This is a genomic window from Bordetella ansorpii, assembly GCF_900078315.1.
GTDB classification, from domain to species: Bacteria; Pseudomonadota; Gammaproteobacteria; order Burkholderiales; family Burkholderiaceae_B; genus Bordetella; species Bordetella ansorpii.
On record NZ_FKBS01000014.1, the window covers coordinates 964145 to 1020187 of the forward strand.

52 protein-coding genes and 2 pseudogenes (2 of these 54 only partly in view) are annotated in these 56043 nt (G+C 66.6%); 26 read left to right on the plus strand and 28 right to left on the minus strand.

Features of this window, described 5'->3' with window-relative positions; all coding sequences use genetic code 11:
- The 7 genes and pseudogenes from A7W11_RS28455 to urtA all read right to left on the minus strand — a co-directional run.
- Positions 1–63, minus strand: a pseudogene (locus A7W11_RS28455) (tartrate dehydrogenase) (its annotated part extends 91 nt beyond the left edge of the window); the annotation flags it as partial.
- Between the two features lie 80 nt (positions 64–143).
- Positions 144–2150, minus strand: coding sequence for a gamma-glutamyltransferase family protein (locus tag A7W11_RS12045; RefSeq protein WP_066412299.1), 2007 nt, complete (start codon positions 2148–2150; stop codon positions 144–146).
- 284 nt (positions 2151–2434) lie between these two features.
- Entirely contained in the window at positions 2435–3133 is a 699-nt protein-coding gene (urtE, locus tag A7W11_RS12055) for an urea ABC transporter ATP-binding subunit UrtE (RefSeq protein WP_066412306.1), read from the minus strand.
- A 169-nt stretch (positions 3134–3302) separates the two neighbouring features.
- Entirely contained in the window at positions 3303–4136 is an 834-nt protein-coding gene (gene urtD / locus A7W11_RS12060; protein ID WP_412778729.1) for an urea ABC transporter ATP-binding protein UrtD, read from the minus strand.
- 106 nt (positions 4137–4242) lie between these two features.
- Positions 4243–5400, minus strand: coding sequence for an urea ABC transporter permease subunit UrtC (gene urtC / locus A7W11_RS12065; protein WP_066412308.1), 1158 nt, complete (start codon positions 5398–5400; stop codon positions 4243–4245).
- A complete protein-coding gene (gene urtB / locus A7W11_RS12070; protein ID WP_066412310.1) occupies positions 5397–7031 on the minus strand; it encodes an urea ABC transporter permease subunit UrtB in 1635 nt (544 codons plus the stop codon). Before urtB ends, urtC begins: the two co-directional genes overlap by 4 nt.
- Before the next feature lie 21 nt (positions 7032–7052).
- The gene (gene urtA, locus A7W11_RS12075) at positions 7053–8306 is read right to left on the minus strand and encodes an urea ABC transporter substrate-binding protein (protein ID WP_066412313.1); all 1254 of its coding nucleotides are present in this window, start codon (positions 8304–8306) and stop codon (positions 7053–7055) included.
- A gap of 432 nt (positions 8307–8738) precedes the next feature.
- Between urtA and atzF the strand changes: the two genes are divergently transcribed.
- From atzF to A7W11_RS12105, 6 genes are all read left to right on the plus strand, one after another.
- Entirely contained in the window at positions 8739–10568 is a 1830-nt protein-coding gene (gene atzF / locus A7W11_RS12080; protein ID WP_066412317.1) for an allophanate hydrolase, read from the plus strand.
- A 20-nt stretch (positions 10569–10588) separates the two neighbouring features.
- Complete coding sequence (uca, locus tag A7W11_RS12085) at positions 10589–14203, plus strand: urea carboxylase (RefSeq protein WP_066412320.1); 3615 nt, start codon at positions 10589–10591, stop codon at positions 14201–14203.
- Between the two features lie 13 nt (positions 14204–14216).
- On the plus strand, positions 14217–14939 hold the full coding sequence (locus A7W11_RS12090; RefSeq protein ID WP_082887211.1) for a GntR family transcriptional regulator: 723 nt from the start codon (positions 14217–14219) through the stop codon (positions 14937–14939).
- 147 nt (positions 14940–15086) lie between these two features.
- Positions 15087–15464 (plus strand): COG4315 family predicted lipoprotein, encoded by a 378-nt coding sequence (locus A7W11_RS12095; protein WP_066412325.1) that lies wholly within the window; start codon positions 15087–15089, stop codon positions 15462–15464.
- A gap of 18 nt (positions 15465–15482) precedes the next feature.
- A complete protein-coding gene (locus A7W11_RS12100; RefSeq protein WP_066412328.1) occupies positions 15483–16007 on the plus strand; it encodes an RNA polymerase sigma factor in 525 nt (174 codons plus the stop codon).
- A 1-nt stretch (position 16008) separates the two neighbouring features.
- On the plus strand, positions 16009–16830 hold the full coding sequence (locus tag A7W11_RS12105) for an anti-sigma factor family protein (protein WP_066412330.1): 822 nt from the start codon (positions 16009–16011) through the stop codon (positions 16828–16830).
- 153 nt (positions 16831–16983) lie between these two features.
- On the opposite strand, the gene A7W11_RS12110 is transcribed toward A7W11_RS12105, so the two are convergent.
- On the minus strand, positions 16984–17784 hold the full coding sequence (locus A7W11_RS12110; RefSeq protein ID WP_066413969.1) for an EamA family transporter: 801 nt from the start codon (positions 17782–17784) through the stop codon (positions 16984–16986).
- 357 nt (positions 17785–18141) lie between these two features.
- Between A7W11_RS12110 and A7W11_RS12115 the strand changes: the two genes are divergently transcribed.
- The 4 genes from A7W11_RS12115 to A7W11_RS12130 all read left to right on the plus strand — a co-directional run bounded on the left by A7W11_RS12115 (position 18142) and on the right by A7W11_RS12130 (position 19985).
- Positions 18142–18711: a chromate transporter gene (locus A7W11_RS12115; RefSeq protein WP_066412332.1), complete on the plus strand. Its 570-nt coding sequence runs from the start codon at positions 18142–18144 to the stop codon at positions 18709–18711.
- Positions 18708–19232, plus strand: a complete 525-nt coding sequence (locus tag A7W11_RS12120; RefSeq protein WP_066412348.1) for a chromate transporter — start codon at positions 18708–18710, stop codon at positions 19230–19232. Before A7W11_RS12115 ends, A7W11_RS12120 begins: the two co-directional genes overlap by 4 nt.
- Before the next feature lie 64 nt (positions 19233–19296).
- On the plus strand, positions 19297–19572 hold the full coding sequence (locus tag A7W11_RS12125) for a type II toxin-antitoxin system Phd/YefM family antitoxin (RefSeq protein ID WP_066412356.1): 276 nt from the start codon (positions 19297–19299) through the stop codon (positions 19570–19572).
- Positions 19573–19589: 17 nt separating this feature from the next.
- Complete coding sequence (locus A7W11_RS12130) at positions 19590–19985, plus strand: putative toxin-antitoxin system toxin component, PIN family (protein ID WP_235816857.1); 396 nt, start codon at positions 19590–19592, stop codon at positions 19983–19985.
- Positions 19986–20053: 68 nt separating this feature from the next.
- Here A7W11_RS12130 and A7W11_RS12135 read toward each other — a convergent pair whose 3' ends face one another.
- The 8 genes from A7W11_RS12135 to A7W11_RS12170 all read right to left on the minus strand — a co-directional run bounded on the left by A7W11_RS12135 (position 20054) and on the right by A7W11_RS12170 (position 30037).
- Complete coding sequence (locus tag A7W11_RS12135; protein WP_066412372.1) at positions 20054–21184, minus strand: 50S ribosomal protein L11 methyltransferase; 1131 nt, start codon at positions 21182–21184, stop codon at positions 20054–20056.
- A gap of 4 nt (positions 21185–21188) precedes the next feature.
- Positions 21189–21482, minus strand: coding sequence for a type II toxin-antitoxin system RelE/ParE family toxin (locus tag A7W11_RS12140; RefSeq protein WP_156523053.1), 294 nt, complete (start codon positions 21480–21482; stop codon positions 21189–21191).
- 545 nt (positions 21483–22027) lie between these two features.
- Positions 22028–23695, minus strand: coding sequence for an OFA family MFS transporter (locus A7W11_RS12145; RefSeq protein WP_066412377.1), 1668 nt, complete (start codon positions 23693–23695; stop codon positions 22028–22030).
- A 154-nt stretch (positions 23696–23849) separates the two neighbouring features.
- Positions 23850–24101, minus strand: a complete 252-nt coding sequence (locus A7W11_RS12150) for a formate dehydrogenase subunit delta (RefSeq protein WP_066127101.1) — start codon at positions 24099–24101, stop codon at positions 23850–23852.
- Between the two features lie 13 nt (positions 24102–24114).
- Positions 24115–24945 carry a formate dehydrogenase accessory sulfurtransferase FdhD gene (gene fdhD, locus A7W11_RS12155; protein ID WP_066412381.1) on the minus strand — a complete coding sequence of 277 codons (831 nt, stop codon included), beginning with the start codon at positions 24943–24945 and terminating at the stop codon, positions 24115–24117.
- Between the two features lie 13 nt (positions 24946–24958).
- Complete coding sequence (gene fdhF / locus A7W11_RS12160; protein WP_066412384.1) at positions 24959–27835, minus strand: formate dehydrogenase subunit alpha; 2877 nt, start codon at positions 27833–27835, stop codon at positions 24959–24961.
- 13 nt (positions 27836–27848) lie between these two features.
- Positions 27849–29462 carry a formate dehydrogenase beta subunit gene (locus A7W11_RS12165; RefSeq protein WP_066413976.1) on the minus strand — a complete coding sequence of 538 codons (1614 nt, stop codon included), beginning with the start codon at positions 29460–29462 and terminating at the stop codon, positions 27849–27851.
- An 11-nt stretch (positions 29463–29473) separates the two neighbouring features.
- Positions 29474–30037, minus strand: coding sequence for a formate dehydrogenase subunit gamma (locus A7W11_RS12170; protein ID WP_066412386.1), 564 nt, complete (start codon positions 30035–30037; stop codon positions 29474–29476).
- 159 nt (positions 30038–30196) lie between these two features.
- Here A7W11_RS12170 and A7W11_RS12175 point away from each other — a divergent pair, with 159 nt between their 5' ends.
- The 3 genes from A7W11_RS12175 to mobA all read left to right on the plus strand — a co-directional run bounded on the left by A7W11_RS12175 (position 30197) and on the right by mobA (position 33189).
- Positions 30197–31288 carry a substrate-binding domain-containing protein gene (locus A7W11_RS12175; RefSeq protein ID WP_066412388.1) on the plus strand — a complete coding sequence of 364 codons (1092 nt, stop codon included), beginning with the start codon at positions 30197–30199 and terminating at the stop codon, positions 31286–31288.
- Between the two features lie 169 nt (positions 31289–31457).
- Positions 31458–32582, plus strand: coding sequence for a GTP 3',8-cyclase MoaA (moaA, locus tag A7W11_RS12180; RefSeq protein WP_066412399.1), 1125 nt, complete (start codon positions 31458–31460; stop codon positions 32580–32582).
- Entirely contained in the window at positions 32575–33189 is a 615-nt protein-coding gene (gene mobA, locus A7W11_RS12185) for a molybdenum cofactor guanylyltransferase MobA (protein WP_235816859.1), read from the plus strand. The genes moaA and mobA overlap by 8 nt, the downstream gene beginning before the upstream one ends.
- Positions 33190–33220: 31 nt before the next feature.
- On the opposite strand, the gene A7W11_RS12190 is transcribed toward mobA, so the two are convergent.
- The 7 genes and pseudogenes from A7W11_RS12190 to A7W11_RS12210 form a co-directional block, all read right to left on the minus strand.
- On the minus strand, positions 33221–34429 hold the full coding sequence (locus tag A7W11_RS12190; protein ID WP_066412401.1) for a molybdopterin molybdotransferase MoeA: 1209 nt from the start codon (positions 34427–34429) through the stop codon (positions 33221–33223).
- A 70-nt stretch (positions 34430–34499) separates the two neighbouring features.
- A complete protein-coding gene (moaB, locus tag A7W11_RS12195) occupies positions 34500–35015 on the minus strand; it encodes a molybdenum cofactor biosynthesis protein B (protein WP_066412402.1) in 516 nt (171 codons plus the stop codon).
- Positions 35012–35491, minus strand: a complete 480-nt coding sequence (locus A7W11_RS12200) for a molybdenum cofactor biosynthesis protein MoaE (RefSeq protein WP_066412403.1) — start codon at positions 35489–35491, stop codon at positions 35012–35014. Before A7W11_RS12200 ends, moaB begins: the two co-directional genes overlap by 4 nt.
- Before the next feature lie 4 nt (positions 35492–35495).
- Positions 35496–35747, minus strand: a complete 252-nt coding sequence (locus tag A7W11_RS12205; RefSeq protein ID WP_066412405.1) for a MoaD/ThiS family protein — start codon at positions 35745–35747, stop codon at positions 35496–35498.
- Positions 35728–35883 (minus strand): annotated as a pseudogene (locus tag A7W11_RS27435) (cyclic pyranopterin monophosphate synthase MoaC); the annotation flags it as partial. The gene A7W11_RS12205 and the pseudogene A7W11_RS27435, both read right to left, overlap by 20 nt.
- Before the next feature lie 254 nt (positions 35884–36137).
- The gene (locus A7W11_RS27940; RefSeq protein WP_156523054.1) at positions 36138–36278 is read right to left on the minus strand and encodes a hypothetical protein; all 141 of its coding nucleotides are present in this window, start codon (positions 36276–36278) and stop codon (positions 36138–36140) included.
- Between the two features lie 94 nt (positions 36279–36372).
- Positions 36373–36795: a transcriptional regulator gene (locus A7W11_RS12210; protein WP_066412408.1), complete on the minus strand. Its 423-nt coding sequence runs from the start codon at positions 36793–36795 to the stop codon at positions 36373–36375.
- 107 nt (positions 36796–36902) lie between these two features.
- Between A7W11_RS12210 and A7W11_RS27945 the strand changes: the two genes are divergently transcribed.
- Complete coding sequence (locus A7W11_RS27945; RefSeq protein ID WP_156523055.1) at positions 36903–37475, plus strand: hypothetical protein; 573 nt, start codon at positions 36903–36905, stop codon at positions 37473–37475.
- 39 nt (positions 37476–37514) lie between these two features.
- On the plus strand, positions 37515–38000 hold the full coding sequence (locus tag A7W11_RS27950; protein WP_156523056.1) for a hypothetical protein: 486 nt from the start codon (positions 37515–37517) through the stop codon (positions 37998–38000).
- 391 nt (positions 38001–38391) lie between these two features.
- Here the strand turns inward: A7W11_RS27950 and A7W11_RS12215 are convergent, their stop codons facing one another.
- The 3 genes from A7W11_RS12215 to moaC all read right to left on the minus strand — a co-directional run bounded on the left by A7W11_RS12215 (position 38392) and on the right by moaC (position 42751).
- Positions 38392–40626 carry a DUF927 domain-containing protein gene (locus tag A7W11_RS12215; RefSeq protein ID WP_066412413.1) on the minus strand — a complete coding sequence of 745 codons (2235 nt, stop codon included), beginning with the start codon at positions 40624–40626 and terminating at the stop codon, positions 38392–38394.
- 512 nt (positions 40627–41138) lie between these two features.
- Entirely contained in the window at positions 41139–41948 is an 810-nt protein-coding gene (locus A7W11_RS12220; protein WP_235816860.1) for a site-specific integrase, read from the minus strand.
- Between the two features lie 305 nt (positions 41949–42253).
- Positions 42254–42751: a cyclic pyranopterin monophosphate synthase MoaC gene (moaC, locus tag A7W11_RS12225; RefSeq protein WP_066412421.1), complete on the minus strand. Its 498-nt coding sequence runs from the start codon at positions 42749–42751 to the stop codon at positions 42254–42256.
- A 132-nt stretch (positions 42752–42883) separates the two neighbouring features.
- Here moaC and A7W11_RS12230 point away from each other — a divergent pair, with 132 nt between their 5' ends.
- The 4 genes from A7W11_RS12230 to A7W11_RS12245 all read left to right on the plus strand — a co-directional run bounded on the left by A7W11_RS12230 (position 42884) and on the right by A7W11_RS12245 (position 49485).
- Positions 42884–46318, plus strand: coding sequence for a DUF748 domain-containing protein (locus A7W11_RS12230; RefSeq protein WP_066412424.1), 3435 nt, complete (start codon positions 42884–42886; stop codon positions 46316–46318).
- A 42-nt stretch (positions 46319–46360) separates the two neighbouring features.
- Positions 46361–47245 (plus strand): dienelactone hydrolase family protein, encoded by an 885-nt coding sequence (locus A7W11_RS12235; protein WP_066412427.1) that lies wholly within the window; start codon positions 46361–46363, stop codon positions 47243–47245.
- Positions 47246–47453: 208 nt separating this feature from the next.
- Positions 47454–47957, plus strand: coding sequence for a peroxiredoxin (locus A7W11_RS12240; protein ID WP_066412431.1), 504 nt, complete (start codon positions 47454–47456; stop codon positions 47955–47957).
- A 79-nt stretch (positions 47958–48036) separates the two neighbouring features.
- Positions 48037–49485: an MFS transporter gene (locus A7W11_RS12245; RefSeq protein WP_066412434.1), complete on the plus strand. Its 1449-nt coding sequence runs from the start codon at positions 48037–48039 to the stop codon at positions 49483–49485.
- Positions 49486–49665: 180 nt separating this feature from the next.
- Here A7W11_RS12245 and ruvB read toward each other — a convergent pair whose 3' ends face one another.
- Complete coding sequence (gene ruvB, locus A7W11_RS12250; protein ID WP_066413992.1) at positions 49666–50739, minus strand: Holliday junction branch migration DNA helicase RuvB; 1074 nt, start codon at positions 50737–50739, stop codon at positions 49666–49668.
- Between the two features lie 256 nt (positions 50740–50995).
- Between ruvB and A7W11_RS12255 the strand changes: the two genes are divergently transcribed.
- The 4 genes from A7W11_RS12255 to A7W11_RS12270 all read left to right on the plus strand — a co-directional run bounded on the left by A7W11_RS12255 (position 50996) and on the right by A7W11_RS12270 (position 53903).
- The gene (locus A7W11_RS12255; protein WP_066412438.1) at positions 50996–51964 is read left to right on the plus strand and encodes a threo-3-hydroxy-L-aspartate ammonia-lyase; all 969 of its coding nucleotides are present in this window, start codon (positions 50996–50998) and stop codon (positions 51962–51964) included.
- Between the two features lie 63 nt (positions 51965–52027).
- Positions 52028–52270 (plus strand): antitoxin VbhA family protein, encoded by a 243-nt coding sequence (locus A7W11_RS12260; protein WP_235816861.1) that lies wholly within the window; start codon positions 52028–52030, stop codon positions 52268–52270.
- Positions 52267–52869: a Fic/DOC family protein gene (locus tag A7W11_RS12265; RefSeq protein ID WP_066412441.1), complete on the plus strand. Its 603-nt coding sequence runs from the start codon at positions 52267–52269 to the stop codon at positions 52867–52869. Before A7W11_RS12260 ends, A7W11_RS12265 begins: the two co-directional genes overlap by 4 nt.
- 92 nt (positions 52870–52961) lie before the next feature.
- Positions 52962–53903 carry a complex I NDUFA9 subunit family protein gene (locus tag A7W11_RS12270; protein WP_066412443.1) on the plus strand — a complete coding sequence of 314 codons (942 nt, stop codon included), beginning with the start codon at positions 52962–52964 and terminating at the stop codon, positions 53901–53903.
- Between the two features lie 124 nt (positions 53904–54027).
- On the opposite strand, the gene ruvA is transcribed toward A7W11_RS12270, so the two are convergent.
- Positions 54028–54600 (minus strand): Holliday junction branch migration protein RuvA, encoded by a 573-nt coding sequence (ruvA, locus tag A7W11_RS12275; RefSeq protein WP_066412447.1) that lies wholly within the window; start codon positions 54598–54600, stop codon positions 54028–54030.
- Positions 54601–54783: 183 nt separating this feature from the next.
- Between ruvA and A7W11_RS12280 the strand changes: the two genes are divergently transcribed.
- The 3 genes in view from A7W11_RS12280 to A7W11_RS12290 are tightly spaced (at most 5 nt apart) and all read left to right on the plus strand, a layout consistent with a single transcriptional unit that may run on beyond the window.
- Positions 54784–55467, plus strand: a complete 684-nt coding sequence (locus A7W11_RS12280; protein ID WP_162270268.1) for an STN domain-containing protein — start codon at positions 54784–54786, stop codon at positions 55465–55467.
- Between the two features lie 3 nt (positions 55468–55470).
- Positions 55471–56031 carry an RNA polymerase sigma factor gene (locus A7W11_RS12285; RefSeq protein ID WP_066412454.1) on the plus strand — a complete coding sequence of 187 codons (561 nt, stop codon included), beginning with the start codon at positions 55471–55473 and terminating at the stop codon, positions 56029–56031.
- Between the two features lie 5 nt (positions 56032–56036).
- Positions 56037–56043 carry the 5' portion of a FecR family protein gene (locus tag A7W11_RS12290; RefSeq protein WP_162270269.1) on the plus strand. Its footprint extends 962 nt past the window's final position, so 7 of the gene's 969 nt are visible here — the first part of the coding sequence; the start codon lies at positions 56037–56039; its stop codon lies beyond the right edge, outside the window.

The window sequence follows — 56043 nt, forward strand, 5'->3', positions numbered from 1 at the left end:
ATGATGCCGTGCTGGTGGTAGTGGCCGCCGCCCCGGTCGATCCTGGAATTCGAAGCGGAACTCGCCCAGGGGGCAACACTGCGTTTATCCAGAGTTGACAATGCGCCGCGATCCGGCTGACCTCGCGGCGCATGCCATCAGGGTTACAGCGCGCCGTTGCCCAGCACGATGCCTTCACGGCGCGGGTCGACGCCGCCTTCCAATTGCATCACGCCGTCCTTCTCGACGCGCATGATGGTCGAGATGCCGCTGGACTGCGCGCCGGCGCTGATGCCGTGGCCCAGCAAGCGCAGCCCGTCCTGCAGGGCGCCCAGGTCCAGCGTGGTGTTGGACGTGTCGATACTGGTGTTCGGCGAGTTGCTGGCCCCGAAGTCCACCAGCGACGTCGCCTGCTGGGCGTTCAGCTTCCAGTCCAATGCGCCCACCACCGTCTTGACCACGTACTGGATGATGGTGCCGCCGCCCGGCGAGCCCGTGGCCATCAAGAAGTCGCCCGGCTCGGTGCCCTTGAACACCAGCGTGGGCGCCATCGTGCTGCGCGGCCGCTTGCCCGCCTCGACCCGGTTGGCGATGGGATTGCCGTCGCCGCCGATCGGAGGCGAGTTGAAGTCGGTCAGCTGGTTGGTCAGCAGGAAGCCGTTGGTCATGTGGTAGGACCCCATGCTCGACTCCACGGTGGTGGTCATGGACACGACGTTGCCGTAGGTATCGACGATGGAGAAGTGCGTGGTGCCGTACTCGACCGTATTGTCGATGCCGAAGCGCGCCGTGGCCGAGTCGAACACCCCGGCCGTGGCGGTGCCCATGCTGGCGGCGGTGTTGATCAGGTTCGAACGCGACTTCAGGTAGTTCTTGTCCAGCATGCTGGCCACGCCGCGGCCGGGCAGGGGCACGAAGTCGGTGTCGGCCACGTACTTGTCGCGGTCGGCATAGGCCAGGCGCTCGGCTTCGGACACCAGGTGCACGCCCATCACCGTGGGAATTCCCCCTTCGTCCAACGGACCCGTGGGCGCATAGCCGGACAGGTCGAAGTTCTCCAGGATGCCCAGCGTCTGCGCGATGGCGATGCCGCCGGACGAGGGCGGGGACATCGAGCACACGTAGTAGGTGTCGCGGTAGGTCGTGCAGACCGGCTCGCGCTTCTTGGCCTGGTAGGCCGCCAGGTCGTCGGTGGTCATCAGGCTGGGGGTGATCGGCGTGCGCGCCGGGTCGGCGCCCACCGTCTGCCTAGCCTTGTTGACGATGTCCTGCGCGATGCGGCCGGTGTAGAGCCCGTCCGCACCCTTCTGCGCAAGGATGCGCAGCGTCTGGGCGTAAGGCGCGTTGGTCATCGTGTCGCCGGTCTCGCGGATGTTGCCGTCCACGTCGAAGTAGATCGCCACCGCATCGGCGTCCAGGCGCAGCGAGTTCGCCGAGCTGGCCAGGGCATTGCCCATGCGGCCGGGGATCTTGAAGCCGTCGTCGGCCAGGCGGATGCCTTCGTCGAACAGCTCGCTCCATTCCAGTTTGCCGTGCTCTTTGTGGGCCAGCTCCAGCATGCGCATCACGCCGGGCACGCCGATGGAGCGGCCGCTGCGGCGCGCGCTGGGCACGGGAGCGGGCGAGGCCGGATCGGCCTGGTCCTGGCGGGCCAGGTAGTAGCCCGTGGCGGCGGCTGGCGCGGTCTCGCGGCCATCGTAGGCGGTGACCTGCCTGGTGGCCGCGTCGTAATACATCATGAAGGCGCTGCCGGCGATGGTGCTGGACTGCGGCTCGACCAGGCCCAGCACCGCCTGCACGGCGATGGCGGCATCGGCGGCCGTGCCGCCCGCCTTCAGGATGTCGCATCCCGCCTTGGTGGCCAGCGGCGTGTTGGCGACCACCATGTACTTGCTGGCGTACTTGGCCCGGTAGCCCAGGCGGTAGCCCGAGGCGGGTTCCGGCGCGGCCGGGTCGCCGGCCTGGCCGGAGCCCACCACGACCGCGCTGCCGCTGCTGGAAACGACCGAGCAGCTGGACGGATCCGCGTCGGCGATGATCGTGGGTTCCTGCGTGGGCGGAGGGTTGGTGACGACAGGGGGCGACTCGTCGTCCGAGTCACTGCCGCCGCAACCCGCCAGTGGCAGGGTCAGGGCCATGAGTACGAGCAACGGCAGGGTTTTCTTCTTCATCGAGAATCCTTGATAGCGTTGGACAACAGCGGGCCGGCCCCGCCGCGGCGCGATGCGGGACGCAGACATCCGGCAAGGTCCTGCAAGGCACGGTCAGTCAGACAGGGCGTCATGGGGGCGTAGACGACGATGTTCTGCAATTCCCCTTGCTTGTCGAACAAGGCAATCCCGTTAACCCCCATGGGCGTGCAAAATCCTCCCACAGAAGGTGGGCTTCCGACACGAGAGTTTTCCCTTGAAGCATCAAGCAATGCGGCGCCGCAGCGTGCCGACAACCGCTGTTCCTAGACGGACAGGTGCTTCCTGACGTCGTCGCCGTCGATGTGCGCGCGGTCGCCGCTGGCCACCACTTCGCCGCGCGACAGCACCACGAACTGGTCCGCCAGTTCCTTCGCGAAGTCGAAGTACTGCTCGCACAGCAGGATGCCGATGTCCCCGCGCTGGCGCAGCATGTGGATGACGCGGCCGATGTCCTTGATGATGGACGGCTGTATGCCCTCGGTGGGCTCGTCCAGGATGATGAGGCTGGGTTCGGCCACCAGCGCGCGGGCGATGGCCAGTTGCTGCTGCTGCCCGCCCGACAGATCGCCGCCGCGCCGGTTCAGCATGGTGCGCAGCACGGGAAACAGTTCGAAGACCTCGTCCTTGATGCGGCGGGCCTTCGCCGCGGGCTGCGTCGCCATGCCCATCACGATGTTCTCTTCCACCGTCAGCCGGGCGAAGATGTCGCGGCCCTGCGGCACGTAGGCCATGCCGCGCGCGGCGCGCTGGTGCGGCGCCAGCTTCGTCACGTCGTGGCCGTCCAGCATGACGCTGCCGCTGGCCACGGGCAGCACCCCCATCAGGCACTTCAGCAATGTGGTCTTGCCCACGCCGTTGCGGCCCAGCAGGGCCAGGCATTCGCCGCGCTTCAACGACAGCGAGACGCCGCGCAGGGTGTGGCTGCCGCCGTAGTATTGGTTGACTGACGTTACTTCGAGCATTGAGATTCCTCAGCCGCCGCCCGGCCGCCCGAAGGCGGCTGAGCCCCTTGAGGGGCAGCGAACGTAGTGAGCGTAGGGGTGGGCACATCAGCCGCCGCCCGGCCGCCCGAAGGCGGCCGAGCCCCTTGAGGGGCAGCGAACGTAGTGAGCGTAGGGGTGGGCATCGTTCTCACCTGCCCAGATAGACTTCGATGACGCGCGGATGCGCCTGCACGGCGGCCATCGTGCCTTCAGCCAGTACCGAGCCCTCGTGCAGCACCGTCACCTTGCCCGGCCCGGCGATCTGCGTCACGAAATCCATGTCGTGCTCGACCACCATCAGCGAATGCCTGCCGCGCAGCTCGTTCAGCAGCTCGCCGGTGCGTTCTGTCTCGGCGTCGGTCATGCCGGCCACGGGCTCGTCCAGCAGCAGCAGGCGCGGTTCCTGCATCAGCAGCATGCCGATCTCCAGCCACTGCTTCTGGCCGTGCGACAGGAGACCCGCGGGCCGCGCGGCATGCGCGCGCAGGCGGATCAGGTCCAGCGTCTGTGCGATGCGGTCGCCCTGTTCGCTGGACAGGCGCGAGAACAGCGTGGGCCGTACGCGCTTGTCGGTCTTCATCGCCAATTCCAGGTTCTCGAACACGCTGTGCTGTTCGAACACCGTGGGCCGCTGGAACTTGCGGCCGATGCCGGCATGCGCGATGTCGGCCTCGGACAGCGTGGTCAGGTCGATGGTCTGGCCGAAATACGCGGTGCCCGAGGTGGGGCGCGTCTTGCCGGTGATGACGTCCATCATGGTCGTCTTGCCCGCGCCGTTGGGGCCGATGATGCAGCGCAGCTCGCCCACGCCGATGTCCAGCGTCAGCTGGTTCAGCGCCTTGAAGCCGTCGAAGCTGACGGTGATGTCTTCCAGGTACAGGATGGCGCCGTGCGTGGTGTCCAGTCCGCCCGCGCTGACGCGGCCGTAGCTGGCGTCGCCGCCCGCGCCGCCCTGCAGCGCGGCATCGTCGGCATCGGCCATCATCACCTCGTCCATGTGCGAGGGGCGGTTCGGGGCGTTCATGTATGTCCCTTCGTGGCGCGGCATGCCTGTTCTCCAAGGGAAGGTTCGGGATGGCCGGGCGCGTTCATGCCTTCTGCTCCCGGGCGTGCACCGGTGCGCGCCGTTCCTGCCAGCGGCGCGCGCAGCGGCGCGCCAGCCCCACGATGCCCTGCGGCAGGAACAGCGTGACCAGCACGAAGATCAGGCCCAGCGCATACAGCCAGAACTCGGGCGCCACGCTGGTGAACCAGGTCTTCAGGCCGTTGACGACACCCGCGCCGATGATGGGGCCGACCAGCGTGCCGCGCCCGCCGGTAGCGACCCAGATCACCATCTCGATGGAGTTCTCGGTGGACATCTCGCCCGGGTTGATGATGCCCACCTGCGGCACGTACAGCGCGCCGGCGATGCCGCACATCACGGCGGACAGCGTCCACACGAACAGCTTGAAGCCCAGCGGCTCGTAGCCCAGGAAGCGCAGGCGGCTTTCCGAGTCGCGCACGGCGGTCAGCACGCGGCCCAGCTTGGATTGCGTGACCATGCGCGCCACCACCAGCGAGCCGGCCAGCGCCAGCAGCGTGATCCAGTACAGCGCGGCGCGGGTCGAGGGCGCGGTGATGTCGAAGCCCAGGATGCGCTTGAAGTCGGTGAAGCCGTTGTTGCCGCCGAAGCCCGTGTCGTTGCGGAAGAACAGCAGCATGGCCGCGTAGGTAAGCGCCTGCGTGATGATCGAGAAGTACACGCCCTTGATGCGCGAGCGGAATGCGAAGTAGCCGAACAGGAAGGCCAGCACGCCCGGCACCAGCACCACCAGCAGCATGGCGTAGGCATAGTGCTCGGTGAACGCCCAGTACCAGGGGTATTCCTTCCAGTTCAGGAACACCATGAAGTCGGGCAGGTCGCTCTGGTAGACGCCGTCGCGGCCGATGGCGCGCATCAGGTACATGCCGTGCGCGTAGCCGCCCAGGGCGAAGAACAGGCCGTGCCCCAGCGACAGGATGCCGGCGTAGCCCCACACCAGGTCCAGCGCCAGCGCGGCCAGGGCATAGCACATGAATTTGCCGGCCAGCGCCACCATGTACGAGGACACGTGCAGGGCATGGCCCGGCGCGAAGAACAGGTTCAATGCGGGCAGCAGCGCCAGCAGGCCGGCCACGATGGCCAGCGCCAGCCAGGCGCGCGGCGCAAACAGCGGCCGGTGCGCGCAGGCCAGCAGATCGGGAGGAAACGAGTCGGATTTCATTCGACGCTCCGGCCGCGCGGGGCGAACAGGCCTTGCGGCCGCTTCTGGACGAACAGCACGATGAGGATCAGGATGGTGATCTTGGCCATGACCGCGCCCGCGTAGGGTTCCAGGAACTTGTTGACGCCGCCCAGGCCCAGCGCCGCGATCACCGTGCCGGCCAGTTGGCCCACGCCGCCCAGCACCACCACCATGAACGAATCCACGATGTACCCACGGCCCAGGTCGGGGCCCACGTTGCCCAGCTGCGACAGCGCCACGCCCGCCAGGCCGGCGATGCCCGAGCCCAGGCCGAAGGCCAGCATGTCGATGCGGCCCGTGGGCACGCCCACGCAGTCGGCCATGCGGCGGTTCTGCGTGATGGCGCGCACGAACAGCCCCAGGCGCGTGTGGTTCAGCAGCAGCCACACGAAGAACACGACCAGCATGGCGAAGACTATGATGGCGATGCGGTTGTAGCTGAGCACCAGCCCGCCCATCACGGTCATGCCGCCCGACATCCAGCTGGGATTGCTGACCTCGACGTTCTGCGCGCCGAACAGCGTGCGCACGGTCTGCATCAGCATCAGGCTGATGCCCCACGTGGCCAGCAGGGTTTCCAGCGGCCGTCCGTACAGCCAGCGGATCACGGTGCGCTCCAGCGCCATGCCGACCAGCGCCGTCACCACGAAGGCCGCGGGCAGCGCCGCCACCACATACCAGTCGATCCAGCCCGGCAGGTACTGGCGGAACACGGTCTGCACCATGTAGGCGGTGTAGGCGCCGATCATCAGCAGCTCGCCGTGCGCCATGTTGATCACGCCCATCAGCCCGAAGGTGATGGCCAGGCCCAGCGCGGCCAGCAGCAGCACGCTGCCCAGGCTGACGCCATAGAAGAGATTGCCCGCCCATTCCAGCGTGGCCATGTGCCGGTCGATCGCGCGCAGCGCGGTCTCGGCGGCCGCTCGCACGCCGGCGTCGGGTTCGGCGTGGCCGCCGTCGGCGTTGGTCTGCACCAGCGCCGCCAGCAATGGCCGGAAGGCCGCGTTGCGCGTTTCGCCCAGGGCCTGCGCGGCGGCGCGGCGCAACGCGGGATCGTCCGAGGCCAATTGCAGGCGGGCCTGCGCGGTTTCGAGCGCGCCGCGCACCTGCTCGTCATTCTCGCGCTTGATCGCCTCGGCCAGCAGCGGCAGGCGGCTGGCGTCGCTGCTCTGCTGCAGGCGCTGCGCGGCGGCCAGGCGTTCGGCGGGCGCCTTGGAATAGAGTTGGGAAGTCGCCAGCGCGCCGCTGATGGCGCGGCGCAGGCGGTTGTTGATCATGACGCTGTCGGCGTCATCGGGCCTGGCTTGCGGTTGCCCGGTGGCGGCGTCCAGCGTCTGTCCGTCCTCGCGTTCGATCATGACGCGGCCGGCGGGCGTGGCCAGCAACTGGCCGTCGCCCAGCGCCTTCAGCACCTCGGCCGCCTGGGGATCGGGCAGGCGGCCCAGGCGGTCGATGGTGTCCAGTTTGGCGTCGGTCTCGTCGCCGGCCAGGGGGGCCAGCAATGCCGGGTCCAGGCCCTGCGCGCCGGCGCTGGCGGCCAAGGCCGCCAGGCCGAGCGCGCAGCCCAGCAGGAACCGGCCCATTCGGCCGGTGAGTGCCGCAAGTCGCATGGCTGCGCCCTTTTTCTGCGTTTACAGGCCTTGCTTGCTTTCGTTGCCGGGGATGAACGGGCTCCACGGCTGGGCGCGGATCGGGCCCTTGCTTTTCCAGACCACATTGAACTGGCCGTCTGCCTGCACTTCGCCGATGTACACGGGCTTGTGCAGGTGATGGTTGCTCTTGTCCATCTCGATGGTGTAGCCGTCCGGCGCCGTGAACTTCTGGCCGCCCATGGCCGCGATCACCTTGTCGACGTCGGTGGTCTTGGCCTGCTCGACCGCCTGCTTCCACATGTGGATGCCGATATACGTGGCTTCCATCGGGTCGTTGGTGACGGCGGTGGCCGCGTTCGGCAGGTTCTTGGCTTTTGCGTAGTCCTTCCACTTCTTCACGAACTCGGCGTTGACCGGATTCTTGATCGACTGGAAGTAGTTCCACGCGGCCAGGTGGCCGACCAGCGGCTTGGTATCCACGCCGCGCAGTTCTTCTTCGCCCACCGAGAAGGCGACGACCGGCACGTCGGTGGCCTTCAGGCCCGCGTTGCCCAGTTCCTTGTAGAACGGCACGTTCGAGTCGCCGTTGATGGTGGAGATCACGGCCGTCTTGCCGCCTGCCGCGAACTTCTTGATGTTCGCCACGATGGTCTGGTAGTCGGAATGGCCGAACGGGGTGTAGACCTCGTCGATGTCGCTGTCCTTCACGCCCTTGGAGTGCAGGAAGGCGCGCAGGATCTTGTTGGTGGTGCGTGGGTAGACGTAGTCGGTGCCCAGCAGCACGAAGCGCTTGGCGCCGCCGCCGTCTTCGCTCATCAGGTATTCCACGGCGGGGATGGCCTGCTGGTTGGGCGCGGCGCCGGTGTAGAACACGTTCTTCTCCAGTTCTTCGCCCTCGTACTGCACGGGGTAGAACAGCAGGCCGTTCAGTTCCTTGAAGACCGGCAGCACCGACTTGCGCGACACCGAGGTCCAGCAGCCGAACACCACGTCGACCTTGTCCTGGCTGAGCAACTGGCGGGCCTTCTCGGCGAACAGCGGCCAGTTCGAGGCCGGATCCACGATCACGGGTTCGAGTTTCTTGCCCATCACGCCGCCCTTGGCATTGATTTCGTCGATGGTCATCAGCGCGACGTCCTTCAGCGACGTTTCCGAGATGGCCATGGTGCCGGACAGCGAATGCAGGATGCCGACCTTGATGGTGTCGGCCGCCGCCGCGGTCGACACCCATCCCCCAGCCATGGCCAGCAGGCTGGCCGCGGTGAGTTGTTTGAGGACTAGTCTGCGTTGCATGGTGACTCCTGTGATAGAGGCCGGTTCGTGCCGGCATGCGTGTTTTCCGAGAAGGGAACGACTACCCGACGGTCCGCGGGGGGTGCCTCTGCCGACCCACAGGCAGCGGATCGAGTGCGGACCTTGGGGACAAAAGCAAGACCCATGCCAATACGTCGAAAACCGTATGTCCTCCAGGGCGAGAGCGCGTCGGGGGTGGGATAACCCGGGTCGCGGAGCGCCCTTCTTTTTGGTGCAGAAGGCATGGGTTCGGTGCATGAAATGCTCGTATTTGGTGCGTCTCTCGCGCCATCGCTGGATTTCTGGAAAGCGGTCGAAATGTGATTTCCGCTCTCAAGATCCTTTCAAACAGGGATATTTCGCGGACAACGCCAGATTTGGCATGGCTGTTGCTTAGTGAATCCATACTTGAATCCCAGATGGAATCCTTAAATGAACGCCAGCACAGATACGCAGTCCCGGTCCGGGTGGACCGTTGCTCAATGGCAGCAGGCCTATGCGGCGGGCGCCACGCCTGGTGATCTGCTGGCCTCTTATCTAGAGCTCGATCCGCAGGACAATGCGTGGATCGCCAGGCTGGATGAGGGGCGCCTGGCGGCGCAGTTGCGCGAGTTGGACGAACGGCTGCAAGCCGTGGGTGGCGATCTGGCCCGGTTGCCGCTGTACGGCGTGCCGTTCTCCATCAAGGACAACATCGATGCGGCCGGTTGGCCGACGACCGCAGGCTGCCCCGAGTTTGCGTATCTGCCGGCGCAGGACGCGACCGTCGTCGCCCGGTTGCGCGCGGCGGGCGCGGTGCTGGTGGGCAAGACGAACCTGGACCAGTTCGCCACGGGGCTGGTGGGGACGCGATCTCCGTTCGGTCCGGTGGCAAACAGCTTCGACCCGGCATACGTCAGCGGCGGATCCAGCTCGGGTTCGGCATCGGTCGTGGCGCGAGGGCTGGCGGTCTTCTCGTTGGGTACGGATACGGCCGGCTCGGGCCGCGTGCCGGCGGGATTCAATAATCTGGTCGGGCTCAAGCCCACGCGGGGCTGGCTCAGCACGGCGGGCGTGGTGCCGGCCTGCCGCACACTGGACTGCGTCTCCGTGTTCGCACTGACCGTGAGCGACGCGAGCCTGGTCGCCGGGATTGCCGGCGGACATGACCGCCGGGATCCTTACTCGCGTATCCGTCCGGATTCGGCACTGCCCTGGCCGAGTTCGCCCCGCCTGGCCGTGCCGGCCCATCCCGAGTTCCACGGCGACGAACAGGCGCGCCGCGCCTTCGAGCAATCGCTGAAGGACCTGCAGGCACTGGGAGCGGTCATCGAGCCCATCGACTTCACCCCATTCACGGAGCTGGCCGAACTGCTTTATCAGGGACCGTGGGTGGCAGAGCGGTTCTGCGCGGTGGAAAGCCTGTGGCGCAAGCAACCCGAGGCCATTCATCCCGTGGTGCGGTCCATTGTCGAGCAGGCATCGCGGTATACCGCCGCCGACGCTTTCCGGGCGGAATATCGCCGCGCCGAACTCACGGCCGTCATCCACGCCGCGCTGTCCGGTTTCGATGCCCTGGTGGTGCCGACCTCCCCGTCGATCTACACCATCGAGCAGTTGCTGGCCGATCCCATCGCCTTGAACTCGCGGCTGGGTTACTACACCAACTTCGCCAACCTGGCCGATCTGAGTGCGCTGGCGCTGCCCGCCGGCATGCGCGAGGACGGATTGCCCACGGGCATCACGCTGATCGGCGCCGCGTGGCAGGACGACGCGCTGGCGGTCTTTGGCCGCCTCTGGCAGGCCAGCCGCGCCTTGCCGCTGGGCGCCACTGGCGTGCCGGCGCCTGCTGCCGAGCCCGCCTTCAATGGGCCGCAGACAGGCACGATTCGCGTCGCCGTGGTGGGCGCCCACCTGACCGGCATGCCGCTGAACCATCAACTGACCTCGCGTGGCGCGGTGCTGGCCGAACAGACCATGACCGCCCCGTCCTATCGCCTCTACGCGCTGGCCAACACCACGCCGCCCAAGCCGGGCCTGGTGCACAGCGAGCACGGCGCATCCATCGTCGTCGAGCTGTGGGACGTGCCCGCCGCGGCCTTCGGCAGTTTCGTGGCCGAGGTACCCGGGCCGCTGGGCATCGGCACGCTGGAACTGGCCGATGGCCGTCTCGTCAAGGGATTCATCTGCGAACCGCGTGCGCTGGCGGGCGCGCGCGACATCACCGAATTCGGTGGGTGGCGGGCGTTCATCGCCAGCCTGAACACCACGACGGCGCGTTGAGCGAACCAGGAGCGACAGACATGTTCGATACCGTATTGATCGCCAACCGTGGCGAGATCGCCGTGCGCGCCATCCGCACGCTCAAGGCGCTGGGCATCCGCAGCGTAGCCGTCTATTCCGATCCGGACCGCGATGCGCCGCACGTGCGCGCCGCGGACGTGGCCGTGGCGCTGGGCGGCGAGAAGGCCGCCGACAGTTACCTGCGCATCGACGCGTTGCTGGACGCCGCGCGCCGGACCGGGGCGCAGGCGATCTTCCCCGGCTATGGTTTCCTGTCCGAGAGCGCCGAGTTCGCCGAGGCTTGCGAGGCTGCCGGCATCGCCTTCGTGGGGCCGACGCCGACGCAGATCCGCGAGTTCGGCTTGAAGCACCGTGCCCGCGAACTGGCGGCGGCCGCGGGCGTGCCCATGACGCCCGGCACGGGTCTGCTGGATAGCCTGGACGACGCGCTGACGCAGGCCGAGCGCATCGGCTATCCGGTCATGTTGAAAAGCACGGCGGGCGGTGGCGGCATCGGCCTGTCGCGTTGCGCCGATCCCGCTGAACTGCGCGCCGCCTTCGAGGGCGTGCAGCGCATGGGCACGCATTTCTTTCGCGATGGCGGCGTCTTCATCGAGCGCTACGTGGACGGCGCCCGCCACGTGGAGGTCCAGATATTCGGCGACGGCCAGGGGCGCGTGGCCGCGCTGGGCGAGCGCGACTGCTCGGTGCAGCGGCGCAACCAGAAGGTGATCGAGGAAACCCCGGCGCCGCTGTTGCCCGCGGCCACGCGGCAAGCCCTGCTGCAGGCCGCGGTGCGGCTGGGCGAGTCGGTGTCCTATCGTTCCGCCGGCACGGTCGAATTCATCTACGACGGCGCCCGCGACAGCTTCTATTTCCTGGAAGTGAATACGCGCCTGCAGGTCGAGCATCCCGTCACCGAGTCGGTCACCGGGCTGGATCTGGTGGCGTGCATGCTGCGCGTGGCCGCGGGCGATCTGGACTGGCGGGCGATGCAGGTGCAGCCCGCCGGCGCCTCGATCGAGGTGCGCCTGTATGCCGAAGATCCGTTGCGCCAGTTCCAGCCTTCGCCGGGTGTGCTGACCGAGGTGCGCTTTCCGGCCGATGCCCGGGTGGATGGATGGGTCGAGACAGGCACCGAGGTGCCTGCCTTCTACGATCCGTTGCTGGCCAAACTGATCGTGCACGGCAAGGACAGGCAGGAGGCCCTGGACCGCCTGTCCGACGCACTGGCGCGGACACGCTTGCAGGGTATCGCCACCAACCTGGACTATCTGCGGCAGATCGTGGACGACTCCGGCTTTCGCGAGGGCAAGGTCTCCACGCGTTTCCTGGAATCGTTCGCCTACCGCCCCGCCGCGGTCGAGGTGCTGCAGGCGGGCACCTACACCAGCATCCAGGACTATCCTGGCCGCACAGGTTATTGGGACATCGGCGTGCCGCCTTCCGGGCCCATGGACGACTATGCCTTCAGGCTGGCCAACCGCATCGTGGGCAATGCGCCGGAGGCGGCCGGGCTGGAAGCTACCCTGGCCGGCCCGGCGCTGCGCTTTCACTGCGACACGGTCATCGCGCTGACGGGAGGGGAGTGCGCCGCCATGCTGGATGGCCAGCCTGTGGAGATGTGGCGGCCCATCGCCGTGCGCGCGGGCCAGACGCTGGAGACGGGCCGGGTGTCCAGCGGATGCCGCGTCTACCTGGCGGTGCGCCAGGGATTCGATGTGCCGGTGTACCTCGGCAGCCGCTCGACGTTCGCGCTGGGCCAGTTCGGCGGACATGCCGGCCGCATCCTGCGCATGGGAGACATGCTGCCGCTGGGCAGGGCAGACTCGCGGCTGTCCGATGCCCCCGCCGCCACGCGCGCGCCGCAGGCGCCTGCCGCGGACCTGGCTCCAGAGTACGGTAGCCACTGGGAGATCGGGGTGCTGTACGGCCCGCATGGCGCCCCTGATTTCTTCACGCGGGAAGCCATCGATGCCTTCTTCTCCGCTGATTGGGAGGTGCACTACAACTCGAATCGCCTGGGCGTCCGGTTGACGGGGCCCCGGCCGACCTGGGCGCGCCAGGACGGTGGCGAAGCGGGGCTGCACCCCTCGAACATCCATGATTGCGAGTACGCGGTCGGCAGCATCAACTTCACCGGAGACAGTCCGGTGATTCTGACGCGCGACGGTCCCAGCCTGGGCGGGTTCGTCTGCCCCGTGACCATCGCCCGTGCGGAACTGTGGAAAGTGGGCCAGGTCAAGCCGGGAGACCGGATCCGCTTCAAGCGGATCGACTATGCGCAGGCCGTCGCGCTGGAGCGTGCGCAGGATGCCAGTATCGAGGGCCTGACGCGCGTGCGGCTCGACGTGCCGGCTGCCGGGGGCGAGGCGGCCACGATCGTCGCCAGCCTGCCAGCGGCGCCGGGTCGGCCGGCGGTGGCCTACCGGCAGGCCGGGGACGGCTATCTGCTGCTGGAGTACGGCGAGAACGTGCTGGACCTGGCGCTGAGGCTGCGCGTGCATTTGCTGATGCAGGCGTTGCAAGCCGATCCGATACCGGGTGTGGAAGAGTTGTCGCCCGGCGTGCGCTCGCTGCAGATCCGCTACGAAGGGCGGCGGATCGCGCAACCGGAGCTGGTGGCCCGTCTGCTGGAGATCGAGCAGTCGCTGCCCGACGCGTCGCAGGTCAAGGTGCCCACGCGTGTCGTGTACCTGCCCATGGCTTTCGAGGACAGCGCGACGCTGGGCGCGGTCGACCGTTATCGCGAGACCGTGCGCGCCCAGGCGCCGTGGCTGCCGAACAACGTGGATTTCATCCAGCGGATCAACGGCCTGTCGTCGCGAGAGGAGGTCAGGCGCATCGTGTTCGAGGCCAGTTACCTGGTGATGGGCCTGGGCGACGTCTATCTGGGTGCGCCGTGCGCGGTGCCGATCGATCCGCGCCATCGCCTGTTGACGTCGAAGTACAACCCGGCACGCACCTTTACGGCGGAGGGCACGGTGGGTATCGGCGGGGTCTACATGTGCATCTACGGCATGGACTCGCCGGGCGGCTATCAGTTGGTCGGCCGCACGCTGCCCATCTGGAACAAGTTCCTGAAGAACCCCGTATTCCAGGACGAAAAGCCCTGGCTGCTGCGCTTCTTCGACCAGGTGCGCTTCTATCCGGTCAGCGAGGCCGAGCTGGATGGCATGAGAGCGGACTTCCGCGCGGGCCGTATCGGCCTGCGCATTGAACAGGAGACCTTCGACTTCGCCGAATACGAACGGTTCCTGGCCGAGCAGGCCGACAGCATCGAATCGTTCCGTGCGCGGCAGCGCAGTGCGTTCGAGGCGGAGGTGGCGCTCTGGCAGGCGGAGGACGACAGCGTTGCGCAGACGACGGAGCCGCCCGCCCAAACCCAGGAGGTGCCTCTGGCTGCAGGCCAGAGCCTGGTGGCCGCCGACATGTCCGGCAGCGTATGGAAGATTCCGGTCGAGGTCGGCCAGTCCGTGCAGGCGGGCGATCCGCTGGTGGTGATCGAGGCGATGAAGATGGAACTGGTCGTGGCCGCGCCGCGGGCGGGCACGGTCGCCGCGATACACTGCGGCCCGGGCAAGCGGGTCGACATGGGTGATCCGCTCGTCGTGCTGGATGACGATACCGATTGAGGCGAGACCCGACATGCGAACGACCCTACTGATGGCGACGAGCCTGCGCCCGCTGGTGGCTGGCACGGGGTCGCTGGCCGATGCCGTGTACGAGCGTGTCAAAGAAGATCTGTTCGAGTTCCGCCTCTTGCCGGGCGACATGTTCAGCGAGGCCGACATGGTGGCGCGGCTGGGCGTCAGCCGCACGCCGATCCGGCAGGGGTTGGCGCGCCTGGAACGCGAGGGCTTCCTGCTGGTGCGCCAGCGCAGCGGCTGGCAGGTTCGTCCGTTCGATTTCGAGCGGTTCGAGGCCCTGTACGACGTGCGCATCGTGCTGGAGCTGGCCGCGGTGGATCGCCTGTGCGGGCGATCGGAAATGGATCCCACCGGTATCCTCGGCGCGCTTCAGGACGTCTGGCTGGTGCCGCCGGACCAGCGCATCCGTGATGGGAAACTGGTGGCCCAGCTCGACGAGGCTTTTCATTGCGCCTTGGTCTCGGCGGTGGGCAATCCCGAAATGGCCCAGATCCATCGCGACGTCACCGAGAAGATCCGCCTGGTGCGCCGCCTGGATTTCACCAAGGAGTACCGGGTGGACGCGACCTATGACGAGCACGCCGCCATACTCCGTGCCATCCTGGCCCGCAATGCCGAACCTGCGCGCATCATGTTGAAGTCGCATATCGAGATCAGCAAGGCCGAGGTACGCAAGATCACCCTGCACATGCTACACGAGGCCAGGAACGGCCATCCTTGACCCCGGCGGTTGTGCTGGCGGCCGGCGCGGCGGATGATCGGGGACCGGATCTGGAATAAAAGGCGGGCCGCCATCGTCTGTAGGGACGAGGGCGTTCGACAACGGGCCGCATCCGGCTCGCCGCCCCGTCCCCTAAAGGAGCCAGACATGTCCATCCGTACCGCAGCCGCCGCTTTCATCGCCGTCTCCGCCCTGTACGCCGCCGGCGCCCAGGCCCAGTCTCCCGCCATGCCCCGCGACGGCATCCTGGTCGACCAGAAGGGCATGACCCTCTACACGTTCGACAAGGACCAGGCCAACAGCGGCAAGAGCGTCTGCAACGGCCAATGCGCCACCAACTGGCCGCCCGTGGCGGCGGCCGCCGGCGCCAAGCCCGAGGGCGACTGGAGCATCGCCACGCGGGACGACGGCGCCAGGCAATGGGCCTACAAGGGCAAGCCGGTATACCTGTTCGTCAAGGACGCCAAGGCGGGCGACAAGACCGGCGACGGCGTGGGCGGCGTCTGGCACGTCATCAAGCCCTGACAGCGGGAAGCCGACCCCATGCGCGCCGAGGACGAGGCCCGGATCGTGGCCTGCATCCCCAGCCTGCGGCGCTACGCGCGCGGCCTTGCCGCGGACCGCGAGCAGGCCGACGACCTGGTCCAGGACACGCTGGAGCGTGCCTGGGGCCGGTTCTCGCGCTGGCAGCGGCGCGGCGAACTGCGCGCATGGATGTTCGGCATCATGCACAACCTCTTCATCGACGGCCTGCGCGCCCAGCGGCGCCAGGCCGGGTACGACGCCGAATCCGAAGTGCCCGAGATCCCGGTGCGCGCGGCGCAGGCCGATGGCCTGGAACTGCGCGACCTGGACCGCTGCCTGCAACGGCTGCCGGCAGACCAGCGCGAAGTGCTGCTGCTGGTCGCCGTCGAGGAATTCAGTTACCGGGACGCGGCGCAGGTGCTGGGCGTGCCGGTCGGCACGGTCATGTCGCGCCTGTCCCGGGCCCGTGAAAGATTGGCCGCGCTGATGGCGCGGCCGGAAGAAGAAGCCCGGCCATCCAGCCGGCTGCAAAGCGTCAAATGACATGAGCGACGACACCCTGCGCGCCGTCCTGGCCACCGGGACGCCCATCACCGAGGCCGATCTGCATGCCTGTGCGGACGGCCAACTGCCCGAGGCGCGCCGCGCCGAGGTCGCCGCCTTCCTGGCGCAGCAGCCCGAGGCGCGCCAGCGCGTCGACGGCTGGCGCCGGCAGAACGATGCCCTGCGCGCGTGGCTCGATCCCGTGCTGGACGAGCCCTTGCCGTTGCGGCTGCCCTTGGCCCCCCCGCTACGCGCGTCGGTTTCCGTGCGGCGCTGGGGCGCCCTGGCGGCCGGCCTGGCGGTGGCCGTGGCCAGTGCCGGCGCGGCGTGGTTCGTGCGGGGAGCGGTGGACGCGCGCGAGGCGGTCGTCGCGCCTGCGCTCGTGCGGGCTGCCGATGGCGCGTCCTTTGCGCGCCGCGCCGCCGTGGCCCATGCCGTCTTCGCGGCCGACGTGCGGCGCCCCGTCGAGGTCGGCGCCGACCAGGAACAGGCCCTGGTCACGTGGCTGACCAAGCGGCTGGGCGCGGCGGTGAAGGCGCCGGCATTGAGCGGCGTAGGCTACGAGTTGGTCGGTGGCCGCCTGCTGCCCGGCGGGCAAGGCCCTGTGGCGCAGTTCATGTACTCGGCGCCCGACGGCCAGCGGCTGACGCTGTACGTGACGCGCGAGGCTACCGGCAACCAGACCGCGTTCCGGTTCACGCAGGACGGCCCGGTACGGGTGTTCTACTGGGTCGAGGGCAGTTTCGGCTACGCCCTGTCTGGCGAGATCGACCGCGCCACGCTGCAGCGCGTGGCGGACGAGGTGTACAGGCAGTTGAGTTGATCGTGGACAGGTCCGGGGCCGGCTCGGGCAGGCGGCGTGCTGTGCGAGCCGATCTCCGGCCACGAGGCATTCGTGCGGTGTCTTCGATATCGTGCGATCGCCGCGGCACGCATGACAAGCCTGCGCGCCTGTCGGCGTATTGCGCGCAGGAGATCAGTCCTTGCCGCGCGTGGCCGTGACGCCCGCCGAGGCCGACGCGATGGCCGCCACGCCCAGCCACTGCGCCAGCGTCAGCGTCTCGCCCAGGAACACCAGGCCGGACAGGGCCGCGCAGGCCGATTCCAGGCTGAGCAGCGTGCCGAACACGCGCGCCGGCAGCCGCGCCAGCACCCAGACTTCCAGCGCATAGGGCAGGGCGCTGGACAGCAGCGCCACCCCCAGCGCGTAGGGCAGGATATCCAGCGAGAACATCGCCGTGCCGCCTTGCGCCAGGCCGATGGGCAACACCGCCGCGGCAGCCACGATCGACGCCAGCGCCACCATGGGCACGCCGCCCTTCAGGCTGGCGCGCCGGCCATACACGATGTAGGCCGCCCAGCACACCCCGGCGGCGGCCGCGAAGAACACGCCCCAGGGATCCAGCGCGTGGCCGCCCGTGTCGTGGGGCAGCAGCACCCACAGGCCGCAGGCCGCCAGCGCGATCCACACGAAGTCGGCGGCGCGGCGCGACGAGAACACCGCCAGCGCCAGGGGGCCGGTGAATTCGACCGCCACCGCGATGCCCAGCGGGATGCGTTCCACCGACATATAGAACAGCAGGTTCATGCCCGCCAGCGACAGCCCGTAGGGCACGGCGGCCAGCCAGCCGGCGCGGTCCATCCTCAGGCGCCAGGGCCGCATCGCCAGCGTCAGCATGATCGCGGAGAACAGCAGTCGCAGCGCCGAGGTGCCGATGGCGCCCACGGTGGGAAACAGGGTCTTGGCAAGGGCCGCGCCGCCCTGGATGGAGATCATCGCGATCACCAGCAAGGTGATGGGCAGGAGGGCGTTCTGGCGGGAAGCGGAGAGGGTGGCGGGCGTCATGATGCGAAGCCGCCTGGTTGCGGCGGTGACATTCTACGTGAGGGGCGTGGTGCGGAAATGCGTTGCCGGGCCGGTCCATGCAGCGGCATTGCGTGACGGCCGTCCAACAGGTGCGCGTTGTTCCTGGCCGTGGCGCGACGTCTGCGGCGCCTGGCGCGAAGGGCCGTCGGCCGGATCCCCGACGTTCTCCTGATGCGAGCGGCATGCATGGACAGCGCACCGGCCCGGGAGTAGGCTCCCCGGTTTCCTTCATCCGCCTTGCCGCCGGGGCCGCCCGGCATTCCGTCCATGGATCTTTCCGAGCATTCCCCGGCGCCGGACATCGCGCCGCCGCCCACGCGCCTTGAACTGTTCATCGGGTTCCTGACGCTGGGCATGACCGCCTTCGGCGGCGCGCTGCCGCTGGCGCGCAGCATGGTGGTCGAGCGCCGCCGCTGGCTGAGCGGCGCGGAGTTCAGCGAACTGCTGGGCCTGTGCCAGTTCCTCCCGGGGGGCAACATCATCAACATGTCGGTGGCCATCGGCATGAAGTTCCGGGGGCCCTCGGGCGCCTTCGCCGCGCTGATGGGCCTGATCGCCGTGCCTACCGCCGTGGTCATCATGCTGGGCGTGGTGTACGACCGCTACAGCGCCGATCCCCATGTGCAGCATGTCTTCGCCGGCCTGGCCGCGGCGGCGGCGGGCCTGCTGGTGGCCATGGCCATCAAGATCGTGATGCCGCTGCGGCGCAGCGTGGCAGGCCTGCTGCTGGCGCTGGCGGGCTGCCTGGCCATCGCGGTGCTGCGCCTGCCGCTGTTGCCGACCATGCTGGTGCTGACACCGGTCAGCGTGCTGCTGGTGCGGAGGCCCGGAAAATGAGCGCCACGTTGATCGCACTGGCGGTGATCTTCACCCAGCTGTCGCTGCTGGCGTTCGGTGGCGGCAACACCATCCTGCCGGAAATGCAGCGCCAGGTCGTGGAGATACACGGCTGGATGTCCGCCGCGGATTTCAGCGCGCTGTTCGCGCTCAGCCAGGCCGCGCCCGGCCCCAACCTGATGATCGTGCCGCTGGTGGGCTGGCACGTGGCGGGCTGGGCGGGCATGCTGGTGACGGCGGTGGCCAAGTTCGGGCCTTCGTCGCTGGTGACGATGGCCGTGATGGGCCTGTGGGAGCGCTTTCGCCACAAACCCTGGCGCGCCCGGTTGCAGGCGGGCCTGGTGCCCGTGACCGCCGGCATGGTGGCCGCCAGCGCCTGGCTGATCGTCGAGACCTCGGTGCACGACTGGCTGCTGGCCCTGATCGCGGCGGGCACCGCGGCGGTGTCGGTGCTGACGCGGGTGCATCCGTTGTGGTTGCTGTTGGCGGGGGCGTTGCTGGGGTTGGCGGGTAGCTTCTAGAGGGTTGTGGTTAGTGAGCACAGTGACATAATGATCATATTGATCGTTATGGTGGGAGTGAGCCATGATTACCGAAGTCAGCACCGTCAACTTTCGGGAAAGCCTAGGCGATATGCTCGATCAAGTTCAACACAACAACGATGGCATCGTGATCACCGAAGACGGCAAGCCGGTCGCCGCCTTGATCAATGCGGAAATGTTCGCGCGTATCCAACGCAAGTTGGAGCGTTTCGACGAAATCAGCGCCTACATCGCACGGCGCTATGCGGATGTGCCTCCTGAAGAGGGCATGGCCGAGATCGATGCCTTGGTTGCCGAGGAACGAAAGAAGGCACGCTGATGCCAAGCTTGAGGGTTGTGCTGGATACCAACGTATTGGTGTCAGGGTTGGCGTATCCAGAAGGGGTTCCAGGCCGCATCGTTGCTGCCTGGAACCAGAAGGCCTTGACGGTTGTACTATCGCAGCACATTTTGAGTGAAGTGGTGCGCGTGTTGCCGCGATTGTCTCGGACTGTGTTGACCGAGGCAGCAATGCGTGATTTGTACGACAGCCTTTCCTTGACGGCAGACATTGTCGAGCCCGATCAGGAAAAAGATCCTGATTTACGAGATCCCGACGACCAGCCCGTACTGGCGACACTGCGAGTCGCCAACGCCGATTACCTGATCACCGGCGACAAAGACCTGCTGGCTTTGTCGAACACGCATCCCATCATCACGCCATCGGCGTTCTGGGCTCGGCACGGGGCATGACAGGCCCCGCGCTCGCTGAAAAACGATCCGTGTCCGCCCGGTGACTCGACCGAGCGCCACGTCCCCAATCAAGCCGCCGCCAAGCGCCACAGCGACGTCACTTCCTTTGATCGCTCCGCATGCAGCGGATCGGTGGCGTCCGCCGCGCGGCCGTGGCGCGGCTTGGCGTCCATGCGGTCCAGCACCTTCAGGCCCGCCGCATCGATCCAGGCCTGCAGATCGCCCGGCGCGCGCAGTTGCAGGCGCTCGGCCAGGTCGGACATGATCAGCCAGCCTTCGCCATCCGGCGTCAGATGTTCGCGCAAGCCTTGCAGGAAACCGCGCAGCATGCGGCTGTCGGGATCGTAGACCGCGTGTTCCAGCGGCGAACCCGGCTTGGCCGGCAGCCAGGGTGGGTTGCACACGATCAGCGGCGCGGTGCCCGTGGGGAACAGGTCGGCGCGCTTGACCAGGATGCGTTGCTTCAAGCCCAGGCGGCCCACGTTGTCTTTCGCGCAGGCCAGCGCGCGGTCGTCCTGGTCGGTGGCGATGATGCGTTTCACGCCCAGCTTGGTCAGCACGGCCGCCAGCACGCCAGTGCCCGTGCCCACGTCGAACGCCAGTTCGTCGGTGGGAAGCGGCGCGCGGGCGATCAGGTCCAGGTACTCGCCTCGCACCGGCGAGAACACGCCGTAGTGCGGATGGATGCGTCCGGCCAGCGGGCCGACTTCGACCCCCTTGTGGCGCCACTCGTGCGCGCCGATCAGGCCTTGCAGTTCGCGCAGCGAGATCGCGTACGCCTCGTCCACGTCGCCATAGACTTCCTGGCAGGCCTCTTGCACGTCGGGCGCGCGCCGCAGCGTGATGGAATGGTCCGCTTGCACCGGCACCAGCAGCATGCCCAGCGTACGCGCCCGCTGCGCCTGCGCCATGCGATAGCGGTTGAAGCGTTCGCGCGGCTCGCCCTCGATGGGCTTGGCGCGCTTGTCGATGCGACGCGCAATGGCCTGCAGCAGCAGCCGCGCATTCTGGAAGTCGCCTTGCCAGAGCAACGCGGTGCCCTCGCTGGCCAGCCGGAACGCCGCATCGGCCGCCAGGGTGTCGTCGGCGGTGATCACGCGCACGGGCGGCGGCAGGCCGCGTTCGGAACGCCAGCGCAACTGATGGTCGGCGCCGGATTCGGTCCAGGTCAGGAGGGGGAAGGGGGATTGTTCAGTCACGGAGTTATAAAAATTGCCTGTTCTCTCGCTGTTCGAAAAGACGAATCACGCGTATTTCGCCTGCCATATCGTCGATCTCGTAGCGGATCTCATAACGCGACCATAGCCCGCGGCGTATCTCACCGTGGAATTGCTTCAACTGACGCCACACTCGCGGATTGGTCGGAAGGTGCTCTATGAAATCGAGCAGCCCAGCCGCGACATTTTCGGCGGCTGCTGCGCCATTATGGACCGACTGGAAAAGATACAGGCGTTGAAGGTCGTGCAGGGCTTTGTCTGCCCAAGTCACGCGCAGCATCAACGGCTCGTGTTGCGTCGTCCGGTGGGTTGCGGCATGGGTAGTGGCTTGGCTTGTCCAAGGGATTCAACCCAGGCTCGGACTTGCTCGTGGGATACCGTATTGCCAGCCCGCGCGCTGTCAATGCCGTCGCGGGTCAGTTGGTCGCGATCGTCTCTCTCGGCTTGGAGATCGGGGAAGTCGAGGATGTGAGCGGAAAAAGCCTTGATGCCCATTGCTGGTCCAGCCGAGAAGTATGTCGAGCTATTTTAGCTTCCAACCTGGATATCAGAAATACGGCGCCATTTATCAGACGTAATGAGGGTGTTAGCTGAAAAGAGGTTGGAGCGAACGGCGGGTGGGCAAGCTGCTGCGCAGCGTGCGGACGATCGTGGCATTGGGCTGTTGAGAGCCGTGGACTTACCGGAGAAGTCACGCCCGCAGCGCGAGAGCGCGAGGACGAGACTTCGCAGGTAAGTCCGCGGCGGCCAAAAGGAGAGCCACTGTTGCCCTGATCCAATCAAGGCCATTGCCCTCTCAAGAGAACGGCGGCCCCGACACGCCGGTCAGTGAAACAACACCACCGCCTTCTGCAACGTGATCCAGATTCCCCAGGCCATCGGGATCCCCACGCAGGCCCACGCCGCCAGCACCAGCGCCATCGGCGTGCGGAATGTCGAGGTCGACTGTCCCTGCACTTCGGCCGCCGCCGCCCGCTCGTGCGCCAGCGCCTTCTCGCGCGCCAGTTCCTCGTCCGTCATGAAGTACTTCGGATTCACCGGCCGGATCGCCAGATTGCACAGGAAGCCCAGCACCAGCATCCCGGCCAGGATGTACATCGTGATGTCGTACACCTGCGCGCGCGGCACGCCCAGCGACAACTGGTACTCGCGGATGTAGTTCACCAGCACCGGCCCGAAGATCCCCGCCGCCGACCATGCCGTCAGCAGGCGGCCGTGGATGGCGCCCACCATCTGCGTGCCGAACAGGTCGGCCAGATAGGCCGGCACCGTGGCGAAGCCGCCGCCGTACATCGACAGGATGATGCAGAACGCGCCCACGAACAGCGCCAGCGACCCGGCGTGCGCCGACCACGGAATCGACGCGTACAGCACGAAGCCCAGCACGAAGAAGGTCAGGTAGGTCAGCTTGCGGCCCAGCTTGTCCGACAGGCTGGCCCAGAAGAAGCGGCCGCCGATGTTGAACAGGCTGAGCAGGCCGGTGAAGCCCGCCGCAATGGCGGCGATGGCGGCCAGTTGCGCCTTGTCCAGGTCGGCGTAACCCAACTGCGGCTTGTCGATCAGGATGCCGCCGAAGACCTCCTGCAAGAGCGGCGAGGCCATGCCCAGGATGCCGATGCCGGCCGTCACGTTCAGGCACAGCACCAGCCACACCAGCCAGAACTGCGGAATGCCCCACACGCGCTTCACGTGCACGTGGCCCTTGGTGATCATGGCGTTGTTCGCCTGGCTGGCGGGCGGCGTCCAGCCTTCCGGCTTCCAGCCCGTGGGCGGCACGCGGTAGCCCATGGCGCCGGACATCATGAACACGAAGTAGATGATCGCCATGGTCAGGAAGGTCTGCCACACGCCGGGCGAAGCGGGCGTGGCGAAGTGGCGCATCAGCAGGTCGGCCAGCGGAGCGCCGATCATCGCGCCGCCGCCGAAGCCCATGATGGCCATGCCGGTCGCCATGCCGCGCCGGTCGGGGAACCACTTGATCAGCGTGCTGACGGGCGAGATATAGCCCAGCCCCAGTCCGATGCCGCCGATCACGCCCGAGCCCAGCCACAGCATCCACATCTGGTGCAGGTAGATGCCGATAGCCGAGATGACCAGGCCGCCGCACCAGCACACGGCCGACACCACGCCGGCCTTGCGCGGGCCGGCGCGTTCCAGCCAGCCGCCCCACAGCGCCGCCGAGCAGCCCAGCAGCACGAAGAACAGCGTGTACATCCAGCCCATCGTGGAAATCTTCCAGTCGCACGAGGTGGTGAACAGCTCGGCCAGCAGGCTCATGTCCTTGGGGCAGGCCAGCGGCGCCGAGCCGCCCACGGCCCGCGACAGCGGCAGCCAGAAGACGGAGAAACCATACGCCATGCCGATGCACAGGTGGATGGCGAGGGCGGCGGGCGGCACCAGCCATCGGCTGAAGCCGGGGCCGGCGATGGTGCGCTCCTTGGCCAGGATGCCCGGGCGCGGGCCCGGCAGGTCGAGCGTGGTGGACTGGCTCATTGTGGGTCTCCTCCTAGGTCGCGGCTGTCTGCCGCTTTTGTATGTAATCGTTCTGCGTCGATGAATCGGATCACGCTGCGCCTTCGGACTGCTGCTTTTCAAGGGGGCGGTATTCTGCCCCGGCCAGGTACGAAGGGGAACGCGGGTGTCGTGCCTAAACCCCGCGCGGCGTCAGGCGGGCGCGTTGCGCCGTCACCGTCGCCAGCACCAGGGGGTGCAATTGCTGCGCGCCGGCGTCGCCGTCCGGATGGTCCGCCAGGAAATCCAGCAGGGCGTGGCGCATGCGCGGTTCCCAGAATTTCTGGATGTGGTTGGCCACGCCTTCGGCGGCTTCGTCGCGGTCGGGCAGGGCCGCGAAGAAATCGCCGATGCGGTTGGCCATGCGGATCAGGTTGCCGATATCCATGTGGGCTGCGCCATTAGGGAATGATGCGTTCGGGATGGGTGTAGATCGACGCGTCGGCCTGCCGCATGAAACCCAGCAGCGTCAGGTTGGCGCGTTGCGCGGTGCGGATGGCCAGCGCCGTGGGGGCGGACACCGCCGCCAGCACGCCGGCGCCGGCCGACGCGGCCTTCTGCACCATTTCGAAGCTGGCGCGGCTGGACACCAGGATCATGCCGGCCGAGGCGTCGCGCCCTTCGCGGGCCAGGGCGCCGATCAGCTTGTCCAGCGCGTTGTGGCGGCCCACGTCCTCGCGCACCCGCTCGATCGTGCCGTCCAGCCGGGCCCAGCCCGCGGCATGGGTGGCGCCGGTCAGGTCGTGCAGGGACTGGCGCGTGCGCATCTCGCGCATGGCCCGCAGCACCGCGCCCACGGCGATCGGCGCGTCGGCCGTGACGGGGGGCACGTCGCGCAGCACTTCGGGCAGGGTCTCGACCCCGCACAGCCCGCAGCCGGTGCGCCCGGCCATGGCGCGCCGGCGCTCGCGCAGGCGCACGGCGCAGGCGGTGGCGATCTCCAGTTCGACCACGATGCCGTCGCATTGCGGCCGCAGTTCGATGCCACGCACGTCCGAGGCGCTGCCGACGATGCCCTCGGTCAGGGCGAAGCCCATCGCGAAGTCCTCCAGGTCGGCCGGCGTGGCCAGCATGGTGGCGTGGCTGATGCCGTTGAACTCCAGCGCCACCGGGGTTTCCTCGGCGACGTGGTCGTCCTGCGGCGTAGGCGCGATGGCGCCCGCGCGCACGCGGGTGATGCGCACCTGGGCGCTGTCGGTGCGGGGGGCTTGAGAGTCGGGCATGCGGTCCATGGCGGGTAGGCGTTTATTTCCCGCTGAGCGCCGCTTCGTTCTCGCGGGCCCGTTCGCGCAGCAGCTTTTCCTGGATGTCGGAGAAGCGCGTCCATTGGCGCTGCCACTCGGAAGGCTGCGACACGCGGGTCACCTGCACCGCCGTCACCTTGTACTCGGGGCAGTTGGTGGCCCAGTCCGAGTTGTCGGTGGTGACGACGTTGGCGCCCGATTCGGGGAAGTGGAACGTGGTGTATACCACGCCCGGCTGCACCCGGTCGGTGATGATGGCGCGCAGCACGGTCTGGCCCGCCCGGCTCTGGATGCCCACCCAGTCGCCGTCGTCCACGCCACGGTCTTCCGCGTCCTGCGGGTGCATCTCCAGCAGGTCCTCACTGTGCCAGGCCACGTTGGGCGTGCGGCGCGTCTGCGCGCCCACGTTGTACTGCGACAGGATGCGCCCCGTGGTCAGCAGCAGCGGGAACTTGCGCGTGCTGCGCTCGTCGGTCGGGATGTACTGCGTGATCATGAACTTGCCCTTGCCGCGCACGAAATGGTCGATGTGCATGATGGGCGTGCCCTCGGGCGCATTGTCGTTGCAGGGCCATTGCAGGCTGCCAAGACGGTCCAGCTTCTCGTAGCTCACGCCGGCGAACGTGGGCGTCAGCCGCGCGATCTCTTCCATGATCTGGCGCGGATGCGTGTAGTCCATGCGGTAGCCCAGCGCGTTGGACAGCGCCACCGTCACTTCCCAGTCCGCCTTGCCGTTCCTGGGCTCCATCACTTTGCGCACGCGCGAAATGCGGCGCTCGGCATTGGTGAAAGTGCCGTCCTTTTCCAGGAACGAGGAGCCCGGCAGGAACACGTGCGCGTACTTGGCGGTCTCGTTCAGGAACAGGTCCTGCACCACGATGCATTCCATCGAGGCCAGCGCGGCCGCGACGTGCTGCGTGTTGGGGTCGGACTGCACGATGTCCTCGCCCTGGCAGTACAGGCCCTTGAAGCTGCCGCCCAGCGCCGCCTCGAACATGTTGGGAATGCGCAGGCCCGGCTCGGGCTGCAGCGTCACGCCCCAGGCCTGTTCGAACTGCGAGCGCACCGCGTCGTCCGAGATGTGGCGGTAGCCCGGCAATTCGTGCGGGAACGAGCCCATGTCGCACGAGCCCTGCACGTTGTTCTGGCCGCGCAGCGGGTTCACGCCCACGCCCTCGCGGCCGACGTTGCCGGTGGCCATGGCCAGGTTGGCGATGCCCATGACGGTAGTCGAGCCCTGGCTGTGTTCGGTCACGCCCAGGCCGTAGTAGATGGAGCCGTTGCCGCCCGTGGCGTACAGCCGCGCCGCGCCGCGCACGGCCTCGGCCGGCACGCCGGTGACGGCTTCCATCGCCTCGGGCGAATTCTCGGGGCGCGACACGAACTCGCGCCATTCGTTGAAGGCCTTGGTGTCGCAGCGCTCGGCCACGTAGGCCTCGTCGACCAGGCCCTCGGTGGCGATGACGTGCGCCAGCGACGACAGCAGCGCCACGTTGGTGCCGGGCCGCACCTGCAGGTGATAGTCGGCCTCGATGTGCGGCGAGCTGACCAGCTCGATGCGGCGCGGGTCGATGACGATCAGCCGCGCGCCCTGGCGCAGGCGCCGCTTCAGGCGCGAGGCGAACACCGGATGGCCGCTGCTGGGATTGGCGCCCATCACGATCACCACGTCGGTATGCATCACCGAGTCGAAGGTCTGCGTGCCGGCGGATTCGCCCAGCGTCTGCTTCAGCCCGTAGCCGGTCGGCGAATGGCACACGCGCGCGCAGGTGTCGACGTTGTTGGTGCCGAAGGCCGCGCGCACCAGCTTCTGCACCAGCCAGGTCTCTTCGTTGGTGCAGCGCGAGGACGTGATGCCGCCGATGGCGTCGCGGCCGAACTGGCCCTGGATGCGGCGGAATTCCGAGGCCGCGTAACCGATGGCCTCGTCCCACGACACTTCCTGCCACGGGTCGCTGATGTGCTTGCGGATCATGGGCTTCAACACGCGTTCCTTGTGCGTGGTGTAGCCCCAGGCGAAGCGCCCCTTCACGCAGGAGTGGCCGCGGTTGGCCTGGCCGTCCTTCCAGGGCACCATGCGCACCACTTCCTGGCCCTTCATCTCGGCCTTGAAGCCGCAGCCCACGCCGCAGTAGGCGCAGGTGGTCACCACCGAGTGCTCGGCCTGCCCCATCATGATGACGGTCTTCTCCTGCAGCGTCGCGGTGGGACAGGCCTGCACGCAGGCGCCGCACGACACGCATTCGCTTTCCAGGAAGGCTTCGTCCTGGCCTGCCGACACGCGCGAGTCGAAGCCCTTGCCCGAGATGGTCAGCGCGAAGGTGCCCTGCGTTTCCTCGCAGGCGCGCACGCAGCGGTTGCAGACGATGCACTTGGACGGGTCGTAGGTGAAGTACGGATTGGATTCGTCCTTGGCGTCGTGCCGGTGGTTCGCGCCTTCGTAGCCGTAGCGCACGTTGCGCAGGCCCACCACGCCGGCCATGTCCTGCAGTTCGCAGTCGCCGTTGGCGGGGCAGGTCAGGCAATCGAGCGGATGGTCCGAGATGTACAGTTCCATCACGCCGCGCCGCAGGTCGTGCAGCTTGGGCGTTTCGGTGTACACGACCATGCCTTCTTCCACGGGCGTGGTGCACGAGGCCGGATAGCCGCGGCGGCCGTCGATCTGCACCAGGCACAGGCGGCACGAGCCGAAGGCCTCCAGGCTGTCGGTGGCGCACAGCTTGGGGATGTTGATGCCGGCCTCTGCGGCGGCGCGCATCACCGAGGAGCCCTCGGGCACCGAGATCTCCTGGCCGTCGATGGTCAGGGTGATCAGCTTCTCGGACACGCGGGCGGGCGTACCCAGGTCGCGGTCGCGCTTGACGACGGTTTCGAGCATGGCGTGATCTCCTTCAGGCCGCCGTCGTGGCGGCGTGGTCGGCGGACACGCCGAAGTCTTCGGGGAAGTGATTCAGCGCGGACAGCACCGGATACGGCGCCATGCCGCCCAGCGCGCACAGCGAGCCGCCCAGCATGGTGTCGCACAGGTCGCGCAGCAGATGCACCTGCTGTTCGCGCGCGGGTCCGCCCGCGGCGATCTTGTCCAGCGTCTCGACGCCGCGCGTCGAGCCGATGCGGCAGGGCGTGCACTTGCCGCACGACTCCACCGCGCAGAACGCCAGGGCGTAGCGGGCCATGCGCAGCATGTCGACGCTGTCGTCGAAGGCCACCAGGCCGCCGTGGCCGATCATGGCCGAGACTTTGGCGTAGGCCTCGTAGTCCAGCGGCACGTCCCACTGCGATTCGGGCAGATAGGCGCCCAGCGGGCCGCCCACCTGCACCGCGCGCAGCGGCCGGCCGGTGGCGCTGCCGCCGCCGAAGCCATACAGCAGGTCGCGCAGCGTCAGGCCGAAGGCCTTTTCCACCAGCCCGCCGTGCTTCAGGTTGCCGGCCAGCTGGAAAGGCAGGGTGCCCTGCGAGCGGCCCACGCCGTAGTCGTGGTAGAAGGCCGCGCCGCGCGCCAGGATGACGGGCACGGAGGCCAGCGAGATCACGTTGTTGATGACGGTGGGCTTGCCGAACAGGCCGCGGATGGCCGGCAGCGGCGGCTTGGCGCGCACCACGCCGCGCCTGCCTTCAAGGCTTTCCAGCAGCGAGGTCTCCTCGCCGCAGATGTAGGCGCCCGCGCCCTTGCGCACTTCCAGGTCGAAGCGGCGGCCGCTGCCGTGCGCGTCGTCGCCCAGCCAGCCGGCGTCGCGGGCGCGCGCGATGGCGGCTTCCAGCGTGGCGATGGCGTGCGGATATTCCGAGCGCACGTAGAGGTAGCCCATCGTCGCCTCGACGGCCAGGCCGGCGATGGTCATGCCTTCGATCAGCACGTACGGATCGCCTTCCATCAGCAGCCGGTCGGCGAAGGTGCCCGAGTCGCCCTCGTCGGCATTGCACACGATGTACTTCTGGTCGGCGGGCGAGGACAGCACCGTCTTCCACTTGATGCCGGTGGGAAAGGCCGCGCCGCCCCGGCCGCGCAGGCCGGATTGCGTGACGTCGTCCACGATCTGCTGCGGGGTCATGCCGATGGCGCGGCGCACGCCCTGCAGGCCGCCGTGGGCCACGTAGTCTTCGACGGACAGCGGGTCGGTGATGCCGACGCGTGCGAAGGTCAGGCGTTCCTGATTCTTCAGGTAAGGGATGTCGTCGGTGGGGCCGTGGCACAGCGCGTGCGCGCCCCCCTGCAGCCAACCCGCGTCGAACAGCGCCGGCACGTCCTCGGGTTGCACGGGGCCATAGGCGACGCGGCCGGCGGACGTGGCCACTTCCACCAGGGGCTCCAGCCATAGCAGGCCGCGCGAGCCGTTGCGCACCAGTTCGACGGCCAGGCCGCGCTGGCCGGCCTCGTGTTCGATGGCCGCGGCGACCGCGTCGGCGTCCATGGCCAGCGCGGCGGCGTCGCGGGGAATGTAGAGGGTGACGGGACTGCTCTCGTCCGTACAGGACTGGCGGGCAGAGGCGGTGGCGCCTTTCATGATCGATGCGTTCATTGCACGGCCTCCGCGTCGCGTGCCGCGTTCAGCAGCCGGTCCAGCTTGGCCGGCGTGACCCGCGCATGCGGTTGGCCGTCCAGCATCACCGCGGGCGACTGGGCGCACAGGCCCAGGCAATACACCGGTTCCAGCGTGAAAGCGCCGTCGCCGCTGGTGGCATGGAAATCGCAGCCCAGGCGTGCGCGGGCATGATCGGCCAGGCGCTCGGCGCCCAGGGCCTGGCACGATTCGGCGTGGCACACCTCCAGCGTATGCCGGCCATGCGGCGCCTGGCGGAAATGCGGATAGAAGGTGATGACGCCGTGCACTTCGGCCCGGGACAGGTGCAGCGCCTCGGCGATCAGCGGCACCGTCTCGGGCGGGATACAGCCCAACGCTTCCTGGATGCCGTGCAGGATGGGCAGCAGGGCGCCGGGCTGGTCTTTCAACCGGGCCAGCACGCGCGCGGCGGCGGCGATGGCGGCGGATGCGGACGACTGGGCATCCGCCAGGGATTGCGGCCCCCCGCGGGCGCCACCCGTGGACGACAGATCGGACCTGGCCTCGCGCTGGCGCATGGCTTGTCTCCTTTTACGGCCCGCCTTCGGACGGGTCCTGTTTGTGATTGCCTTGGCGTCTTCGCGCAGATAATATGCTTTAGAAAACATATTAATAAGAGCGAGACTCCGATGGCGCTAACTCTAATCCTGAAATTTCAGCGTCTCAATAAGAAATAAATGACATATAAATTCCAGCTGGGCCTGCGCCCGCAATGGCTGCTGTCCGGCACGCCCGAAGACGGCGACCTGCCGCTGCAGGACGTGCTGGCGCTGCTGTCGGCCATCGACGCCACCGGCAACATCGCCGGCGCCTGCCGCGCCTGTGGGCTGTCGTACCGGCATGCCTGGGGCGTGCTGCGCCGCTTCGAGGGCATCTTCGGCACCCAACTGCTGATCACCCGGCGCCGCCAGGGCACCACGCTGTCCGAATTCGCGCAGCGCCTCCTGTGGGCCAACCGCCGCATCGAAGCCCGCCTGATGCCCACGCTGGAAAGCATGGCGTCCGAACTGCAGGAGGAACTGCAGCGTCTGCTGCCGCAAAGCGTTCCGCACCTGCGCCTGCACGCCAGCCACGGCTTCGCCGTCGAGGCGCTGATGCAGCACATGGGCGGCCGCAGCCCCGGCCTGGAGCTGCGTTACCGCACGGCCATCGAGGCGCTGGCCTCGCTGGAGCGCCGCGAATGCGACCTGGCCGGTTTCCAGATTCCGTGCGGCGATTTCGAGGCCGCCATCATGGCCCGCTACGCCGCCTGGCTGCACCCCGACGACTACCTGCTGATCCACCTGGCCACGCGCAGCACCGGCCTGTTCGTGCAGCCCGGCAACCCCAAGCACATCGACGGCATGGCCGACCTGGCGCGTCCCGACGTGCGCTTCGTCAACCGCCAGATCGGTTCCAGCACGCGCTACCTGGTCGGCGTGATGCTGGAGCGCGCAGGGGTCTCGATCAGCCAGGTGCAGGGCTACGAAACCAACGAGTTCACCCACATGGCGATCGCCGCGCACATTGCCAGCGGCATGGCGGACACCGGCGTCGGTGTGGAAACCGCGGCCTGGCGTTTCGGGCTGGATTTCATCCCGCTGGTGCGCGAGCGCTACTTCTTCGCCATCCGGAAATCGGCGCTGGATACCCCCGCCATGCAGGACCTGCTGGCCATCATGCGCAGCGCTGAATACGTGGGATACGTCGGTCAACTGATTGGCTATGACGCCACGGAAACCGGTCGCCTGCAGACCATACGAGAGGCTTTCCCATTGTCAAGGCAGTGAAGCTGGGAAACTTGAGACAGTGCCAGCCATGGACCATGACGGAGAGTTCGCGCCCGCAGCGCGAAAGCGCGAGGACGTGAATTCGCAGTTATGGTCCATGGCGTGCAAGAACTCAAATCCTCCCACCCCACGGAAAACATCCCAAGCGTCACCGCGCTATGATTTCCCCATGACGAAAGTGATTCTCCTGGCCGATCGCCGTCCAAAAGACGGCATCACAGACCTTCCCGCCGGCCCCGTGCCCGTGCCGGGCCAGGACCTGCTCGACCGCCGGGCCAGGCCGCTGCGCGACCTGCGCATCTCGGTCACCGACCGCTGCAATTTCCGCTGCACCTATTGCATGCCGCGCGAAGTGTTCGACGGCAACTACACCTTCATGCCGCATTCCGCGTTGCTCAGCTTCGAGGAGATCGCGCGGCTGGCCGGCGTGTTCGCCCGGCAGGGCACGGAGAAGATCCGCCTGACCGGCGGCGAGCCCCTGCTGCGCAAGAACATCGAAACGCTCGTCGGGCTGCTGGCCGAGCTGCGCACGCCCGCGGGCCGGCCGCTGGACCTGACCTTGACCACCAACGGCGTACTGCTGGCCCGCAAGGCGCGCGCGTTGAAAGAGGCGGGCCTGAATCGCGTCACCGTCAGCCTCGATGCGCTCGATCCCACGCTGTTCGCGCGCATGAGCGACAGCCAGTTCACGCCCGATGACGTGCTGCGCGGCATCGATGCCGCCGCCGACGCGGGGCTGTCGCCCGTGAAGATCAACATGGTGGTGCGGCGCGGCGTCAACGACGACCAGGTCGTGGCCATGGCGCGGCGCTTCCGCAATACGGGACACGTGCTGCGCTTCATCGAATACATGGACGTCGGCAGCACCAATGGCTGGAACCTGACCGAAGTGCTGCCCAGCGCCGAAGTGCTGGCGCGCATCGGCTCGGTCTGGCCGCTGGCGCCGCTGCAGACCGATCCCATGGGCCGCGTGGCCGAGCGCTGGCGCTACCTGGACGGCGGCGGCGAGATCGGCGTCATCTCCAGCGTGTCGCATGCCTTCTGCGAAGGCTGTACGCGGGCGCGCCTGTCGCCCGAGGGCAAGCTGTTCCTGTGCCTGTTCGCCACGCAGGGCCACGACCTGCGCGACCCGCTGCGGGGCGGCGCGTCCGACGACCAGTTGGCCACGCGCCTGGCGTCGATCTGGGGCGGGCGTGCCGACAACTATTCCGAACGGCGCGCGGGGCAGACCCCGGATTCCGATCCGGCGGGACCCGCGCCGCGCAAGGTCGAGATGAGCTACATCGGTGGCTGAACGCCCGTCGCCCGCGGCAGGCATCGGCGGCCTGATCCTGGCGGGCGGACGCGGGTCGCGGCTGGGCGAGGCCGACAAGGGCTGGGTGAAGCTGGCCGGCGTGCCGCTGGTGCGGCGCGTGGCGCTGCGTCTGGCGCCGCAGGTCGATGGCTTGCTGATCAGCGCCAACCGCAATCTCGAACGTTATGCGGCCATAGGGCGGGTGCTGCCCGATGATGAGGGCTTGCCGGCCTGGTCGGGTCCGCTGGCGGGCATCGCGGCGGGCCTGGCGGGCTGGCCGGGGCAGTGGTTGGTCACGGCATCCTGCGACACGCCGTTCCTGCCCACCGACATGGCGTCACGCCTGGTGCAGGCGGCGCAAACGCACGGCGCACCCATCGCCGTGGCCTGCGCGCAAGGCCGCCGGCATTCGGTGTGCATGGCGGTCCGCACGGATCAGGCAGGCGGACTGCGTGATTATCTGCTGGCAGGGGATCGCAAGGTCGAGCTCTGGCAGCAGCGCGCGGGCATGATCGAAGTGGCCTTCGACGATGCCGCGCCGCAAGCTTTTTTGAATATCAATACGGCGGAAGAGCTGGCGCAAGCCGAACGTTACGCCGCAGGCTGACAGCAGTTGCTGCAGCCGAGCGGCGCAGGCCCTAGGCCAGCCAGTGCCGCAGGTCGTAATACGGCACCTGCGCGCCGTCCTGAACCAACACGTCGGCCGGCAGGCGGGCCAGCCCGGTCGCCCACGGCAACGAACTGACGACGCCCGATCCCTGATGCCCGTAAGGCGTCAGTTCCATGCCGCCATCCGGCAGCGCATGCGCCTGCACCCGCACGAATTCCTCGCGGCTGTCCTGGCGCGGCCGTTCGGTGCGCAGCGCGGCGCGTGACAACTGCGGATAGATCTCGGTGCGGCCCTGCATGCGGCGCAGCATCGGCGACACCAGCACGGCGAACACCGCGTAGGCCGACACGGGATTGCCCGGCAGGCACACCAGCGGCGTGCCGTCGATGCGGGCCAGCGCCACCGGCTTGCCCGGCTTCATGCGTACCTTCCACAGCGTCAGTTCGCCGCCCAGGGATTCGATGGCGGGCTTGACCAGGTCTTTCTCGCCCACCGACACGCCGCCCACGCTCAACACCAGGTCGCAGTCGTCCACCAGCGTCTGCAATGCGGCCTGCAGGTCGGCTTCTTCATCGCGGGCGTGCAGCGCGTGCGTCAGCTCGGCGCCGATGCCGCGCACCAGCGCGCCCAGCATGCTGGCGTTCGAGTTGTAGATCTGCTGGGTGGCGCGCGCGGCGCCCGGCGGCACCAGCTCGTCGCCGGTGGTCAGCACGCCCACGCGCAACTTCGCGTAGACCGGAACGTCCGCCAGCCCCTGCGAGGCCAGCAGCGCCACGTGCGCGGCCTGCAGCACGGTGCCCGCGGCCAGCAGCGGCCGGCCGGCGCGGGTGTCCTCGCCACGTCGGCGGATATGCTGGCCGAGGGCGCGGGGCGTTTCGGTGATCTCGACGTGGCCGTCGGCCTCGCGCGTGTCTTCCTGGATGATCACCGTGTCGGCGCCTTCCGGGATCAGGCTGCCGGTGAACAGGCGCGCGGCCTGGCCAGGCGCCAGCGGCTGCGGCATGTCGCCCGCGTAGACGCGCTGCTGGATGGGCAGGCGCACGCCCGGCCGGTAATCGGCGTGGCGGATGGCGTAGCCGTCCATGGCGCTGTTGTCCGCGGGCGGCAGATCGAGCGTGGCGTCCAGAGAGACGGCCAGCACGCGGCCCGGCGCGTCGGCCAGCGAGACGGTTTCGGTGCGGGTGGGGGCGGGCGCGGCGTCGGCCAGCTGGGCCTGGGCCTGATCGAATTCGAGCATGGATGGAGAAACCTGGGGATGCCTGGTTGTACGAAGAGCGCGCGTGTGCGCCAGCCGGATGCGGCCCGGCTCAGGCCGGGTCGGCGCGGCGATGCAGGTGGGTGGCGAAGTTGCAGGGCTTGTAGCTGCTGTCCAGTTGCTCGCGGATGATGTGCGTCCAGGCCAGGGCGACGGCGTCGTTCGAGCCAGGCATGCAGAAGATGACCGTATCGTTGGCGTAGCCCGCCAGCGCCCGCGACTGGATCGTCGAACTGCCCACCTCGGCATACGACAGTTGGCGGAACAGTTCGCCGAAGCCCGCGATTTCGCGGTCGAACAGCGGCGCCACCGCTTCGGGCACCGAGTTCTTGTGCGAGAAGCCCGTGCCGCCCGAGGTCAGGATGACCTGCACCGTGGGGTCGGCGATCCAGTCGCTGATCACGCGGCGGATCTGGTACAGGTTCTCGGGCACGATGTCGCGCCGGACGCAGACATGGCCGGCCTGCGCCAGGCTCTGCGCCAGCAGGTTGCCCGAGGTGTCGTCGCCCGCCGTACGCTTGTCGCTGACCGTCAGCACGGCGCAGCCCAGCGAGATGAGGTCTGTCATGGTTGTTCCTTGGGGGAGCCGCCGGCATCCCAGGCCTGGGTCCGGTCGTCGTCTGCCTGGCGTTGCTCGACCCAGAACCGTTCGCCGGAAGCGAGGGTCTCGCGTTTCCAGAAGGGGGCGCGCGTCTTCAGCGCATCGATGATGTACTCGCAGCCGCGGAAGGCATCGCCGCGATGGGCGCTGGCGGTGGCGACGAACACGATCTGGGCTTCGCGGGACAGCGCGCCGACGCGATGCACGATGACCGTGCCGGCCAGGTTCCAGCGCTGGCGCGCGGTGGCGGCGATGGTGTCCAGCTCGCGCTCGCACATGCCCGGATAGTGCTCCAGGTACAGCGTGTCGGTGGGCCTGTCGGGCGAGAAGTCGCGCACGTAGCCCGTGAATGTGACCAGCGCGCCGGCCTGGGCGCCCGTGCGGGCGCGCAGTTCGGCCGTCAGGGCGGCGGCGTCGAAATCGGCTTCCTGCACCTGGATCATGGCGTCAGCCTCCGGTGACCGGCTCGAAGATGGCCACCTCGTCGCCCGGTTGCACCGGCACGGTGCTCTTGGCGTGTTCCTGGTTGATGGCCAGCCGCAGGCGCGGGGAGGGCCCTAGTTGGGGATAGCGCTGCTGCAGCTCGGCCAGCAATTGCGCGCCCGTGGTGGCGCCGGAAATCGGCCAGCTTTCCGAGCGCTTGCCGATCAGTTCCGCCACGCGGGCGAAGTAGAGCAGATTAACCGTTGCGCCATTCACCGCTTTTTCCTCCGGCCTTGTATTCCAGGCGTATCTGTTCGATGACGATGCCCTTGTCGGCGGCCTTGCACATGTCGTAGATGGTGAGCGCGGCCACGCTGCACGCGGTCATGGCTTCCATCTCGACGCCGGTCTTGGCAGGTAACAGGGCTGCTGCTGCAAACAGATTCAAGCCGAAATTCAAGGGACTGCCCAACGCAGTTGGACAAAAATTGGACAGGGTGGGAACCCTGCGGGTGCGTATCTTATTCGGATGGTTCAGTGCCTGCAACGTGACAGCGGAGTGGGATCAAGCGCGGGAACATAGGGCGTAAGTCCCCACTAACCGAAGCAGGTGCTGTTGCATTTTACCTTGGGGCAGAGAGGCTTCGGCACTCAACTCAGAGGGCTTTAGACGAACTTGGGCCTGTTGTCCCAAGCTGCGTCGTTGCTGCGGCGTCGGGACGCCATCAGGCTGTGCAAGTAAGCCTCCACCGCATTGACAAGCTCCAGTGCAATGACAAGCGCAAGCCTGAGAAAAACTTCTTTCATGGTATCTCCTTGGTAGTGAAAGCCGCTGGTGGCTTTCCTCGAACTTCTTGTACCAAGGAGGGCGCTTGAAATTGAGTCAGAGGATGGGGCTGGGCTACCGCTGCTTCACCTGCAAATCGAGCAAGCACATTTCGATGATCTCTTGGATGAGTTGCTGTCTGGCCTCAGGGAGAGATCGGACGGCCTCGATCATTTGCAGCTCTGCCGAGGTAGGCATGACCGGCTCGGCCAATCGAACAGGTGCCGTTGCAGCGGGAAGAAGGTAAGCCGTTCCGTATAGCAACCATGTGGGCGACACATCCAGCCATACGGCCAATGTCTTGAGTTTTTCCGCAGTGGGTCGGCTCTTGCCTGTTAGCCACTTATGGGCTGCTTGCGTGGAGATGGCCGATTCCGGGTGACGCAGGCTGAACTGGACGGCCAGATCGGCAGCCGATTCGATCTTCTTCGGGCTGCGCTTCAGTGCCTGCCTCAATCGGGCGGCAAAGGCCTGTTTGTCGTCGTCCACTTTTTGCATGGACGAAGTGTGAGAGAGCAGACTGTGTGTAAGAAAACTGTTGGTTGATTGAAATCAACCGCAGGTTTAATCTCACGCTCTGATCCCGACACGTAGCCATCAGTAACATGAACAATCCCCGTTCAGAACAGACGACAGCAAACACCTCTTCGTCTTCAAAACCTGGTGCCCCCAAGAATCCCGCGCTTGCTTGCATCCTGAGCCTTGTTTGCGTAGGCGCTGGTCAACTCTATGTCGACAACCCAGGAAAGGCGGTGACTCTGTTTGGTGCTGCAGTTGTGTGCGGAGTGCTGTTTGGCCCAGCAGGTTTTGTCCTCATCCTGCCTCTTGCCGGATATGCAGCATACGACGCCTATCAACTGGCGACGCATTACAACGAAATGCTGATTGCGGCTGAAAGTAAGGCGCGGGAACAGACACTTGCTCAACAAAAATACGAAGCTGCAACTGTGTCTGTCGAAGATTTCGTAGAGCGAATTGATAAAGCCTATTTGCTCGCAAAAAATGAATTGCTCGATCAGAATGAATTTTTGCAGCGGAAGGCGCAGATCATAGATGTTTTAGAAGTCAAATCTCCGCGTGAAGGCGTTGACGATTTCTTGACTGCCCTGGTTCCGTTGATGAAGTCTAAGGCTTTGACTTCTGAAGAAATTGTGAAAATAAAAAAATTGTTGATTTGATTTTATGGGTTATAAAATTTTGTGAAGGAATGATTTTCAATGAAATTGATTTCACCCATGATTAAAGATATTTTCCGAACAAAATCAATTCAAATCGGAGCGTTTGCAGCTTTTTTTTACTATGCTGCTGTCGTTGTCTGGACGTATTTGGATGAGGTGGCTCGTATTGACTCTGCTGCTTCGAATAGGTTTGGAGCAAGGCTGAGTTCGCAGCTTAGCTTTGCTGAGGTAATGGATAGCTCTGGGTTTCCGTATTTTTCTGTGATTTTATTGTCATTGGTTTTTATTTTTTTGCCAGTAATTTTTATTGTTTATTTGGTTGGAAAGAATATACGTGATGAAAGCCATGTTGGATGGAGGCGACTTGCGGTGGTGGCCTCGCTTCTCATCGTGATGTGGCGAATTTTTGTCTCAAGAAGCGGGTTTCCTCAGGGAGCCATTGAGGTTGTGCTGTCAGCTCTACTTGGGTTGGTCCTCATTGCAGCAGCACGCTGGGTCTCCTTAGGATTTATGGATAAGCGGTAGCCAGGGTGTGATTTGGATGTGCGGTCTTCACGTTAAGACTTCGTACAGCCTTGCCAAGGCTCCGCGCCCTAGTCAGAAATTTGCAGGCCGCTCGTCGGTGATCTTGTGTCAAGGCAACACCAGCATGTGACGTCGCACGGTACGGGTAAGCTAAGTTGGGCAAGGCGTGTGACAGTGTGACGCTTGTGACGGTCTCTGCATCTTCTGTGGCGCAGATACGGACCTGTACCGCTTTGTCCTGCTAGGCATGGCCAGGAAAAGCCAAGGATTGTTTGATGTACTTTTCATGTCACAAACGACACATTGTCACAATCCTTGGCTGGTCGAGGCTTTCTGAGCTTGACCAGCGTCACCCTTCAGTCACGGCCGTCACGACAGCAGGGCCGCTCGCTTACCCATTGTCAGAATGCCCCACGATTCGGCCGCTGATTTGGTAGTACCTGGCCGACGGGCCATGAACGCCAGGAATGCGAGTCGTGTCGCCTGAGTCTCGCAAGAGCAAGCCTTTCTCACGCAACACCCTCTTGACCAATGATGGATTCAGGCCATTGCATATCCTGTCCTTGAAGGCGGTGGGAAAGACGTAATACACGCCGTTCCTATCATCTCCGCTCTGGCTGAAGTATCCAGCACGGTGCTGTACTGGTCTGGTGTCTAGGCCACCCACAGATGAGCCAATACCGTCAATCTCAAGGCGGTGAAAAGCTGATGCTCCATGCTCCTCAAAGAACGCTTGGACCTGACGCAGTGCTTGAGTCTCCTCCGAAGGGCCGGTGCCGCCACGATGACGAATCCAGTCTGCTAGGCAGCGCTGCATCGCTGCTTTGACGTCCTCTACCGACCAGCCGCCTATGCCTGCTTGGGCCGCCAGCTCGCCAGCCAGGGCCAGAAGCGCAAACCGGCCTGCCACCCGGTTCACTTGACCATCGGCACCAGCGGGCAGCAGCGAAGCTTCATGAGCAGCAAGTCGGGTCTTGCAGAATTCACGAAACCCCGTCTCTCCTAGTCGGTGCTTCTCTTTGGTGAGGTAGCTGAGCCATGCGTCGTTTGCAACGCCATAGTTTTCGCTGGTTGCTCTGCGCAGCCCATCGGCCATAGCCTTGCTACTGTGAAAGCCATGCAGGTTCTCAAATACGCCTAGCCCAGCCTCTGCATCGGCGGGGATGCTAACTAAGCGGATCTCCATGCCTGCACGGGCTTTGGTGCCGCCACTCTCGATAGTTTGCTGCAAGGAAATTTCCCCCGTGGAGAGGAACAACAGCGTCCATTGATGCAGGCGAGCTTGTTGGGCGGACCGAGTCATGCGGCCCTTTCCCTGCCCGTTGGCGAGCATGTAGACGATTTCGCCCACCTCTTCAGCTTTGACCTGCCCGATTTCGTCCAGGAACAGAGTGCTGTCGTTCAGGCTGGCAGCGACCGTTTCCAAAGCATTGGATGTGGATCTCCAAGTGCGAATAACCGACTGCGGGGCTCCAAAGACCGAGCCCGCTGCGGCGAGAAGGGTTGTCTTGCCGGAACTGCTAACGCCGTAGAAATGAACGCCTCCGCTCTCCAGGCCGGTCGCTTGGACGAGGGGGGAAGCCAGAGCAGTGAGCAGCGCCGCCATCAGGCGAGAGTTGCCGATGGCAAGCCGTCCGATAGTGGCGTTCCATCCGCCCAGAGTCCCCTGCCGAGCATGACCAGAGAAAGTCGGTGCGTCGGGATGCAACGCGATTTCTTCCGCAGCGTGGCCGTACACACGGTCTGCAAGCACATAGCGATAGTCAGTCCAACCCACATGGTGGGTAAGGCTGTGCGTCTTGGCGTGCTGAGCCGTGCCCAAGTAGCCCATCACGTCTTGCAGGTTGAGAACAATGACCCCACGGTCCATGAGCAAGGCCCGGATTTCGGCCATGTCACCCAACTTTGCGCGGGGTACGATGACCGTTTGCATTGCGCCGTCGCTAGCCTTCAACTGGAGTTCAAGCGACCAGCCCTGTCCTTGGTCATCGCGGAGCTGACGCATGATCTCGATGCGAGAACAAATGGGCCGCCAAGTGTCCGATTTCGCTTCCTGTTTTAGGACGTGATCGGCGGTCAACCGATAGGCATGCCCATGCTGCCAGCTTACGCCGGGATTGGCTTCTGCCACGTTCTCTTGAGTGCTTTCCTGCCGCTCGGGCTGGGTGTCGAATCCTGACGGAGATGCCACGCTAGAAGGCGTCGCCTCCTGCGCTGCGCTCAGATGGACCTTGGGGTTTCCATAACTGAGGTCCTGGGACGCGGCAGGCTTCTTTGTCCTGGGCGTGATGATTCTGGGTTGCGTGCTGCTGGGCGTCAACACGGTTGCCGGGGGCGGAATTTCGCACGGTTTTGCGTAAGCCTTGCCAACATCAGGTTGCGCCTCCTGATGGAACGGCACGGCAACCCGAGGCTGACTCGGCTGGCGGGCAGCGTCAGTCAAGAGAGACCTGATGACCTGCGTCGGGTCTTTGTCTGCTCCACGAGCAAGGTCAACGATGTACCCCAGTCCTCGCTCGTCGAGGTAGGAGTAGGGGATCTGGCCTGTGCGGTCCATCTGCTGCAAGGCAGCGGCGGCAGCGGAAACTTCGGAGGGGGAATTTTTAAAAGGTTGGAAGGTATTCATGCTGAATAAAATTTATTTGCATGAACGAGGCCGGACCAACTGGTATAGGCGATAGTCGGCCTCAATTCATGCGTGAATTGATAAAGCCGTCCACCGCCCGGATGGGACGCCGCGTAGACACCAAGTTCGGTGCCTAGGTACAGGTCCAGGGGGACAGAATTGCAGGAAGGTCGCCTAAGCTCCCATCCTTGTTGTTGCCGTTAAGGCAGCATGTCTATTTTTAAGCCGGGGCGTATCACCCAGGCAGCCAACCGAAGGGTAATACCCTGCGTAGGCCTTCGCACCGTTCCATAGCTGCATGCGAATTCAGGCTTGGGAGTATGCGCCTGTTTTTTTCCTGTTGCAAGACCTTCCAATCAGCGCAGCAAGGCTAAAGCTTGGCAACCAAGCCAAAGCGGTTCGGCTGCCATCTGCGGAACGCAGTGTGTGCCTTGATCCTCAGCATCGGCATGCTTTAGGCATGAGCTAAGTCGTTCCTGTCGGCATCCGTGCGTCCCGCCATGTTCGAGTGCCTAATCCAGCTTCCTAGCCAGGAGTTCGGCGCTCGGGTGGTAGTACCGCTTCAACATATGCACGGTTCTATGCCCCGTCACAGCCGCCAACTCGATGACATTGGGCAGCTTTTCCGCCAGCTTGGTCGTAGCCATGTGTCGTAAGTCGTGGAAGTGGAAGTCCTGAAGCCCAGCCCGTTGTTTAGCGCGTCGGAACGACTGATCCAGTGCCATCACCGTCATGGGGAAGACTTGGCGGGACTCGCATCGAGGCAACTGCTTGAGGATGTCCACCGCACGGCTCGACAGGGGAACGACTCTCGCCGTTCCGTTTTTTGTCATGGGCAGGTAGGCGGTGCGCTTGTCCAGGTCCACATTGCTCCAGGTCAAACCTAGCAATTCGCTCTTGCGCATCGCTGTCTCAAGCGCAAGCTCGACAATCGGGCTGAGCCATGAACCACGTTTACCCATGGGCACCAGCGCTGCCCTTAGCGCCTCCATCTCTGACGGCTTGAGCAGGCGGTTGCGACCGTGCGGTGTGCGGGGCTTGCGGACCAGTTCACATGGATTGGATATCTGCACTCTCCATTCACGCCGAGCATGATTGATGACGCTGGATATGAGTGCGATGTCTCGCACGAAGGTGCCGGGGCCAACGTCATTGAGTCGCCGGTCACGGTACTCTGCGATGGCTTCCGGGCTCAGGTTGTCCATGCTGTAGCCCGCAAGACGATCTCGCTGTAGAGCCCGGATCTTGAACGTCTCTTCGACGCGGCCTCGCTTGAGCGGCGTGACGGTTTTTAGATAGCGTTCAAGGACCTCTTTGAACAAGAGGTGGTTGCCTTCACGAGAAGGCAGGTGCGTTCCTCGGTCTAGGTTGGACTCGATGGACCTGGACCAATGCACTGCGGCTGCCTTGGTGTCAAAGGTCTGAACCTCTGCGGGGTAGCCTTTCCTGGTGACTCGGGCTTGCCAGCGCCCATTGCGTTGTCTGATAGATGCCATATCGCCTTCCATTTGGACAGGCGTTGGACAGACCGAGATTTCTGCTTGCTGGAACTAAGCGGAGGGAAGGGCAGAAGCTAGTCTGCCTTCAGCGATGCTGGGCGATCTGGCTGGTGCTAACTCTTGCTATTTCAAGAGCTTGCGTCAGCGTTGCGCCATTCACCGCTTTTTCCTCCGGCCTTGTATTCCAGGCGTATCTGTTCGATGACGATGCCCTTGTCGGCGGCCTTGCACATGTCGTAGATGGTGAGCGCGGCCACGCTGCACGCGGTCATGGCTTCCATCTCGACGCCGGTCTTGTACTGCGTGCGGCAGGTGGCGCGGACTTCGACGGTATGGGCGTCGTCCAGCAGGCCGAAGTCGATGCCGACGAAGGCCAGGGGCAGGCTGTGGCACAGCGGGATCAGTTCGGCGCAGCGCTTGGCGGCCAGGACGGCGGCCACGCGGGCGGTGTTGAGCACTTCGCCCTTGCCCTGGCCGGGAGCGGTCAACAGGCCGTAGGCGTGGGCATTCATGCGCACGCGGCCGTATGCGATCGCCACGCGATCGGTATCGGACTTGGCGCCGACATCGACCATGCGGACCTGGCCGGAATCATCCAGGTGGCTGAGCGTGGGAGGGGACGACATAGGGGTATTCTGATCGGGCAGGGGTGGGTGGGTTGGACGGTTTCGCCATGCAAGCCGTCCTCTCGCGTCTATGATAGACGAGCCGGGGACAGGGCGCGATAATCGCTGCAGTCCATGTAGGGAGATCGCGCAATGCCGCTGCGGGTGCCGGGTGCCGGGTTTGGCCGTCGTATCGCGAAAGTCCTCCTGATCCTTGCGCTGGCCGTGCTGGCCTTGTCGGGCGTGTCGGCATGGCTGGTGCCCTACCTGGTGCGCAGCGCGCTGACGGATGACGTGTCCGCCATGCTGGGCCGCCAGATCTCGGTCGGCCAGGTCGGGTTCAACCCCTTCACACTGACGCTGCGCGCGCACGAGCTGTCCATTGCGCAGCCCGGCGCCGCGCCCTTGCTGGAAGTGGTCGAACTGGACGTCAGCGCCTCGTGGGCCTCGCTGGTGCGCGCAGCGCCCGTGGTCGATCGGGTACGCGTCAGCCAGCCCAAGCTGACCCTGGTGCGCGAAGACGTGGCGCGCTTCAATTTCTCCGACATTCTGCAGCGCCTGGCCGAACAGGCCGCGGCCCGCCCGGCCAGCCCGCCCGACGCCAGCCTGCCGCGCTTCTCGTTGAACAACATGGTGCTGGAAGGCGGCGCGATCAGCCTGGACGACCGGGTGACGGGCCGCCGGCAGGTCGTCGACGATCTGCAGATCGGCCTGCCCTTCATCTCCACCTTCCGCCACGCCACCGAGATCGACGTGCTGCCTCGCGTGCATCTGCGCGTCAATGGCAGCGTCTTCGAACTGGGCGGCACGGCGCGGCCCTTCGACAAGACGCCGTCCTACAGCCTGAACCTGAAGTTCGACGGACTCGACCTGGAAAAATGGGCGGACGTGTGGCCCGTGAAACTGCCGGTCAAGCTGGAGAAAGGGCTGCTGGATTCGAATCTGCAAGTGCTGTTCGAACAGCCCGCCGATACGGCGCCGCGCATCCGGGTGCAGGGCGAGGCGGGCCTGCGCGGCCTGGACCTGCGCGAAGCGGGCGGCGCGCCGCTGCTGGCCTGGGAGTCGCTGCGGGTGCAGGGCATCGTCGCCGAGCCGCTGGCGCGCACGCTGGACGTGCAACTGGTGCAGTTGGCGCGTCTCCAGGCGCAGGTGCACCGCGACGCGAAGCAGCAGTTGAACTGGCTGAGGGTGGTGGATGCGTTGGCGAATGTGGGGGCGCCCTCATCCGGCGCGGCTGCTCCGCGCCCCCCGGCCGCTGCCCTGGCCGCGGCCGGCGCGCCGCAGGGCACTCCCGAGGCCGCCCAGGCCGTCGCGAAGTCCGATGCCGCTCCCGCCAAACCTGCCGAGCCCCCATCCTGGAAAATCCATGTCGCCGGCATCGGCCTGACCGACGCCGCCGTCCAGGTGCGCGACGAGCCCGCCGGCCTGGACTACCCGCTGGGCGGCCTGTCCGTGGCGATCGAAGACGTGGCCTTCCCGCAGGCCGCCAGCCAGCCCATCCGCGTCTGGGCATACATGGACAATCCCGCCGATGGCAGCCGCCTGCGCCTGACCACGCCGGTGACGCTGCAACCGCTGGCGCTGGATGCCGACCTGAAACTCGAACGGCTGTCGCTGGCTCCCTTTGCGGGCCTGGTGCGTGGCCAGTCCCCGGTGCAGTTGCTCGATGGCCGCCTCAGCGCGCAGGCCCATCTGAAGCTGGCCGGCACGCAGGTCTCGGCGCAGAACCTGAAGGTGGACCTGGCCAACCTGTCGCTGCGCGACGAGGGCGTCACGCCCGCCATTCCGATCTCGTTGGGCAGCCTGGCGCTGACCGCCGATCATGTGGCGCTGGGCGCACAGCCCACCGCGTTCACGCTGAAGGCCGCCGGGCTGCAAGGCAACGCCAGCCTGGCCCTGCAGGGCACGCTGGTGCCGCAGCCCCTGTCCGTCAAGACGTCGGTCGACCTCGCCGGCCTGGACCTGACGCCGTTCGCGCCCTACGTTGCCTCCAGCCTTAACGCCACGGTGCGCAGCGTCTCGGTGGGCGCGCGCGGCCAGGCCGAGTTCGCCGCGGCCAACGGCGCAACCCCCATGCGCGCCGCCTGGCGCGGCGCGCTGGACGTGAACGGCCTGAACCTGGAAGACCGCGTCAACCAGGCCGACTTCCTGAACTGGAAGCACCTGGGACTGTCCGGCATGGACCTGTCGCTGGCGGGCGAGCGCATCGGCGCGAACCTGGGCGACATCGTGCTGGAAGACTTCTACGGCAGCGTGCTGTTGAATGCCGAGGGCCGCCTTAACGTGCTGGACCTGGTGGCCGAGCCGGGCCGGGCCGCGGGTTCCATCACGCAGGACACGCAGACCCGTGCGCGCGAGTCCGCCGCCGCGCCTGCCGCGCGCCGGGCGCGGGCCATGCCCGACATCGCCATCGCCAGCGTGACGCTCAAGCGCGGCCGCATGACGTTCAACGACCGCTTCGTCAAGCCCAACTATTCGGCGGAACTGTCGCGCATCGAGGGCACGGTGTCGGGTGTCTCGTCCACCCGGCCCGCGCCGGCCCGCGTCAACGTGGGCGGCCGCGTGTACGGCAGCGCGCCGTTCTCGGTCTCGGGCAGCGTGCAGCCGTTCGAGAAATTCCTGTCGCTCGACCTGAAGGCATCGGCCAAGGGCGTGGACCTGCCGCGCTTCACCACGTATTCGGCCAAGTACGTGGGCTATCCGATCAAGCGGGGCAAGCTGTCGCTGGACGTGCACTACCAGATCAAGAACCGCGCACTGCAGGCCAGCAACCGCCTGGTGCTGAACCAACTGACCTTCGGCGACAAGACGGACAGCCCCGACGCCATCCAGCTGCCGGTGCTGCTGGCCGTGGCGCTGCTCAAGGACAGCCAGGGCAACATCGACCTGAACCTGCCGGTGTCGGGTTCGCTGGACGATCCGCAGTTCTCGGTGGGCGGGCTGGTGTGGCGCGTGGTGTCGAACCTGCTGGTCAAGGCCGTCACCTCGCCGTTCCAATTGTTGGCCTCGGCCTTCGGCGGCGCAGGCGAGGAACTGTCTTTCATCGCTTTCGAGCCGGGCAGCGCGGAACTGGCGGGCGATGCGCAACAACGCATCGAAACGCTGGCAAAAGCCTTGAACGACCGTCCCTCATTGAAACTGGACGTGACGGGCCGGGCCGATCCGGCCACCGACGAATCCGCGCTGCGCCACGCCTGGCTCGACGCGCAGATGCGCCAGGCCAAGCTGCGCGACACCGCTGGCCGAACCTCGAAGCCCGATGTGGCGAGCGTTCAGCTGTCGGCCGCGGATCGAACCAAGTACCTGGAAAAGGTCTACGATGCAACGGACCTGAAGGACAAGCCCCGGAACTTCATCGGCCTGTCCAAGTCCATCCCGGCGGCGCAGATGGAAACCATGCTGCTGGATGCCGCGCCCGTCGGGCCGCAGGCCCTGCGCGACCTGGCCGAGGCGCGTGCGCAGGCTGTCTACGAACCGTTGCAGGCGCAGGGGCCGGCCGACCGCATCTTCGTGGTCGAACCCAGGCTCGATGCCCAGGGCATCGAGGATGGCGGTCCCCCCACGCGCGTCGATTTCTCTTTGCAGTAATCCCTTGGGGCCTGTTCACACTAAAAGGAGGCTCGCACCACCATGGAAGTCAAGGATCCCGAATTCGACAGCCTGTTGCCCCCGCTGCGCGTCTCGCGCCGTGGGTTCATGGTCACCAGCGTGGCCTCGGGCTTTGCCCTGGCCGCGGGTCAGGCCAACGCACAGACCGCCATCCACACCGACACCCGCGGCCTGACGGCCGGCAAGGTGCAGATTCCCACCACCGACGGCAACATGCCGGCCTATCGCGCGGCGCCAGCCGGCAAGAAGAACCTGCCCACCCTCCTGGTGGTGTCCGAGATATTCGGCGTGCACGAGTACATCCAGGACGTCTGCCGCCGCCTGGCGCACGCGGGCTACCTGGCCATCGCGCCCGAGCTGTTCGCGCGGCACGGCGATCCGTCCAAGTACACGGATATCCCCACGCTGCGCAAGGAAGTCGTGGACAAGGCCGGCGATGCGCAGGTCATGGCCGACCTGGACGCCACCGCCAAGTGGGCCGGCACCGAGGGCGGCGCGGCCGAGAAACTGGGCATCGTGGGCTTCTGCTGGGGCGGCCGCAACGTGTGGCTGTATTCCGCGCACAACCCCAAGCTGAAGGCCGGGGCCGCCTGGTATGGCCAGTTGGGCGGCCAGCCCAGCGAGCTCAAGCCCGCGTCGGTGCTCAGCCTGGTCGACAAGCTCAATGCACCGGTGCTGGGCGCCTACGGCGGCAAGGACGCCGGCATTCCGCTGGAAGACGTGGACAAGATGCGCGCCGCGCTGGCCAAGGGCCCCGAAGCCGCGCGCGCCTCGCGCATCGACGTCTACCCCGACGTGGGCCATGCCTTCCATGCCGATTACCGTCCCAGCTACAGCAAGACTGAGGCCGAGCAGGCCTGGAAGCGCATGATGGACTGGTTCGCCACGCACGGCCTGTCAGTGTGATGGCAGCCTGATCCCGCCTCGTTCCTGGCCGATGCCGCGCCTTTGGCGCACGATGCCGGCCTGAACGGGGCAAGCGTGCGGAAAGGCCGGTTTCCGGTCGTTGCAGCTTGCAGCATCGCAGGCCGCTTCGCCCCGCGAGTCGATCTATGATTGGGGGTGTGGACGCGGCAAAGTGCCGTGCGCCCATTCCCCCATCACGGAGAGGTCCATGACCATCAAAGTCGGCGATCGCGTGCCCGAAGGCACGCTGACCGAATTCATCGAAACCGAAACCGAGGGCTGCCAGCTCGGTCCCAATGCCTTCCAGGTGTCCGACCTGGTGAAGGGCAAGAAGATCGCGCTGTTCGCCGTGCCCGGCGCCTTCACGCCGACCTGCTCGGCCAAGCACCTGCCCGGCTTCGTCGCCAAGGCTCAACAACTGCGCGACAAGGGCGTGGACGAAGTGTGGTGCGTGTCGGTCAACGATGCCTTCGTGATGGGCGCCTGGGGCCGCGAGCAGCAGGCCGCCGGCAAGGTGCGCATGCTGGCCGACGGTTCCGCGCTGTGGACGCGTGAACTGGGCCTGGAGCTGGACCTGACGCAACGCGGCATGGGCGTGCGTTCGCAGCGTTATTCGGCCCTGATCGAGGACGGCGTGGTCAAGACGCTCAACGTCGAGGGCCCCGGCAAGTTCGAGGTCAGCGACGTCGACACGATGCTGTCGCAAGCCTGATTCCTTTCCGTCGCACCCACGGCCGGGTACGCCATGCGCGTCCCGGCCGGCAATCCCGCCGCGTATCGGCCGAGTTGCCATGATTTCCACACTCTCGACGTTTTCCCCGCTGTACAGCGCCACACTGCTGATGCTGGTCGGCACGGGCCTGTTCAATACCTACATGGGCCTGCGGCTGTCGCAGGCCGCGGTCAGCGAGACCTGGATCGGCCTGCTGATGGCCGGCTATTACTTCGGCCTGGTGTGCGGCGCGCGCCTGGGCCACAAGCTGATCATCCGGGTAGGCCACATACGCGCCTTCTCGGCGTGCGCGGCCATCGCCACCAGCATGATCCTGGGCCAGATGCTGATCGACGATCCCATCTACTGGCTGCCCTTGCGCATCATCGCCGGCGTGGTGATGGTGACCGAGCTGATGGTCATCGAAAGCTGGCTGAACGAACAGACCGAGAACAGCCAGCGGGGCCGCGTGTTCTCCCTCTATATGGCCGTGTCCGGCCTGGGCACCGTGCTTGGCCAGTTGGCCCTGACGCTGTACGCCAACATGGACAATGGCCCGCTGACGCTGGTGGCCATGTGCATGGTGCTGTGCCTGGTGCCCATCGCCATCACCGCCCGTTCGCACCCGCCCACGCCCTTGCCCGCGCCGCTGGACCTGCGTTTCTACGTCAAGCGCGTGCCGCTGTCGCTGACGGTGCTGTTCGTGGCGGGCAATCTGTCCGGCGCGTTCTATGGCCTGGCCCCGGTGTTCGCGCTGAAGTACGGCCTGACGACCTCGCAGATCGCGGTGTTCGTGGCGTCCGCCGTCACCTGCGGCCTGCTGTCGCAATGGCCGATGGGCTGGCTGTCCGACCGCATCAACCGCGCGGGCCTGATCCGCTTCAACGCCGCCCTGCTGGTGCTGCTGCCCGTGGCGATGTGGGGCTTCGTCACGCTGCCGTACTGGCTGCTGATCGCGCTGTCGTGCGTGTTCGGCGTGTTGCAGTTCACCCTGTACCCGCTGGGCGCCGCCTTCGCCAACGACCACGTCGAGCCGCAGCGCCGTGTCAGCCTGAGCGCCATCCTGCTGATGACGTACGGGGTGGGCGCCTGCATGGGGCCGCTGATCGCGGGCTTCCTGATGTCGGTGGGCGGGCCGGCGATGTACTACGTATTCATCTCGGCCTGCGCGTTGATTCTGGTATGGCGCGTGCAGCCGGGCCGGGTCACCGGCGCACACCAGGTCGACGAGGCGCCCACGCACTTCGTGCCCATGCCGGATTCGCTGCAAAGCTCGCCCGCATCGGTCACGCTGGATCCGCGGGTCGATCCCGAGCTGGATACCACCATGGAGATGGCCGAGCCCCAGGCCGACGTGGTGACGCCGCCGGCGTCGGCCACGGAATCGCCGCCGGTTCCGGCTGACGATACACCGCCTGTGGAGGCGGCGCCCGAGTCTGAGATACGGGAGGCCGCCGATGCCACGACATCGGAAGCGCTGATCCCTGGCGCCGAGCCGCCGGCACAGCGGCCGCGCACTGACGTTTAAGGAGCAGGCAGGGCAGGGGAACGGCGCGTAGACGCGTCCTGCCGCTACCCGCGTCATGGCCGGTCGGGCGGCAGGCTGTTTGCGCCGCCACTTTCCGTTTGTCCACAGCCTGCCTGAGCGCCATGCAACGATGGCGCCCGTGGGCGCCATCGAATCCGCTGCGCCCAGGGACGCGCGGCCTTATTCGAACAGGTCGCCGCTGCCCGCGCCCGAGCGCCCGGCGGGCACCGCCAGCCCCAGGTGCTGCCACGTCGTCCGTGTGGCCATGCGCCCGCGCGGGGTGCGCTGCAGGTAACCGTGCTGGATCAGGTAGGGCTCGATCACGTCTTCGATGGTGTCGCGTTCTTCGCCGATGGCCGCGGCCAGGCTGTCCACGCCCACCGGGCCGCCGTCGAACTTGTGCACGATGGCTTCCAGCAGCTTGCGGTCCATCAGGTCCAGGCCTTGGGGGTCGACCTCCAGCATGGACAGCGCGCGGCCGGCCACGTCGGCGTCGATGACGCCGCCCGCCTTCACCTCGGCGTAGTCGCGCACGCGGCGCAGCAGGCGGTTGGCGATGCGCGGCGTGCCGCGCGCCCGGCGCGCCACTTCCTGGGCGCCCTCGGGGGTGATGGTGGCATTGAGCAGGCCGGCGCTGCGCGTGACGATGCGCGACAGGTCGGCCACGTCGTAGAACTCGAGCCGCGAGACGATGCCGAAGCGGTCGCGCAGCGGATTGGTCAGCATGCCCGCGCGCGTGGTGGCGCCCACCAGCGTGAATGGCTGCAGGTCGAGCTTGACGCTGCGCGCCGCGGGCCCTTCGCCGATCAGGATGTCGATCTGGAAGTCTTCCAGCGCGGGATACAGGATTTCCTCGACGACCGGCGACAGGCGGTGGATCTCGTCGATGAACAGGACGTCGTTGCGTTCCAGGTTGGTCAGCAGCGCGGCCAGGTCGCCCGGGCGCTCCAGCACGGGGCCGGAGGTCTGCCGCAACTGCACGCCCATTTCGTGCGCGATGATGTGCGCCAACGTGGTCTTGCCCAGGCCCGGCGGGCCGAACAGCAGCACGTGGTCCAGCGATTCGTTGCGCCCGCGGGCCGCCGCGATGAAGATTTCCAGCTGTTCGCGCGCGCGCGCCTGCCCCACGTACTCTTGCAGCGCTTTCGGGCGCAGGGCGCGTTCGATGGACTCCTCGTTGGGCGAGGTCGGCTGCGGCGCGACCAGGCGGGGCGCGTCGGGCAGGGAGGAAAGCGAGTCGTTCTGGATGGCCATGGTTCGTAGCGCGGGCGGATGCGCGGGGTCATGGTACACCACGGCCTCTTTTGCGGACGCGTGCAGACGGGCGGCTGCATGCGGGCGCTTGTACAGGCGCGGGAAGGCGCGGGAAGGCGCGCGCGCATAGGGAACGTATTGCGGCGTGCAGGCGGGCGTGAATGCCTGGGCATATGTCGCGGCGCCCCCTCGCAGCCGTGCATGCGTCAGGCGTATCATCCCGGTTTGCCTTTCTTCCGACACGCCCAGGATCATCATGCCGACCGCCCTGCCCACGTATTCCGACGTCGTCCGCGCCAGCGAAGTGCTGGCGGGTGTTGCGCACCGCACCCCGGTGCTCACCTCGGCCACGGCCGATGCGCTGGCCGGCGCCAGGCTGTACTTCAAGGCCGAAAACCTGCAGCGCATGGGCGCGTTCAAGTTCCGCGGCGGTTACTTCGCCATCTCGCAGCTTTCGCCCGAGCAGCGCGCGGCCGGCGTCATCACCTTCTCGTCGGGCAACCACGCCCAGGCCATCGCGCTGAGCGCGCGCCTGCAGGGCGTCAAGGCCACCATCGTCATGCCCGAGGACGCGCCGGCCGCCAAGAAGGCCGCCACGCAGGGTTATGGCGGCAACGTGGTCACCTACGACCGCTACAAGGACGACCGCGAGGCCGTGGCCCGCGCCATCCAGGAAAAGACCGGCGCCTCGCTGATCCCGCCCTATGACCATCCCGACGTCATCGCCGGCCAGGGCACGGCCGCCAAGGAACTGTTCGAGGAAGTGGGCGAGCTGGATTATCTGTTCGTCTGCCTGGGCGGCGGCGGCCTGCTGTCGGGTTCGCTGCTGTCGGCCAAGGCGCTCAGCCCATCGTGCAAGGTCTATGGCGTCGAGCCCGAGGCCGGCAACGATGGCCAGCAGTCGCTGCGCAAGGGCGAAGTGGTGCGCATCCCCGCGCCCAAGACCCTGGCCGACGGCGCGGCCACCACGCACCTGGGCGACCTGACGTTCCCCATCATCCGCGACAATGTCACCGACATCCTTACCGTGACCGACGACCAGTTGGCCCAGACGATGCGCATGTTCGCCGAGCGCATGAAGATCGTGGTCGAGCCCACCGGCTGTCTGGCGGCCGCCGCCGTGCTGAACAAGCGGGTGGCGATTGCCGAGGGCGCGCGCGTCGGCGTCATCCTGAGCGGCGGCAACGTCGATCTGGCCAACTACGGACGTCTGGTGGCGGCCTGACAGACCCGTCCCTGATACGTATAAACATCTGAAATATCAGGGGTTTTGCGGTAAGATAACAAGATGTTCTCAACGCCGAAAACCGCTGATCCCGTGCCGGAAACCGTAGCCGTTTCCCTGGTCGCGGAACAGGAACAGATCGAACGCATGGCGGCCATCCGCAGCGCGCTGGCCAGCCAACGCATCGAAGGCCTGGAACCCGACCCCCGTGCCGTGGCCGATGCCGAACGATGGGCCCGTGGCGAAATCACCATCGGCGCCGCCGTGGCGGATTTCAAGATGCGGGTCCGGCTAGACATGCCATGAAATATGCCGGAGACCGTGGCGATCCCTACCTGTACCAGGGTACGGACGTGCTGCGCAATCTCCTGGGTATCAAAAGCCAGGGTGCGCTCGACAAGGTCGAGTCCACCCTTTCTTTTTTGCGGGCCGCCGAATTGCGCGAGCGCCCCGTGGCGGGCCGCTTCGACCTGACCCACCTGCTGAAGATCCACGAGCGCCTGTTCGGCGACGTCTACGACTGGGCCGGACAGGTGCGCCACGTCGAGATCACCAAGGGACAGACCATGTTCGCGCGCCGCCTGATGATCGAAGGCGCGGCGGGGCAGTTGTTCGAGCAACTGGCCGGCGAGGACTATCTGCAGGGGCTGGACGTGGGCCGTTTCAGCATCCGCGCGGGACATTACCTGGGCGAGATCAACGTGCTGCATCCCTTTCGCGAGGGAAACGGCCGCACCCAGCGCGAATTCATCGGGCAGTTGGCGCGCCAGGCCGGCCACCGCGTCGACTGGAGCGCGGTGGGGCAGGCAGAGATGGTGCGCGCGTCGATCCAGGCGTATAACGGCGATTCAGGTGGGCTGGCTCGGTTGATACGCGCCAGCCTGGGCGCTGCCGCGCAACCCTAGCCCGTGCGAGCGCCAGGCACGCCGGTTGCGGCAACCTGAGCCAACCGGGACAGGACAGCCCGGCCTACCAGACGAACCAGGAGCGATCACGCATGCGTATCCTAGTCATCGGCGGAACCGGCTTCATCGGCCGCCATCTCGCGGCGCGGCTGTCGGCCGATGGACACCAATTGCTGGTGCCCACGCGGCGCTATGCCAATGGACGCGACCTGCAAGTGCTGCCCGCGGTCACGCTGATCCAGGCCGACGTGCACGACGATGCCGAACTCGACCGCCTGATGGTCCAGTGCGGCGCCGTCATCAACCTCGTGGGCGTGTTGCACGGCGGGCAGGGCAAGCCCTATGGCGACGGCTTTTCCCGCGCGCACGTGCAGTTGCCGCGGCGTGTCGCGCAGGCCTGCCGCCGCAACGGGGTGGGGCGTCTGCTGCACATGAGCGCCCTGGGCGCGGATGCGCAGGGTCCGAGCATGTATGCGCGCTCCAAGGGCGATGGCGAGCATGCGGTGAAGGCCGAGCTGCAAGGCTGGGAAGGCGGATGGACCATTTTTCGTCCATCCATCGTGTTCGGCCCCGACGACAATTTCACCAACCTGTTTGCCCGCCTGGCGAGATGGTTTCCCGTGCTGCCGATGGCGGGCGCGGGCGCGCGCATCCAGCCGGTGTATGTCAGCGACGTGGCGTCGGCCATGGCCAATGCGCTGCGCCGCAGCGAAACCTGGGGCCAGGCCTATGAACTGTGCGGTCCGCAGGTGCACACCCTGGGCGACGTCGTCAGGCTCTGCGCGATCTGGAGCGGCCATCGGCGTCCGGTCGTGGACGTCCCCATGGGGCTGGGCAAGATCCAGGCGGGATTCTTCGAAATGCTGCCCGGCACCCCGCTGATGTCGCGCGACAACCTGGATTCGCTGACCGTGGACAATGTGTGTCCCCAGGGGATGTCGCCCGACCTCGGCGTGGTTCCCACGCCGCTGGAGGCCGTGGCGCCGGGCTACCTGAAGCGCGGCGGGCAGCCCGCGCAGACGGGGCTGCCGTAGTCCGACGTTCCACGGAATACCGGCTTGCGGTGCCTCGCGATGATGGCGAAGCCCGCAGGTGTTCCGATCGACGTTGCATGCGCGCCCCGTTGGCCGGCCAGGCCTCGCGCGTGCGGTTTTCTCGTCAGCGCACCAATGCCTTCAGCGACAGGCGGATGCCGTCCGAGACGCTGACGCCTTCCGGCAACTGCTTCATCGCCAGCACCGATTCCTTGTCCGAGTAACCCAGCGCCATCAGCGCATTCAGGATGTCGGACTGGCTGTCCGGCATGGCGTGCGGCGTGGCGCCGATGTCCGCGCCCAGCTTGCCCTTCAGTTCCAGCAGCAGCCGCTCGGCGGTCTTCTTGCCGATGCCCGGCACGCGCGTCAGCCGGCCGGATTCCTGCAGCGTGACCGCCTGGGCCAGTTCGGCCACGGACAGCCCCGACAGCAGCGCCAGCGCCATGCGGGCGCCTACGCCGGTGATCTTGATCAGCTGGCGGAAGGCGGCGCGTTCGGAGGGCGAGGCGAAGCCGAACAGCAGGTGCGCATCCTCGCGCACGATCACGTGGGTGTGCAGCGTGACGCGCGCGCCGTTCTCCGGCAGGGCGTACAGCGTGCTCATGGGCACGTCGACTTCGTAGCCGACGCCATTGACGTCCACCAGGACGGTGGGCGGGGTCTTTTCGAGCAGGGTTCCGGTCAGGCGGCCGATCATGGATTCGCAGGCAGAAGGGGCCGCGCGGAACGGCGGCCGATGGCGGATTCTATCGCCCCGGCGCGGGATGCTTACGCCATGCTGTCATGTAACAGTCACGAGGCGCTCATACGATGTCGGCGCACGCACTTCCTCATCGGGCCCGGACGCCTTCCACGCCAGGCCGTACTCCACTCGACACACATGACCGGCACGCAAACGTCAGCCAGTGCATGGATGCTGACGGGATGCCTCTCGCTGCTGGCCTTGTCGCCTTGTTGGCAGCCGGCGCAGGCGCAGGGCCCCGAGCAGATTCCATTTCGCATCGATGCCGGTACGCTGGGTCCCGCCCTGCATGCCTATGGCCGGGCGACCGGCATCGCGGTGATGCTGGACGACCGCTACAGCGACCGGCCGGTCCAGGCAGTGGCCGGTTCGTATACGGCCAGCGCCGCGATGCAGCGGCTGCTGTCGGGCACGGGCCTGCTGGCGCGTTTCATCGGCGGTGACGCCGTGATCGTCTATGCCCCTCAGGGGGCGTCCGAACCGTCCGCCGCGCGGCCGGCGGCACAGGCGTCGTATGGCGATTACGTGGCGCGCCTGCAGACCGAGGTGACGCAGGTGTTGTGCCGCCAGCCCCAGACCCGTCCGGGCCGCTATCGGTTGGCCCTGCAGATGCGGCTGGATGGCATGGGCCAGGTGGCCGGCTTGCGCCTGCTGGATTCCACGGGCGATACGGCGCGCGACCAGGCCGTGGCCTCCGCCCTGCAAGCCTTGAGCTTCGCAGCACCGCCTGCAGCCATGCCGCAACCCGTGCTGCTGCTGTTGGTGCCCGATGGCCCGGGCGCCGTGACGCGCTGTCCATCCTCATTGCGCACGGAGCATTGACGCATGCCGGATACCCCACGCGGCGGATTGCGCGATCGCCTGGTCCAGCGATATGGCGAACTGCGCAAGCGGCTGGAATTCATGACCGGGTCGAAAGACACGGCCGACGACGTGCTGCACGACACCTGGGTGCGTCTGGAGACCGCCCAGGCGGCGCCCGCCAGCAACCCCGATGGCTACCTGCTGCGCATGGCGTCCAACATCGCCACCGACGAGTACCGCCGCAACCGCAAGACGACCCTGCTGGACGAGCAGGAGATCGAGGCGTTGATGTACATCGCCGACGATGCCGCGGATCCCGAGCGCATCGTCGCCGGCCGCAGCGAGGTCGCGCGTCTGGACGACGTGCTGGACGAGCTGCCGCCGCGCCGCCGCGACATCCTGGTGGCCGCGCGGCTGGAAGGCCTGATGAACCGCCAGATCGCTGAGCGCTGGGGCATCTCGGTCAGCGCGGTGGAAAAGGAGCTGCGGCTGGCCATGACGCACTGCAAGCAGCGCATGGGCGACGTACAGGCCGCGCAAAGCGATAATCCCGTCGGCCGCCGCAGGCGGAATGCAGAATGACGACCATGTCCC

Coding starts and splice junctions, on each gene's coding strand:
- A7W11_RS12100 (WP_066412328.1), top strand. CDS start 15,483: ATGCGCGCCGAGGACGAGGCCCGGATCGTGGCCTGCATCCCCAGCCTG.
- moaA (WP_066412399.1), top strand. CDS start 31,458: ATGACGAAAGTGATTCTCCTGGCCGATCGCCGTCCAAAAGACGGCATC.
- urtC (WP_066412308.1), bottom strand. CDS start 5,400: ATGAAATCCGACTCGTTTCCTCCCGATCTGCTGGCCTGCGCGCACCGG.
- A7W11_RS12125 (WP_066412356.1), top strand. CDS start 19,297: ATGATTACCGAAGTCAGCACCGTCAACTTTCGGGAAAGCCTAGGCGAT.
- A7W11_RS27940 (WP_156523054.1), bottom strand. CDS start 36,278: ATGAAAGAAGTTTTTCTCAGGCTTGCGCTTGTCATTGCACTGGAGCTT.
- urtA (WP_066412313.1), bottom strand. CDS start 8,306: ATGCAACGCAGACTAGTCCTCAAACAACTCACCGCGGCCAGCCTGCTG.
- A7W11_RS12230 (WP_066412424.1), top strand. CDS start 42,884: ATGCCGCTGCGGGTGCCGGGTGCCGGGTTTGGCCGTCGTATCGCGAAA.
- moaC (WP_066412421.1), bottom strand. CDS start 42,751: ATGTCGTCCCCTCCCACGCTCAGCCACCTGGATGATTCCGGCCAGGTC.
- A7W11_RS12170 (WP_066412386.1), bottom strand. CDS start 30,037: ATGCGCCAGCGCGAGGCCAGGTCCGATCTGTCGTCCACGGGTGGCGCC.
- A7W11_RS12120 (WP_066412348.1), top strand. CDS start 18,708: ATGAGCGCCACGTTGATCGCACTGGCGGTGATCTTCACCCAGCTGTCG.
- A7W11_RS12090 (WP_082887211.1), top strand. CDS start 14,217: ATGCGAACGACCCTACTGATGGCGACGAGCCTGCGCCCGCTGGTGGCT.
- fdhF (WP_066412384.1), bottom strand. CDS start 27,835: ATGCTCGAAACCGTCGTCAAGCGCGACCGCGACCTGGGTACGCCCGCC.
- A7W11_RS12140 (WP_156523053.1), bottom strand. CDS start 21,482: ATGCTGCGCGTGACTTGGGCAGACAAAGCCCTGCACGACCTTCAACGC.
- uca (WP_066412320.1), top strand. CDS start 10,589: ATGTTCGATACCGTATTGATCGCCAACCGTGGCGAGATCGCCGTGCGC.
- urtD (WP_412778729.1), bottom strand. CDS start 4,136: ATGGCCGATGCCGACGATGCCGCGCTGCAGGGCGGCGCGGGCGGCGAC.
- A7W11_RS12255 (WP_066412438.1), top strand. CDS start 50,996: ATGCCGACCGCCCTGCCCACGTATTCCGACGTCGTCCGCGCCAGCGAA.
- A7W11_RS12245 (WP_066412434.1), top strand. CDS start 48,037: ATGATTTCCACACTCTCGACGTTTTCCCCGCTGTACAGCGCCACACTG.
- A7W11_RS12115 (WP_066412332.1), top strand. CDS start 18,142: ATGGATCTTTCCGAGCATTCCCCGGCGCCGGACATCGCGCCGCCGCCC.
- A7W11_RS12285 (WP_066412454.1), top strand. CDS start 55,471: ATGCCGGATACCCCACGCGGCGGATTGCGCGATCGCCTGGTCCAGCGA.
- fdhD (WP_066412381.1), bottom strand. CDS start 24,945: ATGGACCGCATGCCCGACTCTCAAGCCCCCCGCACCGACAGCGCCCAG.
- A7W11_RS12105 (WP_066412330.1), top strand. CDS start 16,009: ATGAGCGACGACACCCTGCGCGCCGTCCTGGCCACCGGGACGCCCATC.
- A7W11_RS12145 (WP_066412377.1), bottom strand. CDS start 23,695: ATGAGCCAGTCCACCACGCTCGACCTGCCGGGCCCGCGCCCGGGCATC.
- A7W11_RS12165 (WP_066413976.1), bottom strand. CDS start 29,462: ATGAAAGGCGCCACCGCCTCTGCCCGCCAGTCCTGTACGGACGAGAGC.
- A7W11_RS12110 (WP_066413969.1), bottom strand. CDS start 17,784: ATGATCTCCATCCAGGGCGGCGCGGCCCTTGCCAAGACCCTGTTTCCC.
- A7W11_RS12265 (WP_066412441.1), top strand. CDS start 52,267: ATGAAATATGCCGGAGACCGTGGCGATCCCTACCTGTACCAGGGTACG.
- urtB (WP_066412310.1), bottom strand. CDS start 7,031: ATGCGACTTGCGGCACTCACCGGCCGAATGGGCCGGTTCCTGCTGGGC.
- urtE (WP_066412306.1), bottom strand. CDS start 3,133: ATGCTCGAAGTAACGTCAGTCAACCAATACTACGGCGGCAGCCACACC.
- ruvB (WP_066413992.1), bottom strand. CDS start 50,739: ATGGCCATCCAGAACGACTCGCTTTCCTCCCTGCCCGACGCGCCCCGC.
- ruvA (WP_066412447.1), bottom strand. CDS start 54,600: ATGATCGGCCGCCTGACCGGAACCCTGCTCGAAAAGACCCCGCCCACC.
- A7W11_RS12280 (WP_162270268.1), top strand. CDS start 54,784: ATGACCGGCACGCAAACGTCAGCCAGTGCATGGATGCTGACGGGATGC.
- A7W11_RS12190 (WP_066412401.1), bottom strand. CDS start 34,429: ATGCTCGAATTCGATCAGGCCCAGGCCCAGCTGGCCGACGCCGCGCCC.
- A7W11_RS12175 (WP_066412388.1), top strand. CDS start 30,197: ATGACATATAAATTCCAGCTGGGCCTGCGCCCGCAATGGCTGCTGTCC.
- A7W11_RS12045 (WP_066412299.1), bottom strand. CDS start 2,150: ATGAAGAAGAAAACCCTGCCGTTGCTCGTACTCATGGCCCTGACCCTG.
- atzF (WP_066412317.1), top strand. CDS start 8,739: ATGAACGCCAGCACAGATACGCAGTCCCGGTCCGGGTGGACCGTTGCT.
- A7W11_RS12150 (WP_066127101.1), bottom strand. CDS start 24,101: ATGGATATCGGCAACCTGATCCGCATGGCCAACCGCATCGGCGATTTC.
- A7W11_RS12200 (WP_066412403.1), bottom strand. CDS start 35,491: ATGATCCAGGTGCAGGAAGCCGATTTCGACGCCGCCGCCCTGACGGCC.
- A7W11_RS27950 (WP_156523056.1), top strand. CDS start 37,515: ATGAAATTGATTTCACCCATGATTAAAGATATTTTCCGAACAAAATCA.
- A7W11_RS12215 (WP_066412413.1), bottom strand. CDS start 40,626: ATGAATACCTTCCAACCTTTTAAAAATTCCCCCTCCGAAGTTTCCGCT.
- A7W11_RS12235 (WP_066412427.1), top strand. CDS start 46,361: ATGGAAGTCAAGGATCCCGAATTCGACAGCCTGTTGCCCCCGCTGCGC.
- A7W11_RS12095 (WP_066412325.1), top strand. CDS start 15,087: ATGTCCATCCGTACCGCAGCCGCCGCTTTCATCGCCGTCTCCGCCCTG.
- moaB (WP_066412402.1), bottom strand. CDS start 35,015: ATGACAGACCTCATCTCGCTGGGCTGCGCCGTGCTGACGGTCAGCGAC.
- A7W11_RS12210 (WP_066412408.1), bottom strand. CDS start 36,795: ATGCAAAAAGTGGACGACGACAAACAGGCCTTTGCCGCCCGATTGAGG.
- A7W11_RS12240 (WP_066412431.1), top strand. CDS start 47,454: ATGACCATCAAAGTCGGCGATCGCGTGCCCGAAGGCACGCTGACCGAA.
- A7W11_RS27945 (WP_156523055.1), top strand. CDS start 36,903: ATGAACAATCCCCGTTCAGAACAGACGACAGCAAACACCTCTTCGTCT.
- A7W11_RS12270 (WP_066412443.1), top strand. CDS start 52,962: ATGCGTATCCTAGTCATCGGCGGAACCGGCTTCATCGGCCGCCATCTC.
- A7W11_RS12260 (WP_235816861.1), top strand. CDS start 52,028: ATGTTCTCAACGCCGAAAACCGCTGATCCCGTGCCGGAAACCGTAGCC.